Annotated in this window: 55 protein-coding genes (2 of these 55 cut by a window edge); 36 read left to right on the forward strand and 19 right to left on the reverse strand. The window is 60.4% G+C overall.

Annotated features, from left to right (window positions below; translation table 11 throughout):
- From EV281_RS09760 to EV281_RS09790, 7 genes are all read left to right on the forward strand, one after another.
- On the forward strand, positions 1 to 629 hold the 3' portion of the coding sequence (locus tag EV281_RS09760) for a PhoH family protein (RefSeq protein ID WP_132652879.1). The gene continues 424 nt to the left of window position 1, outside the view; only the last 629 of its 1053 coding nucleotides appear in the window; its start codon lies off the left edge, out of view; it ends in the stop codon at positions 627 to 629.
- A complete protein-coding gene (ybeY, locus tag EV281_RS09765) occupies positions 629 to 1144 on the forward strand; it encodes an rRNA maturation RNase YbeY (RefSeq protein WP_132652880.1) in 516 nt (171 codons plus the stop codon). Before EV281_RS09760 ends, ybeY begins: the two co-directional genes overlap by 1 nt.
- The gene (locus EV281_RS09770) at positions 1141 to 2277 is read left to right on the forward strand and encodes a hemolysin family protein (RefSeq protein ID WP_132652881.1); all 1137 of its coding nucleotides are present in this window, start codon (positions 1141 to 1143) and stop codon (positions 2275 to 2277) included. The genes ybeY and EV281_RS09770 overlap by 4 nt, the downstream gene beginning before the upstream one ends.
- A gap of 78 nt (positions 2278 to 2355) precedes the next feature.
- Positions 2356 to 3960 (forward strand): apolipoprotein N-acyltransferase, encoded by a 1605-nt coding sequence (lnt, locus tag EV281_RS09775; protein ID WP_132652882.1) that lies wholly within the window; start codon positions 2356 to 2358, stop codon positions 3958 to 3960.
- Between the two features lie 153 nt (positions 3961 to 4113).
- Positions 4114 to 4533: a helix-turn-helix domain-containing protein gene (locus EV281_RS09780; protein WP_112541825.1), complete on the forward strand. Its 420-nt coding sequence runs from the start codon at positions 4114 to 4116 to the stop codon at positions 4531 to 4533.
- A gap of 181 nt (positions 4534 to 4714) precedes the next feature.
- The gene (gene metK, locus EV281_RS09785; RefSeq protein ID WP_132652883.1) at positions 4715 to 5968 is read left to right on the forward strand and encodes a methionine adenosyltransferase; all 1254 of its coding nucleotides are present in this window, start codon (positions 4715 to 4717) and stop codon (positions 5966 to 5968) included.
- Entirely contained in the window at positions 5965 to 6666 is a 702-nt protein-coding gene (locus tag EV281_RS09790) for a tRNA (guanosine(46)-N(7))-methyltransferase TrmB (protein WP_132652884.1), read from the forward strand. Before metK ends, EV281_RS09790 begins: the two co-directional genes overlap by 4 nt.
- Before the next feature lie 360 nt (positions 6667 to 7026).
- On the opposite strand, the gene EV281_RS09795 is transcribed toward EV281_RS09790, so the two are convergent.
- Complete coding sequence (locus EV281_RS09795) at positions 7027 to 7284, reverse strand: DUF1150 family protein (protein ID WP_112565322.1); 258 nt, start codon at positions 7282 to 7284, stop codon at positions 7027 to 7029.
- A 47-nt stretch (positions 7285 to 7331) separates the two neighbouring features.
- On the reverse strand, positions 7332 to 7757 hold the full coding sequence (locus EV281_RS09800) for an Hsp20 family protein (RefSeq protein WP_132652885.1): 426 nt from the start codon (positions 7755 to 7757) through the stop codon (positions 7332 to 7334).
- Positions 7758 to 8038: 281 nt separating this feature from the next.
- Here EV281_RS09800 and EV281_RS09805 point away from each other — a divergent pair, with 281 nt between their 5' ends.
- A complete protein-coding gene (locus tag EV281_RS09805) occupies positions 8039 to 8983 on the forward strand; it encodes a nucleoside hydrolase (protein WP_132652886.1) in 945 nt (314 codons plus the stop codon).
- Between the two features lie 70 nt (positions 8984 to 9053).
- Here the strand turns inward: EV281_RS09805 and grpE are convergent, their stop codons facing one another.
- The gene (gene grpE / locus EV281_RS09810; protein WP_132652887.1) at positions 9054 to 9689 is read right to left on the reverse strand and encodes a nucleotide exchange factor GrpE; all 636 of its coding nucleotides are present in this window, start codon (positions 9687 to 9689) and stop codon (positions 9054 to 9056) included.
- A gap of 112 nt (positions 9690 to 9801) precedes the next feature.
- Positions 9802 to 10890 carry a heat-inducible transcriptional repressor HrcA gene (gene hrcA, locus EV281_RS09815; RefSeq protein WP_132652888.1) on the reverse strand — a complete coding sequence of 363 codons (1089 nt, stop codon included), beginning with the start codon at positions 10888 to 10890 and terminating at the stop codon, positions 9802 to 9804.
- A 178-nt stretch (positions 10891 to 11068) separates the two neighbouring features.
- Between hrcA and rph the strand changes: the two genes are divergently transcribed.
- From rph to hemW, 4 genes are all read left to right on the forward strand, one after another.
- A complete protein-coding gene (gene rph / locus EV281_RS09820) occupies positions 11069 to 11785 on the forward strand; it encodes a ribonuclease PH (RefSeq protein ID WP_132652889.1) in 717 nt (238 codons plus the stop codon).
- A gap of 74 nt (positions 11786 to 11859) precedes the next feature.
- Positions 11860 to 12276, forward strand: coding sequence for a VOC family protein (locus tag EV281_RS09825; protein ID WP_132652890.1), 417 nt, complete (start codon positions 11860 to 11862; stop codon positions 12274 to 12276).
- Positions 12277 to 12285: 9 nt separating this feature from the next.
- The gene (rdgB, locus tag EV281_RS09830) at positions 12286 to 12930 is read left to right on the forward strand and encodes an RdgB/HAM1 family non-canonical purine NTP pyrophosphatase (RefSeq protein ID WP_132652891.1); all 645 of its coding nucleotides are present in this window, start codon (positions 12286 to 12288) and stop codon (positions 12928 to 12930) included.
- 9 nt (positions 12931 to 12939) lie between these two features.
- Positions 12940 to 14142, forward strand: a complete 1203-nt coding sequence (gene hemW, locus EV281_RS09835; RefSeq protein ID WP_132652892.1) for a radical SAM family heme chaperone HemW — start codon at positions 12940 to 12942, stop codon at positions 14140 to 14142.
- Positions 14143 to 14148: 6 nt separating this feature from the next.
- On the opposite strand, the gene EV281_RS09840 is transcribed toward hemW, so the two are convergent.
- Positions 14149 to 15069 (reverse strand): DMT family transporter, encoded by a 921-nt coding sequence (locus tag EV281_RS09840; RefSeq protein ID WP_132652893.1) that lies wholly within the window; start codon positions 15067 to 15069, stop codon positions 14149 to 14151.
- A gap of 140 nt (positions 15070 to 15209) precedes the next feature.
- Between EV281_RS09840 and gcvA the strand changes: the two genes are divergently transcribed.
- The gene (gcvA, locus tag EV281_RS09845; RefSeq protein ID WP_132652894.1) at positions 15210 to 16094 is read left to right on the forward strand and encodes a transcriptional regulator GcvA; all 885 of its coding nucleotides are present in this window, start codon (positions 15210 to 15212) and stop codon (positions 16092 to 16094) included.
- Here the strand turns inward: gcvA and EV281_RS09850 are convergent.
- The 5 genes from EV281_RS09850 to mutM form a co-directional block, all read right to left on the reverse strand.
- Entirely contained in the window at positions 16091 to 17173 is a 1083-nt protein-coding gene (locus tag EV281_RS09850) for a saccharopine dehydrogenase C-terminal domain-containing protein (protein ID WP_132652895.1), read from the reverse strand. The two genes, gcvA and EV281_RS09850, sit on opposite strands and share 4 nt — an antisense overlap.
- A gap of 134 nt (positions 17174 to 17307) precedes the next feature.
- Complete coding sequence (dnaA, locus tag EV281_RS09855; RefSeq protein WP_132652896.1) at positions 17308 to 18861, reverse strand: chromosomal replication initiator protein DnaA; 1554 nt, start codon at positions 18859 to 18861, stop codon at positions 17308 to 17310.
- Between the two features lie 859 nt (positions 18862 to 19720).
- Positions 19721 to 19999, reverse strand: coding sequence for a 30S ribosomal protein S20 (gene rpsT / locus EV281_RS09860; RefSeq protein WP_132652897.1), 279 nt, complete (start codon positions 19997 to 19999; stop codon positions 19721 to 19723).
- 190 nt (positions 20000 to 20189) lie between these two features.
- Positions 20190 to 20963 carry an enoyl-CoA hydratase gene (locus EV281_RS09865; protein WP_132652898.1) on the reverse strand — a complete coding sequence of 258 codons (774 nt, stop codon included), beginning with the start codon at positions 20961 to 20963 and terminating at the stop codon, positions 20190 to 20192.
- A gap of 9 nt (positions 20964 to 20972) precedes the next feature.
- Positions 20973 to 21863: a bifunctional DNA-formamidopyrimidine glycosylase/DNA-(apurinic or apyrimidinic site) lyase gene (mutM, locus tag EV281_RS09870; protein ID WP_132652899.1), complete on the reverse strand. Its 891-nt coding sequence runs from the start codon at positions 21861 to 21863 to the stop codon at positions 20973 to 20975.
- A 153-nt stretch (positions 21864 to 22016) separates the two neighbouring features.
- Between mutM and ubiE the strand changes: the two genes are divergently transcribed.
- From ubiE to EV281_RS09910, 8 genes are all read left to right on the forward strand, one after another.
- Positions 22017 to 22793, forward strand: coding sequence for a bifunctional demethylmenaquinone methyltransferase/2-methoxy-6-polyprenyl-1,4-benzoquinol methylase UbiE (gene ubiE, locus EV281_RS09875; protein ID WP_132652900.1), 777 nt, complete (start codon positions 22017 to 22019; stop codon positions 22791 to 22793).
- 5 nt (positions 22794 to 22798) lie between these two features.
- Positions 22799 to 24373: a 2-polyprenylphenol 6-hydroxylase gene (gene ubiB, locus EV281_RS09880; protein WP_132652901.1), complete on the forward strand. Its 1575-nt coding sequence runs from the start codon at positions 22799 to 22801 to the stop codon at positions 24371 to 24373.
- Between the two features lie 92 nt (positions 24374 to 24465).
- Positions 24466 to 26049 carry an aromatic amino acid lyase gene (locus EV281_RS09885; protein WP_132652902.1) on the forward strand — a complete coding sequence of 528 codons (1584 nt, stop codon included), beginning with the start codon at positions 24466 to 24468 and terminating at the stop codon, positions 26047 to 26049.
- A gap of 27 nt (positions 26050 to 26076) precedes the next feature.
- On the forward strand, positions 26077 to 27444 hold the full coding sequence (locus EV281_RS09890; protein ID WP_132652903.1) for an amidohydrolase family protein: 1368 nt from the start codon (positions 26077 to 26079) through the stop codon (positions 27442 to 27444).
- Positions 27441 to 28688: a Zn-dependent hydrolase gene (locus tag EV281_RS09895; RefSeq protein ID WP_132652904.1), complete on the forward strand. Its 1248-nt coding sequence runs from the start codon at positions 27441 to 27443 to the stop codon at positions 28686 to 28688. The genes EV281_RS09890 and EV281_RS09895 overlap by 4 nt, the downstream gene beginning before the upstream one ends.
- 70 nt (positions 28689 to 28758) lie before the next feature.
- Positions 28759 to 29856 (forward strand): DUF917 domain-containing protein, encoded by a 1098-nt coding sequence (locus tag EV281_RS09900; RefSeq protein WP_132652905.1) that lies wholly within the window; start codon positions 28759 to 28761, stop codon positions 29854 to 29856.
- Between the two features lie 3 nt (positions 29857 to 29859).
- Positions 29860 to 30189, forward strand: coding sequence for a TfoX/Sxy family protein (locus EV281_RS09905; RefSeq protein ID WP_132652906.1), 330 nt, complete (start codon positions 29860 to 29862; stop codon positions 30187 to 30189).
- Positions 30190 to 30258: 69 nt separating this feature from the next.
- Positions 30259 to 31920 carry a urocanate hydratase gene (locus EV281_RS09910; RefSeq protein ID WP_132652907.1) on the forward strand — a complete coding sequence of 554 codons (1662 nt, stop codon included), beginning with the start codon at positions 30259 to 30261 and terminating at the stop codon, positions 31918 to 31920.
- Positions 31921 to 31929: 9 nt separating this feature from the next.
- On the opposite strand, the gene EV281_RS09915 is transcribed toward EV281_RS09910, so the two are convergent.
- Together EV281_RS09915 and EV281_RS09920 are read right to left on the reverse strand one after the other, a co-directional pair.
- The gene (locus tag EV281_RS09915) at positions 31930 to 32331 is read right to left on the reverse strand and encodes a GFA family protein (RefSeq protein ID WP_132652908.1); all 402 of its coding nucleotides are present in this window, start codon (positions 32329 to 32331) and stop codon (positions 31930 to 31932) included.
- A gap of 58 nt (positions 32332 to 32389) precedes the next feature.
- Positions 32390 to 33643: an MFS transporter gene (locus EV281_RS09920; RefSeq protein WP_245508246.1), complete on the reverse strand. Its 1254-nt coding sequence runs from the start codon at positions 33641 to 33643 to the stop codon at positions 32390 to 32392.
- Positions 33644 to 33734: 91 nt separating this feature from the next.
- On the opposite strand from EV281_RS09920, the gene EV281_RS09925 reads away from it, so the two are divergent.
- Positions 33735 to 34610, forward strand: coding sequence for a LysR family transcriptional regulator (locus tag EV281_RS09925; protein ID WP_132652909.1), 876 nt, complete (start codon positions 33735 to 33737; stop codon positions 34608 to 34610).
- Here EV281_RS09925 and EV281_RS09930 read toward each other — a convergent pair.
- Positions 34607 to 35512: a LysR family transcriptional regulator gene (locus EV281_RS09930; RefSeq protein WP_132652910.1), complete on the reverse strand. Its 906-nt coding sequence runs from the start codon at positions 35510 to 35512 to the stop codon at positions 34607 to 34609. The two genes, EV281_RS09925 and EV281_RS09930, sit on opposite strands and share 4 nt — an antisense overlap.
- Positions 35513 to 35655: 143 nt before the next feature.
- Between EV281_RS09930 and EV281_RS09935 the strand changes: the two genes are divergently transcribed.
- The gene (locus tag EV281_RS09935; protein ID WP_132652911.1) at positions 35656 to 36420 is read left to right on the forward strand and encodes an SDR family oxidoreductase; all 765 of its coding nucleotides are present in this window, start codon (positions 35656 to 35658) and stop codon (positions 36418 to 36420) included.
- 50 nt (positions 36421 to 36470) lie between these two features.
- On the opposite strand, the gene EV281_RS09940 is transcribed toward EV281_RS09935, so the two are convergent.
- Positions 36471 to 37334 (reverse strand): NmrA family NAD(P)-binding protein, encoded by an 864-nt coding sequence (locus tag EV281_RS09940; RefSeq protein WP_132652912.1) that lies wholly within the window; start codon positions 37332 to 37334, stop codon positions 36471 to 36473.
- A gap of 246 nt (positions 37335 to 37580) precedes the next feature.
- On the opposite strand from EV281_RS09940, the gene EV281_RS09945 reads away from it, so the two are divergent.
- Both EV281_RS09945 and coaBC read left to right on the forward strand, forming a co-directional pair.
- The gene (locus EV281_RS09945; RefSeq protein ID WP_132652913.1) at positions 37581 to 38501 is read left to right on the forward strand and encodes a DMT family transporter; all 921 of its coding nucleotides are present in this window, start codon (positions 37581 to 37583) and stop codon (positions 38499 to 38501) included.
- A gap of 172 nt (positions 38502 to 38673) precedes the next feature.
- A complete protein-coding gene (gene coaBC / locus EV281_RS09950; RefSeq protein ID WP_132652914.1) occupies positions 38674 to 39885 on the forward strand; it encodes a bifunctional phosphopantothenoylcysteine decarboxylase/phosphopantothenate--cysteine ligase CoaBC in 1212 nt (403 codons plus the stop codon).
- Here the strand turns inward: coaBC and EV281_RS09955 are convergent.
- Entirely contained in the window at positions 39872 to 40684 is an 813-nt protein-coding gene (locus tag EV281_RS09955) for a class II glutamine amidotransferase (protein WP_132652915.1), read from the reverse strand. The two genes, coaBC and EV281_RS09955, sit on opposite strands and share 14 nt — an antisense overlap.
- 256 nt (positions 40685 to 40940) lie before the next feature.
- Between EV281_RS09955 and EV281_RS09960 the strand changes: the two genes are divergently transcribed.
- The 6 genes from EV281_RS09960 to otsA all read left to right on the forward strand — a co-directional run bounded on the left by EV281_RS09960 (position 40941) and on the right by otsA (position 48041).
- Complete coding sequence (locus EV281_RS09960) at positions 40941 to 41852, forward strand: pirin family protein (RefSeq protein ID WP_132652916.1); 912 nt, start codon at positions 40941 to 40943, stop codon at positions 41850 to 41852.
- A gap of 341 nt (positions 41853 to 42193) precedes the next feature.
- Positions 42194 to 42871, forward strand: coding sequence for a FadR/GntR family transcriptional regulator (locus EV281_RS09965; protein WP_132652917.1), 678 nt, complete (start codon positions 42194 to 42196; stop codon positions 42869 to 42871).
- The gene (locus EV281_RS09970) at positions 42868 to 44154 is read left to right on the forward strand and encodes an MFS transporter (protein ID WP_132652918.1); all 1287 of its coding nucleotides are present in this window, start codon (positions 42868 to 42870) and stop codon (positions 44152 to 44154) included. The genes EV281_RS09965 and EV281_RS09970 overlap by 4 nt, the downstream gene beginning before the upstream one ends.
- 100 nt (positions 44155 to 44254) lie before the next feature.
- On the forward strand, positions 44255 to 45787 hold the full coding sequence (locus EV281_RS09975; RefSeq protein WP_132652919.1) for a carboxypeptidase: 1533 nt from the start codon (positions 44255 to 44257) through the stop codon (positions 45785 to 45787).
- A 48-nt stretch (positions 45788 to 45835) separates the two neighbouring features.
- Positions 45836 to 46633: a trehalose-phosphatase gene (gene otsB / locus EV281_RS09980; protein ID WP_132652920.1), complete on the forward strand. Its 798-nt coding sequence runs from the start codon at positions 45836 to 45838 to the stop codon at positions 46631 to 46633.
- Positions 46634 to 46667: 34 nt separating this feature from the next.
- The gene (gene otsA, locus EV281_RS09985; protein WP_132653228.1) at positions 46668 to 48041 is read left to right on the forward strand and encodes an alpha,alpha-trehalose-phosphate synthase (UDP-forming); all 1374 of its coding nucleotides are present in this window, start codon (positions 46668 to 46670) and stop codon (positions 48039 to 48041) included.
- A 669-nt stretch (positions 48042 to 48710) separates the two neighbouring features.
- On the opposite strand, the gene EV281_RS09990 is transcribed toward otsA, so the two are convergent.
- Positions 48711 to 50294: a peptide chain release factor 3 gene (locus tag EV281_RS09990; protein ID WP_132652921.1), complete on the reverse strand. Its 1584-nt coding sequence runs from the start codon at positions 50292 to 50294 to the stop codon at positions 48711 to 48713.
- A gap of 90 nt (positions 50295 to 50384) precedes the next feature.
- On the opposite strand from EV281_RS09990, the gene dut reads away from it, so the two are divergent.
- Both dut and EV281_RS10000 read left to right on the forward strand, forming a co-directional pair.
- Entirely contained in the window at positions 50385 to 50855 is a 471-nt protein-coding gene (dut, locus tag EV281_RS09995; protein ID WP_132652922.1) for a dUTP diphosphatase, read from the forward strand.
- Positions 50852 to 51745, forward strand: coding sequence for a GNAT family N-acetyltransferase (locus EV281_RS10000; protein ID WP_132652923.1), 894 nt, complete (start codon positions 50852 to 50854; stop codon positions 51743 to 51745). The genes dut and EV281_RS10000 overlap by 4 nt, the downstream gene beginning before the upstream one ends.
- Positions 51746 to 51747: 2 nt before the next feature.
- Here EV281_RS10000 and EV281_RS10005 read toward each other — a convergent pair whose 3' ends face one another.
- Positions 51748 to 52212, reverse strand: coding sequence for an Lrp/AsnC family transcriptional regulator (locus tag EV281_RS10005; RefSeq protein WP_037101412.1), 465 nt, complete (start codon positions 52210 to 52212; stop codon positions 51748 to 51750).
- A 99-nt stretch (positions 52213 to 52311) separates the two neighbouring features.
- Here EV281_RS10005 and EV281_RS10010 point away from each other — a divergent pair, with 99 nt between their 5' ends.
- Positions 52312 to 53226 carry a DMT family transporter gene (locus EV281_RS10010; protein ID WP_184327298.1) on the forward strand — a complete coding sequence of 305 codons (915 nt, stop codon included), beginning with the start codon at positions 52312 to 52314 and terminating at the stop codon, positions 53224 to 53226.
- A gap of 4 nt (positions 53227 to 53230) precedes the next feature.
- On the opposite strand, the gene EV281_RS10015 is transcribed toward EV281_RS10010, so the two are convergent.
- On the reverse strand, positions 53231 to 53749 hold the full coding sequence (locus EV281_RS10015; RefSeq protein WP_132652925.1) for a DNA starvation/stationary phase protection protein: 519 nt from the start codon (positions 53747 to 53749) through the stop codon (positions 53231 to 53233).
- A 231-nt stretch (positions 53750 to 53980) separates the two neighbouring features.
- Between EV281_RS10015 and EV281_RS10020 the strand changes: the two genes are divergently transcribed.
- Both EV281_RS10020 and cysK read left to right on the forward strand, forming a co-directional pair.
- Positions 53981 to 54598: a LysE family translocator gene (locus EV281_RS10020; protein WP_132652926.1), complete on the forward strand. Its 618-nt coding sequence runs from the start codon at positions 53981 to 53983 to the stop codon at positions 54596 to 54598.
- 143 nt (positions 54599 to 54741) lie between these two features.
- On the forward strand, positions 54742 to 55704 hold the full coding sequence (cysK, locus tag EV281_RS10025) for a cysteine synthase A (protein ID WP_132652927.1): 963 nt from the start codon (positions 54742 to 54744) through the stop codon (positions 55702 to 55704).
- Between the two features lie 148 nt (positions 55705 to 55852).
- Here the strand turns inward: cysK and EV281_RS10030 are convergent, their stop codons facing one another.
- Positions 55853 to 56073, reverse strand: partial view of a YifB family Mg chelatase-like AAA ATPase gene (locus EV281_RS10030; protein WP_132652928.1) — the 3' portion only. The gene runs 1312 nt beyond the window's last position; 221 of the gene's 1533 nt are visible here — the last part of the coding sequence; its start codon lies beyond the right edge, outside the window; the stop codon is at positions 55853 to 55855.

Consider the following 56073-nt stretch of genomic DNA (forward strand, 5'->3'; position numbering starts at 1 on the left):
CCTATATGCGGGCGCTGGAGCGCTCGGAGATGGTGTTCGGAGTCGGTCCTGCCGGTACGGGCAAGACCTATCTCGCCGTCGCCCACGCCGCCCAGCTTCTGGAGCGCGGCGCCGTCGAGAAGATCATTCTTTCGCGACCCGCCGTCGAGGCCGGCGAACGCCTGGGCTTCCTGCCGGGCGACATGAAGGAGAAGGTCGATCCTTATCTGCGCCCGCTTTATGACGCGCTCTATGACATGATCCCTGGCGACAAGGTCGAGCGAGCAATCACCGCCGGCGTCATTGAAATCGCGCCGCTCGCCTTCATGCGTGGTCGCACGCTTGCCAATGCCGCCATCATCCTCGACGAGGCACAGAACACCACGTCGATGCAGATGAAGATGTTCCTGACACGTCTTGGCGAGAACTCGCGCATGATCATCACCGGCGATCCGAGCCAGATCGACTTGCCGCGCGGCGTCAAATCCGGCCTCGTGGAGGCGCTGCATCTCTTGAACGACGTCGAAGGCATCTCGACGGTGCGCTTCAAGGATGTCGATGTCGTGCGCCATCCGCTGGTCGGCCGCATCGTCAAGGCCTATGATGCGACCTATGTGGCGGCAAACGAAGAGGCCAGCCGGCAGGACTGATGGCCGAGCTCGACATACAGATCAGCATCGAGGACACGGGCTGGCCCGCCGAAGATGTATTGCATGCCCTTGGCGAACGCGTGCTGGGAGCAGCCGCCGCCTACCTGCGGGAAGAGGAAAATCAGCCCTTCCCGAAGATGCCGCCGGAAGTTTCGCTCGTCTTCACCGACGATGCCTCCATTCAGGACATCAATGCGGAATGGCGCGGCAAGGACAAGCCGACCAACGTCCTGTCGTTTCCGGCCTTTCCGGTCAAACCCGGCAAAACGCCAGGCCCGATGCTCGGCGATATCATCATTGCCAGGGAGACGGTGGAACGCGAAGCGCAGGAGCTCGAAAAGAGTTTCGACGACCATTTGACCCATCTTATGGTGCATGGTTTCTTGCATCTGCTCGGCTACGACCATATTAATAATGACGAGGCCGAAATTATGGAGGGGCTCGAGACTCGCATTTTAGCAGTGCTCGGCCTATCTGACCCCTACGAGGGTCAAGACCTTAAAATGGAACCATGAGCGAATTTTCAACGAAGCCGGCGTCAGACGCCAACGACTCCGACCAATCCTCCTCTTCAGACGAGGGTGGTAGTAGTCGACACCGACCGCAATCCTTCTGGTCGCGCGCAGCGCGCATGCTAAGGCCGCAACACGGCTCACGACTGCGCGAAGACCTTGCCGATGCGCTGATGACCGACCCAGCTGCTGCCGATGCCTTTTCGCCCGACGAGCGGGCGATGCTTCACAATATCCTGCGCTTCCGTGAAGTGCGCGTCGCCGACGTGATGGTGCCCCGCGCCGATATCGAGGCGGTCGACCAGACTATCACCATCGGCGAACTGATGATCCTCTTCGAGGAAAGCGGCCGCTCGCGCATGCCCGTCTATGCCGAAACGCTCGACGATCCGCGCGGCATGGTGCATATCCGCGACCTTCTCTCCTATGTCGCCAAGCAGGCGCGCAATAAGCGCCGCAGCAGCACCAAGCCTGCAGCAGGTGCGCCTGCAATAGACGTATCGCCGGAACATATCCAGAAGGCGCCGCGCTCGGCCAAGCCGAATTTCGACCTCGGACGCGTCGACCTGCAGAAGACGCTCGCCGAAACCGGCATCATCAGGCAGATCCTCTTCGTGCCGCCCTCCATGCTGGCATCCGACCTTCTGCGTCGCATGCAGGTGAACCGCACCCAGATGGCGCTGGTCATCGACGAATATGGCGGCACTGACGGCCTCGCCTCGCATGAAGACATCGTGGAGATGGTGATTGGCGATATCGACGACGAACATGACGATGAAGAAGTCATGTTCAAACGCGTTTCGGAAGACGTCTTCGTTGCCGACGCCCGTGTCGAGCTCGAAGAGATTGCCGAAGCCATAGGCCCGGATTTCAACATTAGCGAGCAGATCGACGAGGTCGATACTCTGGGTGGTCTGATCTTCTCGGCGCTCGGACGCATCCCCGTGCGCGGTGAAGTCGTGCAGGCGCTGCCGGATTTCGAATTCCATATTCTCGATGCCGATCCGCGCCGCATCAAGCGGGTGCGCATCACCCGCAAGCGTCAGGCAATCCGCCGCCGCGCCAAGACAGACGGCGATGGACCACCGATTGGCGAAGGAAACGACGAGCGGCCGGCGGAATCCACGGCAAACTGAACGTTCCGTAAGACGACAAGCGCACGCTTTTTTGAAAGACTGCGATTGGATTGATTCGCGGCTTTGATGGGAGTGGGCATGGAGCGGCTTGCGGATAGGATTATCCTCGTCTGGGGTTTAAAACGGTCAATGCTTGCGATCGCAGCAGGCGCCTTTGCCGTTTTGGCGCTGCCTCCCGTCGGCTTCTTCGCTGCGATGTTCGTTTCCTTCTCCCTGCTCGTCTGGCTGATCGATGGGGCGGCTGCCTCGCCGGAAAGCAGCCTTCCCGGCAGGCTCTGGCCGGCATTTGTCACCGGCTGGCTGTTCGGCTTCGGCTATTTCGTAGCCGGACTCTGGTGGCTTGGGCATGCGCTACTGATTGATTCAGAAGAGTTTGCCTGGGCTTTGCCACTCGCAATCCTCGGGCTCCCAGCCTGCCTTGCCATCTTTTATGGGTTGGCGACTGCCCTTGCCCGTATCTTCTGGTCGGATGGCATGGGCCGGATTGCGGCACTTGCTGCCAGCTTCGGCCTGCTTGAGTGGGTACGCAGCTTCATCTTTACCGGCTTCCCCTGGAACGCCATCGGCTACGCCATGATGCCCATGCCACTGATGATGCAGTCCGCGCATGTGATCGGCACTATGGGGGTGACGGCTCTCTCGGTCTTCGTCTTCGCTGCCCCGGCCCTCGTTGGAACCCGACAGGGAGCGAAACTCGGTATCGGTCTCGCGGTCACGCTCTTTGCGGCGCATCTCGGCTACGGTGCCTATATTCTCTATCTCACGCCGAAACCCGAGGCTTTACCCGAGGACAAGCGGCCTGTCGTTCGCCTTGTGCAGCCGGCGATCGATCAGACCGCCAAGATGGACAATGATGCAGATCGCGAAGCGATCTTCGAGACCCATCTCAAGCTTTCGGCGGCGCCCCCCAAGGAAGGTGGCAAGAAGCCTGACATCATCGTCTGGCCGGAAACCTCGATCCCGTTCATCCTCACCGATAATAAGGATGCGCTCACGCGGATTGCCGATACGCTCGACGACAATCAGATCCTGATCGCGGGAGCCGTGCGCGCCGAAGAACTCGGCCCCGGTTATGCCACCCGCTATTATAATTCGATCTATGTGATCGACGGGCGGGGGCAGATCGTGGCCGCTTCGGACAAGGTGCATCTCGTTCCCTTCGGCGAATATCTTCCCTTCGAGGATACGCTGAATGCGTTCGGTATCCAGAATGTGGTGGAAATGCCGGGTGGTTTTTCGGCCGCCGCCAGCCGTCATCTGCTTGAGCTTCCAAACGGGCTGAAATTCTATCCGCTCGTCTGCTACGAGATCATCTTCCCCGAAGAAATGACAGGCGACATCGATGCAGCGAACGCCATCCTCAACATTACGAATGACAGCTGGTTCGGCTCGACACCAGGTCCTTACCAACATTTTCAGCAGGCCCGCGTACGGGCGGTCGAGACCGGTCTGCCGCTGATTCGCGATGCGAATAACGGAATTTCGGCGGTTGTAGACGCGCGCGGCGAAATCGTTTCAGGTCTAAAATTGGACCAAATTGGCTTTATTGATGCAACTCTCAATGGATTCGAAAAAAACAATGGAAGCCCGCACCCCCGCCAAACGTACTTCTGGTTGACTGAAACGTTACTGATAATCATCGCGCTAATTTCACGCAGGGGTTTTATTTTCGGGTTGAATTGACCAAAAACCCCTAAAATTGCATAGTGGTAACAATCGGCGTTAGTGACGTATGCTTCAACGTGGGTTATCGCGACTTGCAACGTGGCGTTACGGAATGAGGTCAGGGCATGCCGGTTAGAACAAGGTTGAATTTTTCTTTGCTAGGGCACGACCATGATTGAGAATAAGAAGAAGCCGAATCCTATCGACATCCATGTCGGTAGCCGTATTCGACTTCGCCGTACCATGTTGGGCATGAGCCAGGAGAAGCTCGGCGAAAGCCTCGGCATCACCTTTCAGCAGATCCAAAAATACGAGAAGGGTACCAACCGCGTTGGCGCCAGTCGTCTCCAGAACATTTCAAGCATCCTCAATGTGCCCGTTTCCTTCTTCTTCGAAGATGCTCCTGGCGAACATTCCGGTGCCTTGACCGGCATGGCGGAGACCTCGAGTTCGAACTACGTCGTCGACTTCCTCTCCTCTTCAGAAGGACTCCAGCTCAACCGCGCATTTGTGAAGATCACCGACCCCAAGGTTCGTCGCAAGGTCGTCGAACTGGTGAAAGCGCTGGCCGCAGAAGCTGACTCCGACTGAGCCTCCCCCACGCTAGGGAAAACTCGAAGGCGGCCGAAAAGGCCGCTTTTTTGCGTTTTTGGGGCAAAATTTGTCACTTCGCCGCAGATATAAAGATATATTTATGTCCTTCTGTGCTTGTCATTCGAGCACGAACTGAGTACCTACTAGGCTGCTTTTGTTCTTTGAGGGGAATCCCGGAATGCGCGCGAATTATCTCTTTACCAGCGAATCTGTTGCCGAAGGTCACCCGGACAAGGTGTGTGACCGCATCTCCGACGAGATCGTCGATCTGGTCTACCGCGAGGCGGCAAAGACCGGCGTCAATCCGTGGGGCGTGCGTATTGCCTGCGAAACCCTCGCGACGACCAACCGCGTCGTTATTGCCGGCGAAGTTCGCCTGCCGCCGAGCCTGATGAAGAAGGACAAGGACGGCAAGGACGTCATCAACCCATCGAAGTTCAAGGCTGCTGCCCGCCGCGCCATCAAGGACATCGGTTACGAGCAGGACGGCTTTCACTGGAAGAAGGCCAAGATCGACGTGCTGCTGCACTCGCAGTCGGCCGACATCGCGCAAGGCGTGGACAGCGCCGCTGACCAGCAGGGTGACGAAGGTGCTGGCGACCAGGGCATCATGTTCGGCTACGCCTGCAAGGAAACGCCCGACCTCATGCCGGCGCCGATCTATTATTCTCACAAGATCCTTCAACTCCTCGCCGCTGCCCGCAAGAAGGGCGAGGGCGAAGTCGCCAAGCTCGGGCCCGACGCCAAGAGCCAGGTCACCGTACGCTATGTCGACGGCAGGCCGGCAGAAGTCACGTCGATCGTTCTCTCCACCCAACATCTCGACGAAAGCTGGGATTCGAAGAAGGTTCGCAGCGTCGTCGAACCCTATATCCGCGAAGCCCTCGGCGACCTGAAGATTGCCGACGATTGCAAGTGGTACATCAACCCCACCGGCAAGTTCGTCATCGGTGGCCCGGATGGTGACGCCGGCCTCACCGGTCGCAAGATCATCGTCGATACTTACGGCGGCGCTGCTCCGCACGGCGGTGGCGCATTCTCCGGCAAGGACACGACCAAGGTCGACCGTTCGGCTGCCTATGCGGCACGCTATCTCGCCAAGAACGTCGTAGCCGCCGGCCTTTCCGATCGTTGCACGATCCAGCTCTCCTACGCCATCGGCGTCGCGCAGCCGCTGTCGATCTATGTGGACCTGCATGGCACCGGCAAGGGTGTTTCCGAGGATCAGGTCGAAGCCGCGATCCGTCAGAACATGGATCTGTCGCCGTCGGGTATCCGCCGTCATCTCGATCTCAACAAGCCGATCTATGCCAAGACATCGGCTTACGGCCATTTCGGCCGCAAGGCCGGCCGCGACGGCTCGTTCTCCTGGGAGCGCACGGACCTCGTGAAGGCGCTCAAGGATGCCGTCAGGACCAAGGCTGCTGCATGACGGATATGGAACGCCGGAGCCGGACGACCGAAGCATTTTTCGGTCGCCGCAAAGGAAAGGCTCTGCGTGAGCAGCAGGCCGAAAGGCTCGCTACCCTGCTCCCGGCATTCATCGTCGATCTGTCAGCGGCTCCCCCAGAGCCGCTGAAGACGCTTTTTCCTGTTGCGGTCGACAGAATGCGGCTGGAGATCGGCTTCGGCGGCGGAGAGCATCTCATCCACCGCGCGCTGGAAACTCCCTCGACAGGATTTATCGGCGTCGAGCCGTTCATAAACTCCATGCAGAAGCTGCTGGCGCGTGTCGATGAAACGGGCGCGCGCAACGTGCGCGTCTACAACGACGATGCGACGCAACTTCTCGACTGGCTTCCCGATAGCTGTCTCGATCAGATCGACCTGCTCTATCCGGATCCTTGGCCGAAACGGAAGCACTGGAAGCGGCGTTTCGTCTCGAAGACCAATCTCGACCGTTTCCACCGCGTGCTGAAGCCGGGGGGGCTTTTCTGCTTCGCCTCCGACATCGACACCTATGTAAACTGGACGCTGCTGAAATGCCTCGAGCATGGCGGCTTCGAGTGGACAGCAGAGAATGCCGCCGACTGGCTCACGCCCTATCAGGGCTGGCCGAGCACCCGCTATGAAGCCAAGGCCCGCCGTGAGGGTCGTTCCTCAGCCTATCTCACCTTCAAACGCGTCTGATCTGTCTTGGCATAGATGCCGGGCAGCATGCCGTCTCAATCGCCACTGCGCTGTTGAAGACCGCATCGCCACGGCGTTCGAAACAACCGATAATGGGGTCGCCTTTGTCGGTGCGAGTTTTTCAAGGATCGAGAGGAACGCCGGGCTGTCGAGCGATAGCGCACGGTTCTAACCAGCTCTGCGGGAGATAGGATTCGGATAGGAGGCCAATATCGCATCGGCTGCAGCTTCCGCGTCGCCGAAAATGGGGAAACGCTGGAAGGCGGCTATATGCATGGGCAAGGGGCTAGCAAGGGGCCCCTCACGTCGCCCATTATCATTCTTCAACATGCATTCTGCCTCGCGGCAGGCCGGTCATGGTCAATGCAGGCTGACCGTCTTCAGCTCGTCTTCAGCAGCCTTGAAGAAGGTGCTCGAGCGGTTATCCGTCAGCAGGATCGGCGTACCATCGGCGCCGAACAATGCCCAGAGATCAACGCTCGGATCGATATCCGGCGCCTCGGGGAAGCACTTGGCAACCTCCTCGGTGCGTATTTTGCGGATATAGGCGACCTCGCCATTGCCGATGCCGGCAAGTTCGGACTTGGTCAGACGCGACGTGGCTTCTTTCATCAACATTCCTGTTCCTCCGGGAGAAGGGACCAACGGTTCAATAAACCGTTGTGCTACTGTGAAACCGAAATGTTAATTTTCTTGACCATGCGCGCCGGTTCCGGTCGAATTAGATCGACCGAAAGCAGACCGTTCTTGAGGCTTGCGCCCAAGACCTGCATGCCGTCTGCGAGCACGAAGGTGCGCTGGAACTGCCTCGCGGCGATGCCGCGGTAGAGATAATCGCGCTCGCCCTGATCGATCTGGCGGCCACGGATCAGAAGCTGGTTTTCCTCAGTTGATACGTCGAGCTCTTCTTCGCTGAAACCGGCGACGGCAAGCGTAATGCGAAGCCGTTCAGGTGCGTCGTGAGCGGCGGCGATACGTTCGATATTGTAGGGTGGATAACCGTCGCTTGCCTTGGAAATCCGCTCAAGCGTCTTTTCCATAGCGTCGAAGCCCAGAAGCAGCGGGCTGGCGAAAGGGGTGATGCGGCTCATCTTCCAAAGTCCTTGATGCAAGCGACCTTTCCGGACCTCATATGCAGCATCCGGGTACGCCCAATATGGGAACGACGGTTGCCCGCTGCAAGGCGTGACGGCGGTCGGTCCAGACATCTCACATTTTAAGGCAAAGCCGCATGAGATCGCTTCCTTGACAAAGGGCGCGAGGCCTCGCATCAAAACAAGCCCGGCGCGATGTGCTGATTTGCGACGGGAGCGTGAAGACAATGAGAAGGTGCATGCTGTAGCGACGCGCACCAGAGGATGGAACGATTCGGATGGCAGAACCGAGAAAGATCATTATCGATACCGACCCTGGCCAGGACGATGCCGCCGCGATCATGCTGGCCTTCGGCAGCCCGGAAGAACTTGACGTGCTGGGCATCACCACCGTCGCCGGCAACGTGCCGCTGGCTCTGACGAGCCGCAATGCACGCATCATCTGCGAGCTTTGCGAACGGACCGACATCAAGGTCTTTGCCGGCGCCGACCGGCCGATCGCGCGCAAGCTGGTTACCGCCGAGCACGTGCATGGCAAGACAGGCCTTGACGGCCCGACCCTTCCCGAGCCGACGATGCCGCTGCAGGCGCAGCATTCCGTCGACTTCATCATCGAAACGCTGCGACGCGAGCCGGAAGGCACTGTCACGCTCTGCACGCTCGGACCGTTGACCAATATCGGTCTGGCTTTCCAGAAGGCGCCTGATATCGTTCCGCGCATCCGGGAATTGGTGATGATGGGAGGCGGTTTCTTTGAAGGCGGCAACATCACACCGGCGGCCGAGTTCAACATCTATGTCGATCCTGAGGCCGCCGATATCGTGTTCCACTCAGGTGTGCCTGTTGTCATGATGCCGCTTGACGTCACACATCAGCTTCTGACACGCAAGGATCGGGTGAAACGTATGGCCGATATCGGCACGGCACCCGCCAAAGCGATGGTGGAGATGCTGGAATTCTTCGAGCGCTTCGACGTCGAAAAATACGGCTCGGACGGCGGCCCGCTGCACGACCCGACGACGGTCGCCTACTTGCTGAAACCCGAGCTCTTCAAGGGCCGGGAGTGCAATGTCGAGATCGAGGTGAAATCGGAACTGACGGTCGGAATGACCGTCGTCGACTGGTGGCACGTGACCGACCGCAAGCGTAATGCGAAGGTCATGCGCCATGTGGATGCCGACGGCTTCTTCGATCTCCTGATCGAGCGCTTCGCGCGAATCTGATCCGCCATTATCCAACGGAAGCAAAAAGGCCGCTGAGCGGCCTTTTTCAATTGTCAGATGTTCCGCTCCTTCAGGCGTCCTTCTCGTCAAGCACGGAGTTAGCATCTGCTTCGACGATTTTGGGGCCGCCCTTTGCAACGCCGACCATGGCCGGGCGCAGCACGCGCTCGCCGATGGTGAAGCCTGCCTGCACCACCTGAACAACTGTGTTGTTCGGCACTTCAACATTCGGCACTTCGAACATCGCCTGATGGAAGTTCGGGTCGAACTTCTGGCCGACCGGCTCCAGCTTGCGAACGCCGTGACGCTCGAGAGCCGAAAGCATGGAACGTTCGGTCATCTCGACACCTTCGATCAGCGTCGTCAGGCCGGCATCGGCAGTAGCCTTGGCTTCCGGCGGAATAGCATCGAGCGCGCGGCGCAGGTTGTCAGAGACGGCCAGCATGTCGCGGGCGAAGCCTGCGACAGAATAGGACTTGGCGTCCTTGACCTCGCGCTCCGTGCGGCGGCGCAGATTGTCCATTTCGGCAGCGAGCCGCAGATAGCGGTCGCGCAGTTCAGCATTTTCAGCCTTCAGAAGCTCAAGCGGATCAGGTTCACTCGCAGCAGCTTCCTTCACGGCTTCATTCTCGACGTTTGCGGCAGCTTCGGCTGCGGCTTCCGCTGCAGCTGCGTCAGGTCCGTTCTGCGTCGTTTCATCGGTCATGACGGTCTCCGGTTGGTGTCTTCTCAGATGCGCCCGATATCGATGTTTGGCCGGAAAAAATCAAGTCTGCGTGACGAAGAAGCGAAAATTCGAAGCAGTTCTGTGAAATATTTCAAAGAGAGCCGCGTGAAAGGCGCGAAACGAGCTGGGCGGTATAATCGACCATCGGGACGATACGCGAATAATTGAGTCGCGTCGGGCCGATGACACCAACCGCACCAACAATGCGGTCATCATCATCGCGATAGGGCGCGACGATCAACGAAGAGCCTGACAGCGAGAAGAGCTTGTTCTCTGAGCCAATGAAGATACGCACACCCGGTCCGCTTTCGGCAAGATTCAGGAGCTCGATCAAGCTGTCCTTCTTCTCGAGATCGTCGAAAAGCAGGCGCAGCCGGTCAAGGTCTTCGGCGCCGCCTACACCTTCCAGCAGGTTTGCGCGGCCGCGGACGATGAGCTGCGCAGGCTTGGTCTCGTCCGAACTGCCAGCCCAGACGGCAACGCCGCGTTCAACGAGATCCCGCGACAGCGCATCGAGCTCGTGGCGAACTTCATCTTTCAGCCGGCTCAGTTGCAGGCGCAATTCCGGCAGCGTCTGGCCAGTCATGTGCGCGTTGAGGAAATTGGCGGCCTCAGTAAGCTGCGAAGAAGTGACACCCGCGGGCAGTTCGATAATGCGGTTTTCGACCTGATCGTGATCGCCGACAAGCACAGCCAGCGCCTTGGTCGGCTCCAGGCGGATGAACTCGACATGTTTCAACACCGGATCGCTCTTGGAGGTAATGACGAGGCCGGCGCCGCGCGAAATGCCCGACAGCATGCGGCTTGCCTCGTTCATCATCGATTCCACGGGATTGTCGCGGCTTTCGGCCCGCACCTGGCGATCGATGCTGGCACGCTCTTCAGCCGAGAGATCGCCGACCTGCATGAAGGCATCGACGAAGAAGCGTAAGCCCACCTGGGTCGGCAGGCGGCCAGCGCTGACATGTGGTGAATAAATGAGGCCGAGCTCTTCCAGATCGCTCATGACATTGCGCACGGAGGCTGGCGACAGCGACATGGGCAAGAGGCGCGACAGATTACGGGAGCCGAGCGGCTCGCCATGCTCCAGATAGCCTTCAACGATGCGCCGGAAGATTTCCTTCGATCGTTCATCCAGCGCAGCCACGGCATCCGAAATTGATGTCGACCTGTAGCTCATGAACTTTTCGCACCCGCACTGAACGATATTCAGAAAATATAGCCAATCTCACCCCCGTGGCAAAAGGGAATTTGCAAATGCACGCAGCCAATCGTAGAAGCGGGCGACGATACAATACATGCATGACATAACCCGGGAAGCGCTGACGTTTTTCGGCATCATGTTTCAGGAGAAGAGAATGCGGCCTTCAGGCAGAAAAACCGACCAGATGCGCAAGGTCTCCTTCGAGCGCAATTTTTCGAAGCATGCGGAAGGCTCCTGCCTAGTAAAGTTCGGCGACACACACGTGCTCTGCACAGCAAGCCTGGAAGACAAGACGCCGCCGTGGCTGCGCAATACCGGCAAAGGCTGGGTCACCGCCGAATACGGCATGCTGCCGCGCGCAACGGGCGAACGCATGAAGCGTGAAGCTGCTGCCGGCAAGCAGGGCGGCCGCACGCAGGAAATCCAGCGCCTCATCGGCCGCTCGCTGCGCGCCGTGGTCGACCTGACCGCGCTCGGTGAACGCCAGATCACGCTCGACTGTGATGTCATCCAGGCCGATGGTGGCACGCGCACAGCCTCGATCACTGGTGGCTGGATCGCGCTTTATGACTGCCTGCGCTGGATGGAAACGCGTAATATGATCAAGGCCGACCGTGTCCTGAAGGATCATGTTGCAGCGATCTCCTGTGGCATCTTCGCCAACCAGCCGGTCATCGACCTCGACTATCTCGAAGATTCCTCGGCCGAGACCGACGCCAACTTCGTCATGACTGGGGCTGGCGGCATCGTCGAGATCCAGGGCACGGCAGAAGGCACGCCTTTCAGCGAAGAGGAATTCTCCTCACTGATGGGTCTTGCCAAGTCGGGCATTGCCGAACTGGTGGACCTGCAAAAGCAGGCGATCGCCTGAGGCCAACCGTTCTGGCCTATCCATGAATTTTTCCTTGTCCCCGTCTCGGGGGCGAGGCGGACCGAGAGGCGGCAATGGCGCAACCCATCGAAGGCATTCTTGAAACCGCGCTTTACGCTGCCGATCTCGATGCGGCCGAAGCCTTTTACGGAAATGTGCTCGGCCTTGAGAAGATTACGCGTGCCGGCAACCGCCATGTGTTCTTCCGTTGCGGGCCGAGCGTATTGCTGATCTTCAATCCGGAGGAAACGGTGAAGCCACCAGCGCCTGATAGCTTGCAGGTCCCGCCGCATGGCGCCGTCGGAAGGGGCCACGCCTGTTTCAGGGTTTCGGGAGATAATCTCGATGCGATGGCGCAGAAGCTGAAAGGTGCCGGCATCGCCATCGAATCCGAGGTTCACTGGCCGCGGGGCGGTCGATCCATTTATTTCCGCGATCCCGATGGCAACAGCCTGGAATGCGCGGAGGCAAAAATTTGGGGAATGGAATAAGGATATTTTATGCGTAAGCTCGAAACCAAGACCATTGTCGTCGCCAGCCATAATCAGGGTAAGATCCGCGAGATCCAGGATCTGATCGGGCCACTGGGCTTCACCGCCAAATCCGCGGCAGAGCTCAATTTCATCGAGCCCAAGGAAACGGGGACCACCTTCGAAGAAAATGCTACGATCAAGGCGCTTGCCTCGGCTCAGGCCTCCGGTCTTCCGGCGCTTTCTGATGATTCCGGCCTCGTCGTGGATGCGCTCGGCGGTGACCCGGGCGTCTACACCGCCGACTGGGCAGAAACCGGTAACGGCACCCGCGATTTCAACATGGCCATGGAAAAGGTCGAGAAGGCATTGGAAAACGCTGGGGCAACGAAGCCCGAGCAGCGTGCCGCCCGCTTCGTCAGCGTACTCTGCCTTGCCTGGCCGGATGGGCACACCGAACTGTTCCGCGGCGAGGTGGAAGGTACGGTCGTCTGGCCGCCGCGTGGAACGCAGGGCTTCGGCTATGATCCCGTCTTCCAGCCAGAAGGCTATAATGTGACTTTCGGCGAGATGAGCGCGGAGGAAAAACACGGCTGGAATATCGGCAAACCGCAGGCTCTGTCGCACCGCGCGCGTGCCTTCAAACTCTTTGTCGAAACCTGCCTGGAAGCATAAGGCCACGCTTTGAACATGATCGAATCGCCTGCGCTGACGCGCGATGCAAAGCTTTTGCCCGATACCGGCGAGCCCGGTTTCGGGGTCTACGTGCATTGGCCCTTCTGCGCGGCGAAGTGCCCCTATTGCGATTTCAACAGCCATGTCCGCCATCAGCCGGTCGATCAGAAGCGCTACGTCGCCGCCTTCCTGAAAGAGATCGTCAATGCCCGTCTGATGAGCGGGCCGAAGACTGTGACCAGTATCTTCCTTGGCGGCGGCACGCCGTCGCTGATGAAGCCGGAAACCGTCGATGCGATCATGAACGGCATCTCGCGGCACTGGCATGTGCCTGACGGTATCGAAATCACGATGGAGGCCAATCCTTCGAGCGTCGAGGCGGAACGCTTCCGCGGCTATCGTGCCGCCGGGGTCAATCGCGTATCGCTCGGCGTGCAGGCACTGAATGATCGCGATCTCAAATTCCTTGGCCGGCTGCACGACGTCGCCGACGCGCTGAAGGCGATCAGGCTGGCGCGCGACATTTTCCCGCGCATGTCTTTCGACCTGATCTATGCCCGGCCAAACCAGACGGTCGAGGAATGGGAGCGCGAACTCAAGGAGGCGATCTCCTATGCGGTCGACCATCTCTCGCTCTATCAGCTCACCATTGAGGAAGGCACGCCCTTCTACGGCCTGCAAAAGGCCGGAAAGCTGATCGTGCCTGATGGGAACCAGTCTGCCGCACTCTATGAGGCCACGCAAGAGATCACCGAGCGCGAAGGGCTGCCGGCCTACGAGGTGTCCAACCACGCCCGGCCCGGTGCGGAGAGCCGCCACAATCTCACATACTGGCGATACGGCGATTATGCCGGCATCGGCCCCGGTGCGCACGGCCGCCTGACCCGCGGGGCTGAGAAGATCGCCACTGCGACGGAGCGCAAGCCGGAAGCGTGGCTGGACCTCGTCGAGCGCGACGGACACGGGATCATCGACGAGGAGCGTCTCGGATTCGAGCAGCAGTCCGACGAATTGCTGCTGATGGGTCTGCGTCTCAAGGAAGGTGTCGATCTTGCCCGCTGGCAGCAACTTTCCGGCCGCGATCCCGATCCAAAGCGCGAGCACTTTTTACTGGAACACGGCTTTATCGAACGGATCGGCAATTCGCGCCTGCGCTGCACGCCGGCCGGCATGCTGATCCTCGATTCCGTCGTCGCGGATCTCGCCTGCTGAGACACGTCAGGCAGCGCGTCTCTTGCCGAAAGAAGCGAGCCTTCCATCGATCGCCGCAAGGCCGACAGCGATCAATACCATACCGATCAGATGCTTGAACTGCAGCTGCTCGCCGAGCGCGACTGCGCCGAGCAGGATTGCACTCACCGGGATCAGGAAGGTCACCAGCATCAGATTGGTCGCGCCCGCCGTCGCCAGGATGCGGAAGAAGAGCACATAGGCCACGGCAGTCGAGAGGATCGCCAGGCCGAGCAGTGCAAGCCAGGTTTCGGCAGAAGGCATTGCAAGCGTCCAGGGCTCATCGACGACAAGCGCGATCGGCAGCATCAGCACGGTTGAAGCGGTCACCTGTCCGGCAGCCGGAATAAGCGGGGCATGGCCCATGCGCCGGAAGCGCCGGCCCCAGATACCGGCGAGCGAATAGGAAAGGGCCGCCCCCAACACCGCGACCTGGGCAAGCACGTTCGAGCCGAGATCCCTCAAGGCATCGAAACCGATCATATAGGCGACGCCCGCAAAGCCGACGATCACGCCAACGAGACGGGTTGCCGTCAGCTTCTCATCGGCCGTCAACACATGGGCGACAACGACGGCGAAAAGTGGCGTCGTGGCATTGAGGATCGACGCGAGGCCGCTCGCGATATGTGTCTGGCCCCAGACGATCAGGCAGAAGGGGATCATATTGTTCAAGAAACCCATGCCGAAGAAAGCGATCCAGCTCTGCCGGTCGTGCGGCATGGTGTGGCCCATGGCGCGCACGATCAGATTGAGCGCGATGGCAGCGAGCAATACGCGCCCGGTCACGATGGTGAAAGGCGGCAACGCCCTTACGAGAAGGCCGTTGAAGAAGAAGGAGCCGCCCCAGAGAAGCGACAGCACGATTAGCATGGCCCATTCTGCAGCTCCCATCGACTTCTGAATGGACATGATATCTCCCTTGTCGAGTTTCTCTAAAGCGTTCTTTCCAGCTTACCTGTGTGGATTTGCCAGGTACGCTGGTTTTTATTAGGATATTTTGCAGCTGACAAACGAGCTTTTCTGCCTATATGATTGAGTTTAACTAAAACATGGCCGGTCCTCTACCCTCCCTGTCGGCGCTGCGTGCCTTTGAGGCGACGGCGCGTCATCTGAGCATGACGCAGGCAGCGCATGAGTTACACGTCACGCCAGGCGCTGTCAGCCTGCAGATCCGCGATCTCGAAGCTTCGCTTGGCGTGTCTCTGTTCGAGCGGCGAACCCGGCAGATTCTGCTGACGCCGGAAGGCCGAGACTATTTTGCAACCCTGCGCACAGCCTTCCAGCTCGTGCGCGAGGCGACGGCATCGCTGACCGCACGGCGGCGGGGCAATGCGGTGGCGCTCACCTGTACCGCGGGTTTTGCGACACATTGGTTGCTGCCGCGACTTCAACGGTTCGAGGACACGCATCCTGATATCGATGTGCGCATAAGCGCCTCCCATCGCATGTTCGATTTCGAGCGTGACGGGATCGACCTCGCCATCCGCCACGGGCTCGGCGCCTACGAGGGCTTGATTAGTGAGCGATTGGTGGATGACGAGCTTGTACCAGTCTGCACGCCAGTGATTGCAGCGACGCTGGGCGCCGATCCTTCACCCGATCAGCTCGCAGAATATCAGCTCATCCACGACGTCTACCGCCGCGACTGGCAGCTCTGGCTGGCCGCAGCTGATGCCACCAAGGTGGATGCCTCTCGCGGGCCGATCTTCAGTGACGGCAACGGCGCCTTCGAGGCGATGAAATCGGGCTTCGGCGTGGCGCTGATGCGCCACTCCTTCATCGAGAAGGAACTTGTCGAGGGCCGGCTTGTCGCGCCATTTCCGCTGGGTCTGACAAGCAAGCTTGCCTACCACCTAGTGTATCCGGGCACTGCGCTGGAGCGCCCGGCGGTCGCTGCCTTCCGGCGCTGGCTGCTGTCGGAGGCGAAGGCCTAATCCCTGCTGGTAGCGCCTGACTTGAACAGGCTGCCCGTTGGCGTCTTGAGGAACATCTCCAGCGGAATATGCTCCTGATGAAGGAAGCCGCTGGCTGGCAGCAGGCCATCGCGGACCATCTCGATGACGGCGACGACGGACGCGGATGTGGTCCAGGCGATCGCCGTGCGCCGGGCGCCGGCAATTTCGATCGGGTAATAGGCGCGCACGAACTCCTTCCGCCGCAGCGCGCCATTGATCGTTCCTTCGGCCGCGACGTGCACGTAGACGACGTCGTCATCGACCGGCGGCTTGGCGTTGGTCAGGATTTCGCCCGCGAGCTGGCGTTTGTCACGCATAAGCAGCTCATGGAAGAAGAAATTCATCAGCTCCATGTGGCCGGGATAACGCATCGTCTTGTAATCGAGGTTATCGACCTTGCCGAGCATGGTGTCGCACATGGTGCCGAGGCCGCCAGAAGTTGTGAAGGCTTCCAGCTTGACGCCGTCGACATAGATGGTCTCGTGCCATTCCATTGGCGAGACGAGTTTGCGCACGCCGCCCTCGATGACCTCGCAATCATTCAGATATTCATTGACCACACCTTCGGGCGACCAGTTGAAGGCATAACCCAGAAGCCCGGTCGGGTTCTGCGGCAGAGCGCCGACGCGCATACGGATCGAACGGCAACGATCGAAACCATCGGCAAGGCTTGCACCGACGATGCCGACGAAGCCCGGCGCCAAGCCGCATTGCGGGGCCATCAGGCCACGTGCGGTCTTGGACAGTTCGATGATGAAATTGGTGGTCGGTACATCCTCAGTCAAATCGAAATAGTGGATACCGGCAAGATGGGCGGCCCGTGCCAGTTCGCTATTCAGATGATAGGGCAGGCAGGACAGGACCGCCTCGACGCTCGACAGCAACTCGCCAATGACCGATGCATTCGTGATATCGCCGGTCCGGCATTTGAAGGGCAGTTCACCGATGGGCAAGTGCGCATCGACGCCGATGACCTCGAAACCACCCTCATGCAAAAGCGTCGCCGCCAGCCGCCCGACCTTGCCAAGGCCGACCACGGCAATCCGTTCAAAACTCATCGATGTCTCCTCCCAAGCGCCGACGTTTTCATCGGCGCAGTTTTCTCAAGTGGAGGCTGTATAGAATAAAAACCTTATAAAAGAAAACAGCCGGGATCGCTCCCGGCCGTCGAATCGCAGTGGCAATCCACCGCCTATTCGTTGATGAGGCGCTTCAGAAGCTCGATCTCATGCGAAAGTTTCGTGTCTCCGGCGATCAGTTCCTCGATCTTGCGCACGGCGTGCAGAACCGTCGTATGGTCGCGCCCGCCAAAGCGGCGACCGATCTCCGGGAAGGAGCGCGGCGTCAGCGTCTTCGACAGGTACATCGCAATCTGGCGCGGCTTGACGATCACACGCGTGCGACGGTTCGAAACCAGTTCCTGGCGCGAGACGTTGTAGTGACGCGCGACGATACGCTGGATGTCCTCGATACGCACACGACGCGGCTCACCAGAGCCGACGAGATGGGCCAGCAGTTCATCCACGCGCTCAATCGACAAGTTCGGCTCGAAGGAGCGGCGGAAAATCAGCTGATTGAAGGCGCCTTCCAGTTCGCGACCACTCGCCGTGATGTTGCGCGCGACGTGCTGCAGCAATTCGGCGGGGATTTCCAGTGATGGATCTTCGAGACGTGCAGCCGCCAGACGACGCTTGAGGATTTCGAGACGCATCTCGTAATCGGGAGCATCGAGCTCGATCGCCACGCCGCCCTGCAGACGCGAACGGACGCGCGGATCGAGCGATTCCAGCTCCCACGGCGCACGGTCGGCCGCGACGACAACCTGCTTGGCGCTGTCGAGCAGCATGTTCAACAGATGGCAGAACTCATGCTGGATCATCTTGCCCTGCAGGAACTGCATGTCGTCGATGATTAGAAGATCGATGTTGCGCAGCGAGTCCTTCAGCGTCAGCGCATCATTATCGCGGATCGCCGTCGCGAAACGCCACATGAAGTATTCGGCCGTCAGATAAACGACACGCAGACCACGCGGGTTCTGCACTGCGGCATTGGCGATCGCCTGCAGCAGATGGGTCTTGCCGAGACCCACGGTCGCATGGAGGAAGAGCGGGTTGAAGCGCACGGCGCCCTGACCTGCTTCCGCAATGGTCTTTGCGGCGGCGAGCGCTACGCGGTTGGAGCTGCCCTCGACGAAGGTGTCGAAGGTGAAGCGGGAATCCAGCGGCGAACCAAAAAGCGGCGAACCTGCGCTTGCCGGACGGGCCGCGGCGGCCACCGAAACGGCCTGTTGGACGATCTGCCCCGCCGGCTGAGCAGATGCCGGACGGCGAAGCTGCGTCGGCTGGGCAGCCGGCTCGACGGAAACCGCCTCATCCAGCGCCTTCAAGCCGGTACGCGTCGCCGTGCGTACAAGGATTTCTACCTTCAGGATTTCAGAATCTTCGGCCTGGAACAGGCTGGTGATGAGATCGAGATATCTGTTGTTGATCCACGACTTCAGAAAAGTGGTGGGAACGGAGAGACGAACGACACTCTTGGAAATCGAATGGAGCTTGAGCCGCGCAAACCAGCTTGCATAGACGTCGGGACCAACCTTTGCCTTCAGACGCGCACTGACGCGTTCAAAGAGAACGCCATGCTTCATCTCACCCTTTTCATCCGTCGCGCTCAGGTGAATGGAACCGAAAGACTGCGGTGCAGCTTCCCCGTTATCCAGCGCACCCGTCGTCATCGAATTCATCTGCATAATGCCGCCTTTCATTTCCTCGGGCGGTCATTCACTGACAGCCGCCCGATTATTCCCCGCTTTGACAAAGCCGACGCCACCCTCATGAGCCGCCCGCATGCCGGTTCACTCAAACACCGTCCCTTTCGGGACCAACACAAAAACCATTCGGTGGCCGCGCTCATGCGACAACCGTCACAAATTCCCTATGTCAGACCAGCGGTCGATCCTCGTTTTCCGCCCGCCAGCCCGAACGCAATGTTACTTTCCCCCTGCCCTTCTCCTTCGCCCTCGCGTAAAACGTGTGGCTCTGGAGAGCACAAGACATCCCGTCCCGTGACAGCCACGTCACGGTACAATGCCGTCGAGTGCGTGAGAAAACGGAAGCTGTGCGCTCCGTCGCAAGTGACACAGCGCCATCATTCTGCCGACATGGCAGTTTGGACTGACTTCTGCAGATGATGTCCGCGCCCTTTGCTGGAAGCCATTTAGGCAGGATCAAAAGGCAAGATCAACGATGAATTTTACGCAAAATTAAGAAGCGGCCATTGACTCCGGCGAGGCATTTAGGGCGTCACACCAACGTCAAAAAAGAATCGCTTTTGAATCAAGGAGATTCCCCGACTGGGCTATTTTGGACACGCATAAAAAGAAAAAAGAAAAAATCTTCTTGACTCATTTGATGCCGAGGGTTGCGTGACCAGAGTCGCAAGCTTTAAAAAGATCCTTGCGTAACTTATTGTTTTTCAACAGTTTTTCCTGTCATGCCCCTGACACGAAATCGTCGCCGAATTAACTATATCCGAGGTAGGGGCCGGAATCGAAAAAGCCCGGTAAAATTACCGGGCTAATCATAACGAGCAATTCGTTAATGAGATATTCAGGCGGTCGCAGAAGCCGAAAGGGCCTTCACACGAGCAGCGAGGCGCGAGACCTTGCGAGATGCCGTGTTGGCGTGCAGGACGCCTTTGCTTGCGGCGCGTGCCAGTTCCGGCTCAGCAGCGCGGAATGCTTCCTTTGCCTTGGCGGCATCACCGGCGGCGAGTGCCTCTTCGACCTGGCGAACATAGGTACGAACGCGCGAACGGCGAGCCTTGTTGACTGCGGTACGGCGAGCGATCTTGCGGGTCGCCTTTTTCGCCGAAGTTGTATTGGCCATGGATGCCTCTCTCAAGAATTCGAACAAACTCCGCCATTGCCGCGCTGGCCCTGCGGCCGCTCAATTCAGCAATACAGGAGCATTAGTGGAAAACCTGAGGGCTTTCCGAACCGTGGGCGGGCATATAACGCTAAAGCTCACCCACGTCAACGCGCATTTTCAAGGAAAAGCCCCTTTCCGCACGCAGCGCTTACCTGTTCTTGAAGACCGGTCTGCGCTTTTCGATGAAGGCGGCCATGCCTTCTTTCTGATCCTCGGTCGCAAACAGGCTCTGGAAGAGACGGCGCTCGAAACGCAGGCCCTCTTCCAGCGTCGTTTCGAAGGCGCGGCTAACGGCCTCCTTTGCCATCAGCACCGACGGGCGAGACAGCGATGCGATCCTGGCGGCGGCCTCCAGTGCCTCATCCATCAGCCGCTCGGCAGCAACCACACGCGATACGAGTCCCGCGCGCTCCGCTTCGGCCGCATCCATCATCCGCCCTGTCAGGATCAAGTCCATCGCCTTGGCCTTGCCGACCGCCCGCGTAAGGCGCTGGGAGCCACCGATGCCTGGAATGACGCCGAGAGTGATCTCCGGCTGGCCGAACTTCGCCGTCTCCGAGGCAATGATGAAATCGCAGAGCATGGCGAGTTCGCATCCGCCACCAAGCGCAAAGCCGCTGACCGCGGCGATAATCGGCTTGCGGGCCTTGGCGATCTCGTCCCAACCGCTGATGAAATCGCTCTTATAGACCTCCGCGAAATCGAGCGGCTGCATTTCCTTGATATCGGCGCCGGCGGCAAAGGCCCGCTCGGAGCCAGTCAACACGATCGCGCCGATCGCCTCATCTTCATGAAAGGCCGCATAGGCCAGCTTCAATTCCTTAAGGACGATCGAATTCAGCGCGTTCAACGCCTGTGGTCGGTTCAGCGTGATCAGGCCGACATTGCCGCGGGTTTCGACGATCAGGGTTTCATAGGCCATGGCGCTCTCCTATTTCTGGCAGGTGGCGCAATAGAAGGTGGAACGGCCAGCCTGCACGATGCGCGAGACCGTACCGCCACAGCCGGGCGTGCGGCAAGCCAGACCTTCGCGATCATAGACGGAAAAGGAGTGCTGAAAGTAACCGAGCGAGCCATCCGTCTGGATATGGTCGCGCAGCGACGAACCGCCAGCAGCAATCGCATCGGCGATGACATCGCGGATGGAGGTCACAAGCAGGTTCAGCGCCTCCTTCGGCTTGCCGGTTTTCGTCACAAGCGTACCGGCTGCACGCATCGGCGACAGATGCGCCCGCCACAGCGCCTCGCAGACATATATATTGCCGAGCCCGGCGATGTTCTTCTGATCCAGCAGCGCGCCCTTCAACGGCTGGGTTTTGCCGGCGAAACGCTCGGCCAGAAAAGCGGCAGACAGATCGTTGCCGGTCGGTTCCGGCCCGAGGCCGAACAGAAATGGATTGGCATCGAGCTCGGAGCGGTCGGCGATGTCCATGAAGCCGAAGCGGCGCGGGTCATTATAGATGACGCGGCGCGGGCCGCCCTCTCCTTGCAGATGGAAAATAGCGTGATCGTGCTTCTCATCCTTGAAACGCTCGCGGTGAAAATCACCAGGGATGGCCGTCAAAGGTCCCTGTTCGATCCGAAAGGAGCCGGACATGCCGAGATGGGAGATGATCGTCTTGCCGCTATCGAGATCGATCAGCAGATACTTGGCCCGCCGTCCGAGGCCGATGATCGTGCGGCCGGACACCTCGTTCTCGAACCCCTCCGGAAAAGGAAAGCGCAGGTCGCCACGGCGCAATTCCAGTCTTTCGATCCGCGCGCCCTCCATTGCCGGCGTCAGGCCACGCTTCACCGTTTCGACTTCTGGCAATTCCGGCATCTTAACCCATCTATATCTAACGTGTTTCAACCGCCCGCGATGTGCGCTATAGCGCCAACGTGCCGCGGGCGGACCGTGGCCCACAGATAGCGCCGCGCCCTCGCTTTCGCTATGGTCGCCGGGCCGAATTCTTGATGTGAACGGAGTAACTTGATGTCAGACAGCCGGACCTCCGCCGATGGCGGCATGGAAACATCCTACGGCTTCCGTGAAGTGCCGACCGGTGAGAAACAGGGTCTCGTCAACGAGGTCTTCCATAAGGTCGCCAAACGCTACGACATCATGAACGACGTCATGTCGATGGGCATGCATCGCGCCTGGAAAGATGCGATGATCGCAGCGCTGAACCCGCGCAAGGAAGCGGGTTACAAGGTGCTCGACGTCGCCGGCGGTACCGGCGATATCGCCTTCCGTATCGTCGAAGCCTCGAACCGGCAGGCGCATGCCACCGTTCTCGACATCAACGGCTCGATGCTTGCTGTCGGCGCCGAGCGGGCAGAAAAGAAAAAGCTTTCGGACAATCTCACCTTCGTCGAGGCCAATGCCGAGGACCTTCCCTTCCAGTCCAACAGTTTCGATGCCTATACGATCGCCTTCGGCATTCGCAACGTACCACGGATTGAGGTGGCGCTCTCGGAAGCCTATCGCGTGTTGAAACGTGGCGGACGGCTGCTCGTGCTGGAATTTTCGGAGGTCGAGCTGCCGATTCTGGACAAGGTCTATGATGCCTGGTCCTTCAATGCCATTCCGAAATTCGGCAAGGCTATCACCGGCGATGCCGAGCCCTACCAGTATCTCGTGGAATCGATCCGCAAATTTCCGAACCAGGAGAATTTCGCGGCGATGATCCGCATGGCCGGCTTCTCGCGCGTGACCTACACCAATTATACCGGCGGCATCGCAGCGCTGCATTCCGGCTGGAAGCTCTGATCCGCATGAGTGCTTTCGGGGCATATTTCAGGCTCGTAAGGGTCGGCTGGATTCTGGTGCGCGAAGGCGTCATTTCGGCGCTGCCTTCGGAAGGTCTGCCGCCATCCGTCAGCCTGGCAAAATCCTTTGTCGGCATGTTTGCGCGCAATCGCAGCAAATATAAGAAGCGCAGCGATCGCCTGGCACAGGCCGTCGAGCGGCTCGGGCCGTCCTATGTGAAGATCGGCCAATTCCTCGCAACGCGTCCCGATGTCGTTGGCGTCGAGTTCGCCGACGACCTGTCGCAGCTTCAGGACCGGATGGCCTTTTTCCCGGCAGCTGCTGCCAAGGCCAATATCGAGGGCTCGCTCGGACGGCCAATCAGTGATCTCTATGCGAGCTTCGGAGACCCGATTGCCGCTGCCTCCATCGCGCAGGTGCATGCAGCCGAGGTCAATACGCCACAAGGACCCAAGAAGGTCGCCGTGAAAGTCGTGCGACCGGGTGTCAGGGCGCGATTTGCCCATGACATCGAGGCGATGTACCTCGTTGCCCGCATGCAGGAACGCTTCATGCCGGGGAGCCGCCGCCTGCGGCCGGTCGAGGTGACGAAGACGCTGGAACAGACTACCAAAGTAGAGATGGACCTGCGTTTGGAAGCCGCCGCGCTTTCGGAGATCGCCGAAAATACCGAAAGGGATCCGGGCTTCCGTGTACCGAAGGTCGACTGGGAGCGCACCGGGCGCGACGTCATCACTATGGAATGGATCGATGGCGTTAAGATGTCTGACGTCGAGGGCCTGCGCGCCGCCGGCCACGATCTCAACAAACTTGCCGATACGCTGATCCAGTCCTTCCTGCGCCACACGCTGCGCGACGGCTTCTTCCATGCCGACATGCACCCGGGCAATCTCTTCGTCGACTCCAGCGGCATGATCGTCGCCGTCGACATGGGCATTGTCGGGCGCCTCGGGAAGAAGGAACGCCGTTTCCTCGCCGAGATCCTCTATGGCTTCATCACCCGTGATTACATCCGGGTGGCGGAGGTGCATTTCGAGGCAGGCTATGTGCCCGGCCACCACAATGTCGAGAGTTTTGCCCAGGCAATCCGGGCGATCGGCGAGCCGATCCACGGCCAGCCGGCCGAAACGATCTCCATGGGCAAGCTGTTGACGCTGCTTTTCGAAGTGACCGAGCTCTTCGACATGCAGACGCGGCCCGAACTTGTGATGCTGCAGAAGACGATGGTTGTCGTTGAAGGCGTCTCGCGCATGCTCAATCCGCGCTTCAACATGTGGAAGGCGTCCGAACCGGTCGTCGGCGACTGGATCAAGAACAATCTCGGCCCGAAGCGCATCGTCACCGATCTCAAGGACGGGCTGAAGGCGGCCGTAAAGCTTGCCGAAGCGGCACCTGAAATTGCCGCCCAGACCGAGAAATTTCACCATCAGCTTCTGCATATGAGCGAGCACGGGCTGCGCTTCGATGATCACACGGCGGAGGCCATCGGCAAAGCGGAAGCGCGCCACAATCGCTCGGCCAAGATAGCCCTCTGGATCATTGCGCTCACGCTTCTCTATATTGCCTGGGTAATGAGCTGATCGGGAACCGGCAAAAGCATGATGTGTTCGGCATTTGGGATATCCCGCCAGACGTAAGGCTCGCTTAGTCTCGCCTCCATGGAGATGAGCACATGAAGCACGAACGCCCCGGAATCGAACTTAGCGGCCAGCCACTGAGCTTTGCCGAGATGGTCAGGATCGGCTCCGGCAAGGTTGCACTTTCAGCATCGGCGATCGGCATGCAGCGGGTGAAGACCGCGCGCACGATCGTCGAAGATGCCATCGAAACCGGCATGCCGGTCTATGGCGCGACCACGGGTGTGGGCGCCATGAAGGATGTCGAATGGTCACCGGAGGATCTCGACGCCTTCAATCTCGGGCTCGTACGCGCCCATCACTTCGGCACCGGCACACCCTTTTCCTGCAATGTCGTGCGCAACGCCATGGCGATGCGCGTCAATACGGCGCTGACGGGCCAGGTCGGATGCACACCTGAGTTGATCGAAGCCTATATGCGGATGCTTTCGGCCGACCTCATTCCGGTCGTGCGCCGCACCGGTTCCATCGGCTGTGCCGATATCGGCCTCATGGGCCAGATAGGCGCCGTGCTGACCGGCGTCGGGGAAGCGGTCTATCGCGGCAATCGCATGCAGGCGGCCGAAGCCTTCCAGGCAGCCGGCATGGAGCCGGTTAAGATGGCGCCGCGCGACAGCCTTGCCTCGCTCAGCGTCAATGCCGTCAGCTTCGCAGCTGCCGCCGAAACGACACGCAATGCCGCGGCTTCGATCCGAGTGCTGCTGGCAACCGGCATGATGGCCTCCGGCGCGCTTGGTGCATCGCGTGATCCCTGGCGGGCAGTGCGCCATGTCGGTACGGCGCGGGAAGCTTTGATCGGTTCCTGGCTTTGCAACGCCTCCGAGGATTGGGAATGGCCGGTCGCAACCCATGTGCAGGATGCGCTGAGCCTGCGCATGATCGCCCAGGTCTTCGGCGCCGTCATCGAGAATCTGCTCTCGACTGGCCATAAGATCCTCGCCGCCACAGGTCGTTCCGATGACAATCCCGTCGTCGTCGAGGGACGGGTAATGACTTCGGGCGGCTCGCTGCCGCTGGATGTGACGATCCTGCTGGAATCGGCAGCGCTTTGCATGGCGCACGCGGCGCGCAATGCCTTCAATCGCTGCGTCCTGCTCGGCAACGGCCAGCGGCGTGACTTGCCGGTCAATCTCGTGCCGCCTGGTCGCATCGCCACCGGTTTCGGGCCGATCATCAAGCTTGCCGGCGAAATCTTCTCGCGCGTGCTCTCCATGTCGAACCCAGTCTCCGCGCAATCGCTCGTCGTTGCAGCCGGTCTTGAGGACGAGGCGGCCTTCCTGCCGCTCGTCATCGAACGTTTCGACCGGCAGATGCGGGCGCTGAAGCGTCTGGCGGCGCTGGAGGCCCTGCTTTCGGCACAAGCGATCGATATCATCGGCGACACGCCGAAGGGCGTGGCCGGCATGCTCTACGAGGTCGTGCGCAAACATGCGGCCTTCTATACCGTCGACCGGCCGCTATCTGCTGAGGTCGAGGCGATCGAGGAGGAACTCGGCTCGGATGAATTCCTCTCCAAGTTGATCGAGCAGGTGCCGATTGCCTCTTTCGACGATTTCTTCGCGCTCGGTTCACTCGAGCGTATCGAGGAGCGACTGACGCAGGAAACGGTCATCATCTGAATTCAGACCCATCGGGGGAGAAGCGGCATGGATTTCGATCTCGTTCTGCAGGGCACGGTGGTGCTGCCGGAGCGTATTATCGAGGGCGGTTATGTCACCGTTCGCGAGGGCAAGATCGCGGAAGTTGGGATCGGCGTGCCGCCGGCGGCCAAGGAACGGCACCTGCTCGGCAAGGCGCTGATCCTGCCGGGCGCCATCGATGCGCAGGTCCATTCGCTCTCGCAGAAGGACCAGGAAGACTTTATCTGGTCGACGCGTTCGGCTGCAGCCGGCGGTGTCACCACCATCGTCGACATGCCTTATGACGAAGGCAATCTCGTCTGCTCGGCAGCAGCCGTGAAGAAGAAAGTCGATCATGCCGGCCCGCAGGCCCGCGTCGATTTCGCACTCTATGGCACGGTCGATCCTGAGGAAGGTCCTATCCGCATCGCGGAAATGGTGGAAGCGGGCGTTGCCGCGTTCAAATTCTCGACCTTCGGCACAGATCCCAAACGTTTCCCGCGCATCCCGCCTGCCCTGCTAGACGCCTGCTTCGCGGCGATTGCTCCAACCGGGCTTACCGCCGGCGTGCATAACGAGGATGACGAGGCGGTGCGCACCTATGTGGAGCAGGTGAAGGCGAGCGGCATCACCGACTGGCGCGCTCATGGCCTGTCGCGCCCGCCGATCACAGAGCTGCTTGCCATGCACACGATCTTCGAGACCGGCGCCAATACCGGCTGCCCATCGCATGTCGTGCATTGCTCGCTCGGACGCGGCTACGACATCGCACGCGCCTATCGTCGTGATGGCTTTCAGGCGACCGTCGAGTGCTGCATCCACTACCTGACGCTTGACGAGGAAAACGATGTGAAACGCCTCGGCGGCAAGGCGAAGATCAATCCGCCTGTGCGCCCGCGCGCCGAAGTCGAGACGCTGTGGCGCAAGGTTGCCGAGGGCAATGTCTGGCTGGTTTCGACCGATCACGTCAGCTGGTCGGAAAATCGCAAGACCAATCCGGACATGCTTGCCAATGCGTCCGGCGTTCCGGGTCTCGAAGTCATGGTGCCGCTCTTCGTCAAGGGCGCGCTGGAGCGCGGCATTTCGCTGACATGGGCAGCGAAGCTGATGGCGGAGAATCCGGCTAAGCATTTCCGCCTCCATCATATCAAGGGCGCGCTGACACCAGGCAAGGATGCCGATATCGTCGTGCTGGAACCGAACGAGATGGTCTATGACGCTTCGGTTAGCGGCAATAATGTCGTCGGCTGGAGTCCTTATAACGGCATCCGACTGCCGTGGACTGTATCGGCCGCCTGGCTGCGCGGGCAGAAGATAACAGATGGTTCGAAGGTGCTGGCCGAGCCTGGTGCCGGGCGCTTCGTGCGGCCGCTTCCGCGACAGGTGCTTGCATGAGCCGCAATCTGCCCGTCAATCCCGGCCGGATATCAGCGGATATTGAGGCCTTGTCGGCCATCACGGAACCCGATCATCCCTGGACCCGCCGGGCCTTCTCACCGCTCTTTCTCGAAGGCCGTGCCTATCTTGAGGCGCGGATGCGGGCGATCGGCCTCGATACTAGGATCGATGCGTCCGGCAATCTTATCGGCCGGCGGGAAGGCGCAAAACCGGGCTCCGGCATCATCATGCTCGGCTCGCATTCCGACACCGTGCCTGATGGCGGACGATTCGACGGCATTGCGGGTGTGGCTGCGGCACTCGAAGTGGCCCGCGCGCTCCGCGAAAAGGAAATCCACCTCGATCACGATCTGGAGATCGTCGATTTCCTCGCGGAAGAAGTCAGCGTTTTTGGCGTCTCCTGCATCGGTAGCCGCGGCATGACCGGACAATTGCCGCAGGCATGGCTCTCCCGCACAGTCGAGGGTCGCGATCTGGCCGAAGCGATTGCCGAGGTCGGCGGGTCGCCGGGTATGCTCACCCAAGAGCACAAGCCCGATATTGCCGGCTTTCTGGAACTGCATATCGAGCAAGGCCCGGTGCTTGAAAACGAACGCAAGGATATCGCTATCGTCACGGCGATCTCGGGTATTACCCGTATCGAAATCACCGTCGAAGGTCGCGCCGATCACGCTGGCACGACGCCGATGGATTCGCGCGCCGATGCACTGGTCGCAGCCTCGCAGCTGGTGCTCGACATCCGCAATGCAGCAAGCGAGTTAGCCAAAACACCAGGTCATTTTGCGGCGACCGTCGGCGAATTCAGGATCGAGCCAAACGCCGCCAATGTGGTGCCATCGCGGGTCGTGTTGCTGATTGATGGACGAGCCGAAATCCGCGCAGATATGGAGGCCTTCTGCCGCTGGCTGGACGGCCACGCGGAAAAACTTGCTTCGGCCTTCGGCGTGTCGATCGCGCCCCCGAACCGCATCTCGGATAATTTTCCGACACCGAGCGACAAGGGCCTGCTCTCAACACTGGAGCGGGCCTGCGAGACAGTCGGCGCCAAATATCGATTCATGGCCTCGGGCGCCGGTCACGACACGGCCTGGATTGCCCGCATGGCGCCGGCTGCGATGATCTTCGTGCCTTGCAAGGAAGGGCGCAGCCACTCCCCGAATGAATGGGCTGAAAATGACGATATAGCGCTCGGCACCGCCGTGCTTTTCGAGGCGGTGCTCGAGATGGACAAGACACTTTAGGTTGGCCGCATGATCTCCTCCGAAAACAGCTTCACATTTTTCGGGATCATGCAGAGGAAGGAGCAAGCCGATGGGACGCATACTGGTTGAGAAGGACGTGGAAGCCGCCGTCAAGGGTGGCTCCGTCTATGCCGCCGGCGGTGGCGGCTGGGCGGATCACGGCCGCATGCTCGGTTATGCGGCCGTCAATGTCGGCAAGCCGGAGCTCGTCTCCATCGAGGAACTTGGCGGCGACGACTGGATCGCGACGGCTGCGGCGATCGGCGCGCCTGCCTCCACGACGCCCTGGGAAATGCAGGGCATTGATTATGTGAAGGCCGTGCAGCTTCTGCAGGAAGCGCTCGGCGAAAAATTGGCAGGCCTCATCATCGGTCAGAACGGCAAGTCCTCGACGCTGAACGGCTGGCTGCCTTCGGCGATCCTCGGCACCAAGGTCGTCGATGCCGTCGGTGACATTCGGGCGCATCCGACCGGCGACATGGGCTCGATCGGCATGGCGGGCTCGCCGGAGCAGATGATCCAGACGGCGGTCGGCGGCAATCGCGCCGAAAATCGGTATATCGAGCTGGTCGTGAAGGGCGCGACGGCGAAGATATCGCCGGTGCTGCGGGCCGCTGCCGACCAGTCCGGCGGCTTCATCGCCAGCTGCCGCAATCCGCTGCGCGCCTCCTACGTTCGCAAGAATGCCGCACTCGGTGGCATTTCCATGGCGCTAAAGCTCGGCGAGGCGATCATCGAGGCGGAAAAGAGGGGCGGATCGGCTGTTATCGACGCAATCTGCAGGACGACGGGCGGCCATATTCTGGCAGAAGGCACGATCACGAAAAAAGACGTCGTCTACACTAAGGAGGCCTTCGACATCGGCACGATCACCGTCGGCGCGGGGGACAAGGCCGTGACGCTTCATGTGATGAACGAATATATGGCGGTTGAAGATGCGGGCGGCACGCGTGTTGCGACCTTCCCGGCCGTCATCACCACGCTTTCCGAGGATGGCGAACCGCTTTCCGTCGGCCAGCTCAAGGGCGGAATGCATGTCTTCATCCTGCACGTGCCGAAGGACATTATTCCGTTGTCGGCCAGCGTGCTCGATCCGACCGTCTATCCTCCCGTCGAAAAGGCGATGGGCATCGAGATCGCACGCTATGCACTGGAGACGAGGGCCTGAGCCATGGCGCGCGATCGCGGGCTGGAAGAACTGATGCGCGATGAGCTCGGCGAGCGGCCGGGCCTCAGCGAGAAATCCATGTTCGGCGGCTGGGCCTTCATGCTCAACGGCAACCTGCTCTGCTGCGCGCGCCATGACGGCATGTTGCTGCGTCTCGGCAAGGGCAATGATGGCTGGGCGCTGGCGCTGCCGGGCGTGATCCAAATGCTGTCGGGCGAGCGCATCATGCATGGCTGGGTGCGAGCCAATGCCGATGTCTGCGGTGACGATGCCATGAGGCGGCGTCTCATTGATGCCGCGCTTGCCTATGTGGAACCGATGCCTGCCAAGTGAATGAAGCGATGCCATTGCCCCTTCTTCCTGCGGGGAGAAGGAAGGTGAAAAACGGACGAGGAACCCAAGATGCCGAAGGCCAATCCACGCCATCCGAAATTTCTCATCCCCAGCGGGCCGGAGCTGCGCGCCAAGGGCTGGCGGCAGGAAGCGCTGCTGCGGCTGCTCGAAAACGTGCTCTCGGTCGGCGAAGATCCCGACAATCTCGTCGTCTACGCCGCGCTCGGCAAGGCGGCCCGTAGCTGGGCGGCACATCGTGGTATCGTCAAGGCCCTCATAGAAATGGACGAGGATCAGACGCTGCTCATCCAGTCCGGCAAGCCGATCGGCCTCGTGAAGACCCATGCCAAGGCGCCGCTCGTCATCATGGCGAATTGCAATATCGTCGGCCAATGGGCGAAGGCCGAGGTCTTCTATGAATTGCAGCGCAAGGGTTTGATCTGCTGGGGCGGGCTGACAGCCGGCGCCTGGCAATACATCGGCAGCCAGGGCGTCATTCAGGGCACCTACGAGATCTTCATGCGCATTGCCGAGCGCCGTTTCGGCGGCGATCTCTATGGGCGCTTCGTGTTGACGGCCGGGCTTGGCGGCATGGGCGGGGCGCAGCCGCTTGCCGGCCGTATGGCGGGTGCAGCAATCCTCTGCGTCGATATCGATCCTGAACGCGCGCGCAAGCGCCAGCAGATCGGTTATCTGCAGGAAATTGCGCCCGATCTCGATAGTGCGCTTGTTATGATCGATGCCGCGATCAAGGAAAAGCGGGCGCTCTCCGTCGGCCTCGTCGGCAACGCGGCCGAGATCTATCCCGAAATTGCCCGGCGCGGCATCGTGCCCGATGTCGTCACCGACCAGACCTCGGCGCATGACCTCGTCTACGGCTATGTGCCGAAGGGGATGAGCATCGATCAGGTGAGGGGTCTGCGAGATGATGGTCAGGGCCAGCTGATGGCCGCCAGCCGCGCCTCGATCGTCGAGCATGTCACTGCGATGCTTGAATTTCAGAAGCGCGGCTCGGAAGTCTTCGACAACGGCAATCTCATTCGCACACAGGCACGCGAGGGCGGCGTTGCCAATGCCTTCGATATTCCGATCTTCACGGAAGCCTATCTGCGCCCGCTCTTTGCTCGCGCCATCGGCCCCTTCCGGTGGATGGCGCTGTCGGGCGAGGAGAGCGACATCGCTCGCATCGACGATCTGCTGTTGGAAATGTTTCCCGATAACAAGATCATCACCAACTGGGTCCGCCTGGCGCGAGAACATATTCCCTTCGAAGGCCTGCCGGCGCGTATTGCCTGGCTTGGCCATGGCGAACGCACGGCGCTGGCGCGGCGGGTCAACGAGCTGGTTGCGGATGGCGAATTGAAGGGACCCGTTGCCTTCTCGCGCGACCATCTCGACGCCGGCGCCATGGCGCATCCGAATATCATGACCGAGCGGATGAAGGACGGATCGGACGCCATTGCCGACTGGCCGCTCATCGATGCGATGATGCTCTGCTCCTCGATGGCCGATCTCGTGGTCGTCCATTCGGGCGGCGGCGGTTACGCCGGCTATATGACAAGCTGCGGCGTCACCGTGGTCGCCGACGGCACTGATGCCGCCGATGAACGCCTCGACTATGCGCTAACCAACGATACGGCGCTCGGCGTCATGCGTTACGCCGATGCCGGTTATGACGAAGCGCTGGATGAGGTGGCGAAGAAGGACGTGCCCTATATCCGGCTGAGCTGACAGTCGTTGTCAAAGAAGCTGCTTTTCTGCGGGCTCGGCATCGTAGCGGTCATGCAGACCATCGAAATAGGCAACGGGTGCCGCGGCAAGCTCCTCCGCATCAGCATCGTCAAGGCAATTGACGGCGATGGCGATGAAGGGGCCGATTGTCTGACTATCATTACGGGCGAAGGAAGCCACACCGCAGGTTTCGCAGAAGAGATGATGAATCGCGCCTGCGCCGAAGAGATATTCGCGCAGATGGTCCCGGCCTGACACCAGCCGGAAATCGGCCGGCTGCACGATCGCCAGCCAGCTGCGCTTTTTGCGGCAGATCGAGCAATTGCATTTGAACGTGCCGGCCGAAAGATCAAGCCCGGCCTCATAGGCGATGGCGCCGCAATGGCAGCTTCCATGATAGGTTTTCTTCACAATGCTCCTCCGACTCGTATTTAACCTTACAGTTAAATTAATCATCACGGATTGAAAGTCAAGTCGGGCGCCGGGCAAGCCTGCGCGCGGTCAGTGCAGAGAAAAAAGCCAGCGCCATCAGGATGAGCGTGAAGATCACAACGGAGGCCCATCCCTCCATCGCCCAGAACCAGCCGCCAGCCGAACCCATGATGCTGGAGCCGATATAATAGGCGAGCATATAGAGCGAGGAGGCATGACCCTTGGTACCGGCGGCGAGCTTGCCAACCAGACCGCTTCCCACTGAATGCGTCATGAAGAAACCGCTGGTCAGCACAATGATGCCGAGGATGATGAGCGGCAGGGAAGCCGAAAGCGTCAGTGCACAACCTGCTGCTGTGATGAGGATGCCGGCCATCAGCACGGCGAATTGGCCGAAGCGGTCGCCGAGGATGCCGCCGACAGAGGATGCACCAATACCAAAGAGATAGACGGTGAAGATCAGGCCGAGTTCGGTCTGGTTGAGGCCGTACGGCGGTGCGACGAGACGGAAGCCGGCATAGTTATAGATCGTTACGAATGAGCCCATCGCGAAAAAGGCGCTGGCGAAGATGAGGGGCAGTGCCGGATTGCTGAGATGCCCCAACCAGGCCTTCAGGTGGAACTGCGGGTCGAAGCCGGCGCGGCGGACGAAATTGCGCGAGGGCGGCAGCAGCGCGATGAAGCCGATCGCGGCTGCAAGGCCGATGGCGCCGATAAGGAACAGAGCCGGCCGCCAGGAAAGATATTCGGCAAAGATGCCGGTCAGCACGCGCCCCGACATGCCGCCGAAGGCCGTACCACCGACATAGAGGCCCATCGTGGCGCCAAGGCCGCGCGGATCGATCTCTTCCGCGAGATAAGCCATGGCAACGGCCGGCACACCACCGAGTACAAAGCCCTGCAGCGCTCTGATGACCAGCATCAGGTGCCAGTTCGGCGCAAAGGCGGTGGCAATGGTCAGCAAGGCGGCGCCAACCAGCGAAATCGACATGAGGCCGCGGCGGCCAAGCCCTTCCGAGACGGCGGCGGCGAAGACGATGGCGATCGCCAAAAAGCCGGTGGCGAGCGACAGCACCAGCGAACTTTCGGCCGGGCTGACGGCAAATTCCTGCGAAAAGATCGGCAATAGGGGCTGGACGCAATAGAGCAGCGAGAAGGTGGCAAAGCCTGAAAGGAAGAGGGCGAGGCTGGCGCGGCGATACGCGCCGGTGCCGCGCGTCAGATAATCTCTGGTCTGTTTTCTGTCGCCCGTTTGCAGGTCGGCAACGTCTTGGATTGCAGTGTCGGACATTATCAATTCCTTCCTGCCTCCTATCTAGTCAGGACGCCTCCATCTGTCCAATATATGAGACTGGCAATTCTGATAGGTTTTGGAGATAGCAGTGGAACTGCGGCATTTGCGATATTTTCTGGCTGTGGCCGAGGAGGGTAATTTCACGCGAGCGGCCGTGCGCCTCGGCATAGGTCAGCCGCCACTTAGCCAGCAGATCCGTGATCTGGAGACCGAGGTCGGGGCGATGCTTTTCCATCGCGTCCCACACGGGGCGGAGCTGACGGCGGCCGGCATGGCCTTCCTACCCGAAGCGAAAGCATCGCTCGCGGCTGCCGAAAAGGCGCGGCTGGCGGCACAGAGCGCCAATCGCGGCGAGACTGGCCGATTGTCGCTCGGCTTCACCGCCTCTTCGGCGTTCAATCCCATTGTCAGTACGACGATCCGCCGCTTTCAAGCCCGATGGCCGGATGTGCAGCTGTCGCTGACAGAGATGAATACACTTGGCCTGATGCAGAAACTGGAACGTGGAGAGCTGGATGCTACCTTCATGCGGCCCGGCCTCGACGACCCCGATGGCATCAGGCTGAAGCGCCTGCCGGATGAACCGATGGTCGTTGCCCTGCCGGCAAGCCATCCGCTGGCAAAACAAAAGGCACTGCCGCTTGCTCTGCTGGCGAGGGAGAATTTCATTCTCTTCCCGCGGCTCGTCGGCCTCAGCCTCTATGATGATGTGGTGCGCGCCTGCCGCGAGGCAGGTTTCGAGCTGAAGGTCGCGCAGGAGGCGCCGCAGATTTCCTCGGTCGTCAATCTCGTTGCCGCCGATCTCGGCGTTTCGATCGTACCGGCCTCGATTTCGCAGATCAAACTTGCCGGCGTCGCCTACCGGACGATCGAGGGGCCGCCTGCTGTGGCACGGCTGGCATTGGCCGTGCTGCGCAGCCAGCGCTCTCCCGTGACCGAAAATCTGATGAGCCTTCTGGCTTAGCAGTCCGGATCCCAATAGGGCGGATCGCCGAAGGTCTTTTTCAGATGGTCGGCGATGGCGCGCAGCTTGGCGGAGGGATTCCGCCCCTCGGGATGGGCCATGTAGATGAATTCCGGCTCTGGCTTGGCGCCGACATCGATCTCTCTCAGGCGACCGTCGCGAACGGCGGGGCCAGCGATGAAAGTCGGCAAAAGCGCGATGCCGAGACCCGCAATCGCCGCATCATGCAGCATGTCGCCATTGTTGATGCCGAGACCCAGCATCGCGCGGATGACAACGGCACCCTCATCCGTCTGGAAACGCCAGTCGGCGACGCCACGGTTGGTATAGAAAATGCCGCGATGGCCGTTGAGATCCGCCAAAGAGGTGGGCTTGCCAAATTGTTCGATGTAATCCGGCGATGCGACCAGCAGCCGCCGGCTGCGGGCGAGCTTCCAGGCGATCAGGCGTGAATCGGCAATGGCGCCGTGGCGGATGATCGCATCATAGCCGTCCGAGGCCGGATCGACGCGACGGTCATCCATATCGAGCGTCAGCGCGATCTGCGGATAAGCCTTCAGAAACGGATAGAGGGCAGGCCCGAGATGCAGGCGGCCGAAAGTGACGGGGGCCGCGATCCGCAGCGGGCCTGAAAGCGTGCCGCGTCGCTCGGCCATGTCGGCCTCGGCCTCTTCCATCTCGCGGATGATGCGCGCAGCCCGCTCCAGAAAGGCCGATCCATCTTCTGTCAGAGTGAGCTTGCGCGTGGTGCGGTGGACGAGCATGGCGCCCAACGTCTTTTCCAATTCCGCGAGCCTTTCGCTGACGACGGATTTGGAAAGCCGCAGCCGCCGTGCAGCCTCGCTCACTGAGCCGGACTCCACCACGGCAACAAAAGCCGCAATCCCCTCAATCTTCATCATCGTTCTGGCTTCATCATCGTTCGGCTTTTCCGAATTCGAGCTCCGCGAACGGGAGACTAATCCGAACGAAAGAAGAATGCCATCTTCCAGTCATCGAAACGGGACGGAAGGGCCGGCCCAACACAAATCGAGGAGATAAAACAATGAACCGTCTGACCAACAAAGTCGCAATAGTCACCGGCGCAAGCTCAGGCATCGGTCGCGTCACCGCCAAACTTTTTGCTGCTGAAGGCGCCAAGGTCGTCGTCGGCGCCCGCCGCCAGGCCGAACTCGAAAGCCTGGTCGCCGAAATCAAGGCTGCCGGTGGCGATGCCGTCGCCGTTGCCGGTGATGTCCGTTCGGAAGACTATCACAAGGCGCTGGTCGCAGCTGCCGTCGAAAACTACAGTAAACTGGACATCGCCTTCAACAATGCCGGTACGATCGGTGAGGCCGGTCCGAGCACCGAAGTTTCGGAAGCAGGCTTTGCTGAGACGGTGGCGATCAATCTTACTGCCTCTTTCCTCGCCGCCAAGCATCAGATCGCTGAAATGGTCAAGCGTGGCAGCGGCTCGGTAATTTTCACGTCGACCTTTGTCGGCTACAGCTTTTCCTTCCCGGGTGTAGCCGCCTATGCCGCCAGCAAGTCCGGCCTGATCGGACTGACGCAAGCGCTCGCCGCTGAATACGGCCCACAGAACATCCGCGTCAACGCCGTGCTGCCCGGCGCTGTAGATACGGACATGTACCGCGAGATGAATGACACATCAGAGAAGCAGTCCTTCATCACCAACCTGCATGCGCTGAAGCGCGTCGCAACGCCGGAGGAACTCGCACGTTCGGTGCTCTATCTCGCATCTGACGATGCAAGCTTCGTCACGGGCACGGCTTCGCTGGTCGATGGCGGCGTATCCATCACCCGCACCTGATTTCAAACTGGAAGAAGAAAGGCCGCGGTCCCTCCGACCGCGGCCTTTCTTCACGCTCCGGCAACGAGGCGGCGGATTGCTGTTTCGATTGTTGTGGCGCCCTTCAGCGACCGCTCATGACCACCCTCAAAGTCGATCCAGCCCTCGTTGAAGCCATCGAGCATGCGCATACGGGGTTCCGGATTCTTCATGCCTTGAGCGCGGAACAGCTCTTCCCAGCTTTCCCGCGGCACGACTTCCGGGGTTATCGGCTTGCCAAGCGCCTTGGCAAAAGCGGCGGCGACCATCCTGGGGCTGACACGCTCCTGCGCTTCCAGCTCCGCAATACGCCCACCCTGCCAGTCTTCGCGCAGCATTTTCGCACCAAGCAGACCGATATCGTCGACGGCAATCATCGGGACAGCGCGATCGAGCGGCTGCAGGAAGCTCTGGATAACGCCGTTTTCGCGGGCCGGCGCCACATCCCAGGCAGCGTTTTCCATGAACCAAGCGGCGCGCAGGAAGGCGACCGGCATGGGCAGCATCGAAAGCTCCTTCTCGACGATGCCGAGCTGGCTCAGCAGGTTCGGCTCTGTCGCCTGCGCACCGACCGTTGACAGGCAGACCAGCTTTCCGGGCCTTGCCTCGTCAAGCGCGGTCTTCAGCGCCGCCAACATGCCCCTCACTTCCGGGAAGCCGGGCGTTGGGTCGAAGAGCGGCGGGATGACGAGGAAAATGGCTTCCGCACCCTTGAAGGCAGACGTCAGCGACGCTGCGTCGTTCATGTCAGCGACGAGGAGTTCGCAGCCGCGCTCCTTCCAGCGGGCGGCCTTTTCGGGATTTCTGACGACGGCACGGACCTGTGCGCCATCCTTCAGCAGATGATCAGCAACAGCGGCGCCGACCTGGCCAGTCATTCCGGTGATAGCAAACATTGGGGCAACTCCTTATGGGTTGGCCCACTATGCCGCCGATCGATATGTGACTGAAGTGCGGTTCCGTCACATAATTGATGACTCAAACGCACCAATTACGGCCAGCATGTCAAAGCCGCCTCCGCGATGTCGCAGGCGAGCCCTTGTTTCGGGTCGCGATTGGGCATATCGCGCTGGCAACATTCTTCCACGACCGCTCCCAACCCCTTCATGCCGGAGCACGGTCCCATCTCTTCGGAGCAACACATGCTGATCGGCATCCTCTGTGGACTCGCCACCTGTGCGCTGTGGGGGCTCAGCTTCGTCGCACCTCGTGTCGTCGCACCCTATACGACGATCGACCTGACGGTGGCGCGTTACGGGCTTTTTGCCGCCGTCAGTCTGATCCTGATGATCAATCCGCGCTTTCGCCCGGTGGGCCTGAGACGCTCGCTAGTGCTGACTGGCATTGCCCTCGGCGGCTTCGGCTATGTCGGCTACTTCATGAGCATCTCCTATGCCGTGCGCTATGCAGGGACGGCCATTCCGCCGCTGGTCATCGGCACTATGCCGGTGCTGCTTGCCATCATCGCCAATTTCAAGGACCGATCCATCAGCTGGAGCGCGCTGGCACTGCCACTGATGCTGATTGCCGCCGGTATCGGCTGGGTGAATGTCTCGATCTTCGCCACCACATCGGCCGGAGACCAGACCGGAATCCTGTCAGGCATCGCCGCAGCGCTGATCGGCCTCGTGCTCTGGGTCGTTTACAGCCTTATCAGCGCCGCCGTCATGCAGTCACAGGATGCACCGAGCGCCATGCACTGGACTGCTTTGCAGGGGATTGGTGCCGGCATTGGCGCTGTCATCCTGCTGCCCTTCACCTCGCTGTGGGAAAATGTCAGCTTCACCGGCGAGCAGACTTTCCATTTTGTGCTTTGGGGCGCCGTGATGGGCATTGCCGGCTCTTGGCTTGCCACGCTGTCCTGGATGATTGCCGCGCGGCTTCTGCCGCTGGCACTTGCGGCCCAACTCGTCGTTGCGGAAACCGTCTTCGGCCTGTTTTACGGCTTCCTGTTCGAGCAGCGCATGCCGACCATTCCCGAAGCCGGCGGTGCAATCCTGCAACTGGTCGGAGTCGGCATGGCGATTGCGATCTTCACGCCGAGACGGGTCGCACAAGCCTGAGTACCGAAGATTGCACGTTTCCACCGGAGGCTCGGCTGCGTGCATCTATGCGGACGTACTAAGGATGCTCTAACTGTTTGAATCTACGCATCGGGCCTTCCGAAAATCGATTCCGATTTTCTGGCCGATGCTGTAGGGTCTTACCCAGTCAAAGACGCGGCGGGAAAGAACCATGGCTCTCAGCGGTAAACGCATCCTCCTCATCATTTCGGGCGGCATCGCCGCCTATAAGAGCCTCGATCTTATCCGTCGCCTGCGCGAACGCGGCGCTTCCGTGCGCCCGATCATGACAAAGGGTGCACAGGAGTTCGTGACTCCGCTTGCCGTTGGCGCACTTGCGACGGACCACGTCTTCACCGACTTGTTTTCGCGGCAGGACGAGCAGGATGTCGGCCATATCCGGCTGGCGCGGGACTGCGATCTGGTGCTGATCGCGCCCGCGACCGCCGATCTGATGGCCAAGATGGCACATGGGCTTGCCGACGATCTTGCCTCGACGGTGTTGCTTGCCGCCGACCGGCCGGTGCTCGCCGCACCTGCTATGAACCCGAAAATGTGGGCGCATCCGGCGACGAAACGCAATGTCGAGGCATTGCGCCGTGACGGTATCCGCTTCATCGGCCCGATGGCGGGTGAAATGGCGGAAAGCCGGGAGACCGGGACGGGCCGCATGGCCGAACCGCTCGAGATCATCGCAGCGATCGAGGCATTGCTCGATAGTGGCCCGCAACTGCTTGCCGGCAAGAAGGCGATCGTTACCTCAGGCCCAACACATGAGCCGATCGATCCGGTTCGTTACATCGCCAACCGCTCCTCCGGCCGGCAGGGACATGCCATCGCCGCAGCGCTGGCGCGGCTCGGCGCGGATGTGACGCTGGTGTCTGGTCCGGTGACCATTCCCGATCCTGCCGGCGTCAGGACGGTGCATGTCGAGCGGGCCGAAGAGATGCGAGACGCGGTGCTCGCCGCCCTTCCCGCCGATGTTGCCGTCATGGTCGCCGCGGTTGCCGACTGGCGCGTTGCCTCGGCCGCCGATCAGAAAATCAAGAAGCATCCGGGCGAATCCATCCCAACGCTGGCGCTGACGGAGAACCCGGATATCCTGAAGACTGTCGGTCATCACACGACGCGGCCGAAGCTGGTCATCGGCTTTGCGGCGGAGACGCAGGATGTCGAGGCCAATGCCAAGCTCAAGCTGGACCGCAAGGGCGCTGACCTGATCGTTGCCAATGACGTCTCGCCGTCGACCGGCATCATGGGCGGCACGCACAACAGCGTGAAGCTCATCCGCCGCGACGGTATCGAACAATGGCCCGATCTTTCCAAGGACGAGGTGGCGGAGCGGCTGGCGGCACTGATTGCCGAACAGCTTATGCGGGGATAGAGAGGGGCTCTGGCCTTGCAGCCAAGGGCTTTTCTGGCTGGAAAGCCGTGATCTCGAGGCCATCGGCGCTGACGATTACCGCGCTGCCATCAGGGATTTCCTGCCAGGCATCCCCATCATCGTTCAACGGCTCGGAAACGAGGCAATAGCCTTTGCCAAGCGGCGAAGCGTAGAGCGTCGGCGCCTTGCGGTCGGTAGCATAGCGGACTGCATAAAGCGACTTGCCGTCCGAGAAAGCGGCCGTGAAACGCAATAGCACGGAACCCAGAATATTCTCCGCAAGGCCTTCGACGAAGGCAATCGTCTGCGCTATGGCAGCGACCGGCGCGTCCCGAAGGCCGAACTGCAGCGCGAGCAGGAACAGGAGCTCGGAATCAGTCGTGCCGTTTCGGGCATTGAACAACTCGTCATCGAGCATGGTTTCCATCGGCCGGCGCAGGCGCTCGAAGCCTGAGATCTGGCCATTGTGCATGAAGGACCAGGTTTCGTGCGTGAAGGGATGACAATTGTCGCGCCGCGTGCCGCCGCCAGTTGCGGCTCGCACGTGGGCAAGGAAAAGCGGCGATCGGATCTGCCGCGCCAGACTTTTCAGATTGCAGTCGGACCAGGCCGGCAGGATATCGCGGTAGCGACCGGGCTCCGGCCGATCACCATACCAGGCGATACCGAAGCCATCGCCGTTCGTCGCCGTCTTGGCGCGGGTGGCGCAATGGGATTGCTCGATCAAGGAATGGGCGGGTGAAGATACCAGCTCCTCCAGATAGAGGGGGTCTCCACGATAGGCTGCCCAGCGACACATGTTCTTGCTCCGGCCCGCCGCCTGCTACGGCAGGAATGCTGAAAACATCTTGGATTGTCGAATGCTACGGCTAACAACGACTTAACGGCCACGCGATTTGCAGGGCGAAGATGACAAATTCTTGACGCCTGATGGGATCACTTTTGACGAAAACCACATCGCTCTTTGTGAACAGTCCGTTGCCGGGACCGGTGGCTTCGCGACCGATCCTGCGGCCGTTATAGTCCTGCCCAAGTTGAACCCTTTGGAGGATGCCATGTCGATCCGCCCTATAAAGCACCAGAGCACTGCCACTCCCACAATCGAAGGCGCCGGCGTGAAGCTGCACCGCGTCTTCGGTTTTGGCGACCCATCGATGACCGATCCGTTCCTGATGATGGATGATTTCCGCAACGACAACCCGGCCGAATATATCCGCGGCTTTCCCTGGCATCCGCACCGCGGTATCGAGACGATCACCTATGTGCTGGCCGGCACAGTCGAGCACGGCGACAGCCTCGGCAATCGCGGCCTCTTGAATGCAGGCGATATCCAGTGGATGACGGCTGGCAGCGGCATCATGCATCAGGAGATGCCGAAGGGTGATTTTGCCGGTAGAATGCACGGCTTCCAGCTCTGGGCCAATCTGCCCTCGTCGCTGAAGATGACCGCTCCCCGCTATCAGGACGTCAAATCCTCGGATATCCCTCTCGTTGTTGATGATGACGGCACCGCGGTTCGTATTATCTGCGGCAATTTCTGGGGTAAGAGCGGTCCTGTCGATGGCATTGCGGCCGATCCAATCTACCTCGATATCTCGGTGCCTCCGGGCAAGAAAAAGCGGCTGCCGGTCGATACCTACCGCAACGCTTTCGCCTATATCTTCGCAGGTTCCGGCACCTTCCGTGATGCCTCCAAACCGTTCGGCGTGCGCGTCGAGAAGGAAGTCAATGGCGAGGAACTGAATATCCGCGACATGTCCGGCAATCGTACCCTTGTGGTCTTCGACACCGGCGACGAGGTGACAATTCAGGCAGGCGATCAAGGTATTCGCTTCCTGCTCGTCTCCGGAAAGCCGCTCGAAGAACCTGTCGCCTGGCATGGGCCTATCGTCATGAACTCCCACGAGGAGATCAGACAGGCGATGCGCGAACTGCAGAACGGCACTTTTATCAAGGCGGCGCATTGAAGTCGGACGGCGGCTAAATTTGAGGCATGACATTTTTTCTTGCATCTCAGAAGAATCGGCCTACGTTTAACCCGTGTTCAACGTAACGAAAGGAAGGTGATCCAATGTCTAGTGAGTTTTCGGACCTCGTAATGGGCATGGAAGTGGTGATGAAAGCGAGGCAGCCCTCGCTCTGAAACCCCACCTTCCTAGGGCCGCGCAGACGGTCCGGCCAGTTACAGGCCAAACCTCATGGAAAGGGTCGCGAGAGCGACCCTTTTTTATTGCCGCTGTTCATCCATTGACGTGCGATCGGATTGGCACTATTCATAAAGTCATCAGATGACTTTATGAATAGTGCCATGCAACCAATCAACAAGACCAATCTCGCCGACACGGCAATCGAGGCGATCCGCAGCGAGATCCTGGCCAAGCGCTGGGCGGTCGGCGAGAAGCTGCCGAACGAAGCCGCGCTCTCGACCATGCTGTCGGTGAGCCGCGGCACGGTGCGCGAAGCCGTGCGCGTTCTCGTCTCGCAAGGCCTTTTGGAAACGCGGCAGGGCTCCGGCACTTATGTACTCTCCGCCACAGACGTCAGCCGGCCGCTCACCATGGCGCGCCGCGCCGGTCTGCGCGACCAGTTCGAAGCCCGCTGTGCACTCGATGTCGAAGGGGCACGGCTCGCCGCACTTCGCAAGACGCCCAAGGTCATCGCCGGCCTTAGCACGCTGCTTGCTGAGCGCGGCAATTATGAAGGCGGCGATCCGGCAGGCTTCATCGAGCGCGATCTTGCCTTCCACAAAGCCGTCATCGCCGCCTCCGGCAACCGGGCGATGATCGAGATTTACGATTTCTTCTCTACCTCGATCACAGAGACCATTGCCGCCACGCTCGGCAAGGCGATCCCCGAGCCCGACATGCAGGCACATCAGGCGATTGTCGATGCCATCCAGACTGGCAATCCCGGCAAGGCCGATGCAGCCGTGCGCGACTTCATGGCTCCCATTCTTTCCGCCCTCGACCGGATGCTTCTTTCATGACCATGTCCATAGAGAACGCCGCGCTCGACGCCGTCGACGAGACGATGATCGATGCCGAAATCGACAGTGTGCCGGCACCGCTGCCGCCGCAGACGCAGAGCAGGGCCGCCCGTTTCCTGCTCGGTGCCAGCCTCGTGCTGATCGCGTTCAATCTGCGGCCGGTATTTTCCAGCGCTTCCGCCCTTCTGCCGGAAATCCGGACTGAACTCGGCCTGTCGCCGCTCGGTGCCAGCCTTCTGACGACGCTTCCGGTCGTCTGCCTCGGTGCCTTCTCACCGCTGGCTCCGCGGCTTGCCCAGCGCAGCGGCTCGGAGCGGACACTGCTCGGCGTGCTTCTGCTCTTGACGCTCGGCACGGCACTGCGCGGCCTTTCTTCCATTCCGCTGCTCTTTCTTGGCACCGCAATTGCAGGTGCTGCGATCGCTGTTGGCAACGTGCTGCTGCCCGGACTGGTGAAGCGGGACTTCGCTGCAAATGCAGCTCTGATGACCGGCCTCTATACGATGGCGCTCTGCGCAGGTGCCGCAAGTGCGGCCGGCCTGACGCTGCCGATCGAACATGCGCTTGGCGGCTCGCTGGAAGGCGCGCTTGCCGTCTGGGCTCTGCCTGTCCTCGTTGTTGGGTTCATCTGGCTGCCGCAGGTCATTGCGGGCAGTCGACAGGCGCGGCGCAGCGGCTTTCGTGTCGAAGGGCTCTGGCGGGACAAGCTCGCCTGGCAGGTGACTCTTTTCATGGGCCTGCAGTCGGCACTCGCCTATTGCGTCTTCGGCTGGCTGGTACCGATCCTGCGCGAACGCGGACTTGACGGCGTTACGGCCGGCGGCATCGTCTCCGCTTCCGTCATGGTGCAGGCCGCCGCCTGTCTCGTCGTGCCGCACATCGCCGTGCGCGGTAAAGACCAGCGCCTTATCAACGTTACGCTCTGCGCCTTCGCCGTCCTGGCACTTCTCGGTCTGCTCTTCGCGCCACTGTCTACCGTCTGGGCCTGGGCTGTCCTGCAGGGGATCGGTCAAGGTGGGCTTATTGCCGCGGCGATGACGGCCATCGTGCTGCGTTCGCGCGATCCGCATGTCGCCGCTCACCTTTCCGGCATGGCGCAATGCGTTGGTTATCTGCTCGCCGCAATCGGTCCGTTCATCGTCGGCCTGATCCGCGGCTGGACGGGGAGCTTCGCCTGGTGCGCCGTGCTTTTCGTCGCGCTCGGCCTTGGTGCCGCCTTCAACGGATGGCAGGCTGGGCGCGCGCTGCATGTGAATGCGCGCACCATCGAGAGGGGCGAATGAGCCAGGCTCACTTGCGCATCACCATCTCTTGATCTCCATCGCAAAGGCGCGGCTGCTACCCTATCTCAGCCGCATCCCGGACCGCCGGAGGAGGATGTACTTGCGTTTTCGATCCCTGCTTTTCTTCGCCGCGCTGACCGCCACGCTCGCGCCTTCCCTCACCTTCGCGCAGGAGGCCGGCGAGCGCCGCGCGCCAGCCCAACAAAGTTCGACCCGCGAGGGCGTGCTCAAATTATTGCCGGCAGATTCCGTCGCCGAACATGAACTTACGACGGCCGATGGACGCAAGCTCGCCTACACTGCGACGGCTGGCACGCTTGATCTCTTTGGCCAGGATGGCGGGCAGAACGCCGCAATTTTCTACACTGCTTATGTCGCCAAGGACGCCGGGCCGAACCGGCCGATCACCTTCGCGTTCAATGGTGGGCCAGGCGCGGCTTCCGCATTCCTGCATCTCGGCCTCGTAGGCCCGAAGGTGCTGGATTTCGGTCCCGACGGCCGCGACGGCGCGAATGCGAAGCTCGTCGATAACAAGCATAGCTGGCTCGATTTCACCGATCTCGTGCTGATCGATCCGATCGGCACCGGCTGGAGCCGCACGGTGAAAGCCGACGACGCTTCGAACTATTACAATGTCGGCACTGACGCACAGACGATGGCGAAGGCGATCGCGCTCTACGTCGCTCATAACAACCGCGCCAATTCGCCGAAATATCTGCTCGGCGAAAGTTATGGCGGCTTCCGTGCCGCCAAAGTAGCGTCCTCGTTGCAGGAGAGCCAGGGCATCATCATCGCCGGCACTGTCATGCTGTCGCCGCTGCTCGAAGGACAGCTGATGTTCAATGCAGACCAGTTCGCGCTCGGTGCGGCACTGGAATTTCCCTCGCTGGCAGCCGCAGAAGCCGACCGACGCAAAAACTTCAGTGAATCCGGCCAGCGCGACGCCGAGAGATTCGCACTTGGCGAATATCTCACCACCCTGGCCGGTCCTGCGCCAACGGGCGATGCGGCAACCGCCTTCTACAACAAAATCTCCGGTTTGACAGGCATTCCGCAAGATGTCGTTACCCGCAATCGCGGCTTCCTCGGCGATGCTTTCGCCAAACATTCCAACCAGAAGGGCGGCGAAGTGATGAGCCCCTATGATGCCTCCTTCGCAACACCTGATCCCTATCCGGAATCCGATTCCGATCGGGGCGACGACCCAATCCTCGACGGCTTCGCCCGCGCCTACGGCGGCGCCTTCGCCGATTATGCTCGTAACGAACTCGGCTTCAAAACGGAGATGACCTATACCCTGCTCGAGAACGATATCAGCCGGCGCTGGGAATGGGGCAGCGGACGCGGCTCGCGCTTCCAGGCAAGCGCCACCGACGATATCAGGCAGATGCTCGCCTCCAATCCGTCATTTCACTTGCTGATCGCCCATGGTTACAGCGACCTCGTGACGCCCTATGGCGTCAGCCGCTATGTGATCGATCATCTTCCGTCCTCGCTTGCGGGCAATCGCGTGTCACTGAAGCTCTATCGGGGCGGCCACATGTTCTATATGACTGCAGGCCAGCGTGCCGCATTCACCGCGGATGCGAAGGCCTTTTATGCCGAACATCCTGCCGGTCCGCCGGCGGATTGACGGCAGATAAGGGTTGCCGGAGGGCTGGGCTGACCTAGTTTCCCATTCATGGCAAACAGCAATCAGCTATCAGAAGCTCCGCCACCCGGCGACGCTTTCCGGCAGGACGACACCCTCTCCACACTCTCTTCCTATCTCCCAGACGGTGCACTCTTTCTCGATATCGACGGCACGCTCCTCGATCTTGCGCCGACGCCGGATGAGATATCCGTGCCGCCTTCGCTTCCGGCGCAGCTCGACGCGCTGTCGCAAAAGCTCGGCGGGGCGCTGGCTCTGGTCACGGGCAGAGGACTTTCCTATGCCGACCGCCTCTTCGCACCCTTTCAATTTCCTATCGCCGGCCTGCATGGGGCCGAGCGCCGCACCTCTGACGGCAACATTTTCAAGGTGGAACCAACAGCCGAGTTCGAGAGGCTGAAGATCGAACTGAGGGCAGAGACGGCAGGTTGGGCCGGCATCCTTATCGAGGACAAGGGCGCGGCTGTCGCCGCCCATTTCCGCCTTGCACCGGCGCGGCAAGCGGAACTAGCGGAATTGATGCAGCGTCTCGCGAATCATGCGGGACCGGACTGGACGCTGCAGCCGGGCAAGATGGTTTTCGAAATCCGGCCCGCCAGAGCCAACAAGGGCGATGCGTTGCAGAGTTTTCTGGCATCTCCGCCATTCAACGGCCGCCATCCGATCGCCATCGGCGATGACCTCACAGACGAGGCGATGTTCGGCGTGGCGAACCAGCTCGGAGGATACTCCGTCCGCGTTGGCCCGCCGGCCGCTGGGACTGTCGCGCGCGGCTCCCTACCTTCCGCGGAGGCGGTTCGCGAAATCATCGCGCATTTTGCCAGCTGATTGCGTTTTATTTTCTAATGAAAGGAATTTTATCCTGAGCCGCCTTGTCGTCGTCTCCAACCGCGTCCCCGTTCCGGAGAAAAAGGGGGCTGCGTCCGCCGGCGGACTTGCCGTGGCGCTGGAAGCTGCCCTTGAGAAACGCGGTGGCATCTGGATGGGCTGGTCGGGAAAGATCAGCGATGAGGGCGAGCCAGGTCCGCTTTCCATCGAGGAACGGGGCAACATTACTTATGCGCTGACCGACCTGACGTCCAAGGATGTCGACGAATACTATTTCGGCTTTGCCAACCGCATGCTCTGGCCGATCTGTCATTACCGGCTCGACCTTGCGGAATACGGGCGCACCGAGATGGCCGGCTATTTCCGTGTCAACCGCTTCTTCGCCCATCGACTGGCGCCGTTGATTGAGCCGGACGACGTCGTCTGGGTCCATGACTATCACCTCATTCCGCTCGCCGCCGAGCTCCGCCAGATGGGGCTGAAGAACAGGATCGGCTTTTTCCTGCACATTCCCTGGCCGCCGGCAGACGTACTCTTTGCGATGCCCGTCCACGAGGAAATCATGCGAGGGCTCGCTGCCTACGACCTTGTCGGCTTCCAGACCGACCACGATCTGGAAAACTTCGCGGGCTGCCTGCGCCGCGAGGGGATGGGTGACATGATCGGTGAAGGGCGTTTTACAGCAGGCGAGCGCATGTTCCGCGGCGGTGCCTATCCGATCGGCATTGAAACCGCCGCCTTCGCCGAATTCGCAAGGAGCGCCGACAGTCATAGCATGGTGCAGAAGGCGCGCCGGAGCATTGAGGATCGCAGCCTTATCATCGGCGTGGACCGGCTGGATTATTCCAAGGGTATCACCCAGCGCATCGATGCCTTCGAGCATTTCGTCACTAACAATCCGGCGCATCAGCGCAAGGTCACCTACCTGCAGATAACGCCGAAGTCCCGTTCGGAAGTACCGGAATACGAGGCGATGCAGCGGATGGTCGCCGAACAGGCCGGCCGCGTGAACGGCGCGCTCGGCACGGTCGACTGGGTGCCGATCCGCTACATCAATCGCTCCGTCAGTCGGCCAGTGCTCGCCGGTCTTTACCGGCTCGCCAAGGTCGGCCTCGTTACGCCGCTACGCGACGGCATGAACCTCGTCGCCAAAGAATATGTTGCCGCACAGAACCCTGACGATCCCGGTGTGCTTGTTCTTTCCCGCTTTGCCGGCGCGGCGCGCGAACTGAAGGGCGCCCTGCTCGTCAATCCCTACGATATCGTCGGTACATCCAATGCGCTGGCGCGCGGGCTCAACATGCCGCTTGATGAGCGCCGCGACCGCTGGGGGCGGATGATGGAGCACCTCTTGGAGCACGACGTTTTGCGCTGGTGCGACGATTTCCTCGGTGATCTCGCTGCCTGAACGGTTTGATGGCGGCCCGCCGGCAGACAACCTTGCTGATGAGCGGGTGATTCCTACCATCACGCAATTTGGCTGAACGGCATCGGTAGGGATTTCTTCGACCCTGCTCAAGCCTCGATCATCGAAGCAGAATTGGCTGAGAGCATCGTGCGCAGCCGCGGTTACGGGCCAGCACTATCCAGAGCTGAAAGTCTCGTTTCATGTCACCGATCGTCTCGTCGACATCGTTCAGGAAGGCTTCGATATTGCGCTCCGCAGCCACCGCTTTTCATTCGGAGATTCGACGCTCGTGCAGCGTAGCGCAATATGGGAAGCCCGCGCGACCAGAGGATATAGAGCCGGTTACAACGGTCATGCCAAGGCTCTCCGAGGAGCAATGGCGCCTTATCTCCTGTCACCGCGCGGAGGTCGTTGTAAAGCCTAAGCCTCAGCGCTTCATGGCGGCGGACGAACCGATGTGCTGCTGAAAGCCGCAGCAGTTGGAATGGGTATTACCATCCTTCCCACCGCGGTTTGTCACACGACCCGCGAGACTGCAGGCTGGTTCGTCTGCTGCCCGGCTGGACGGGCGGCAATGTCACCACGGCACTTCTCATGCCGCATCGGCGCCGGCAGCTGTTGGCCGTGCGCGCAGTCGCTGAGTCCCTTACCGAGCGATTGGCGGGATGATCAGGCGGCCTTGGCCGCGTGATATTCCTTGATCGCTACCATCTTGATCGCCGGATAGCGCTCCGCCTCGTAACGCAGCGAGAAACTGTCCTGCGCCAGGAAGACTGGATCGCCGTCGAGATCGCGGGCGATATCGCCGCGCTTGACGGTCAGGAACTTGTCGAGATCCGCCGGCTGGTCGGACGAGATCCAGCGGCAGACGGAAAAGCGCGACATTTCGAAGGAGACCGGCAGCCCGTACTCGGCCATCAAGCGCTCTTTCAAGACGTCGAGCTGCAGCGCGCCGACGACACCGACGATAGCAGGCGAGCCGTCTTCGGGCTGGAAGAGCTGGACCACGCCTTCCTCGGCCATCTGCTGTAGGGCTTCTTTCAGCTTCTTGGCCTTCATCGCATCTTCCAGCCGCACGCGGCGCAGAATTTCCGGCGAGAAGTTCGGCACTCCCTGGAAAACCAGGCTTTCACCTTCCGTCAGCGTATCGCCGATGCGCAGCGTGCCGTGGTTTGGAATGCCGACCACGTCACCGGCAAAGGCGGTATCCGCAAGCTGGCGCTGAGAGGCGAAAAAGAACTGCGGCGCGGTGAGACCGAGCTGCTTTCCGGTACGTGCCAGGCGGGCTTTCATACCGCGCTCCAGCTTGCCGGAGCAGATGCGGGCGAAGGCGATGCGGTCGCGGTGGTTCGGGTCCATGTTCGCCTGAATCTTGAAGACGAAGGCCGTCATCTTGTCTTCGGCGGCATGCACCGTGCGGATATCGGCGACCTGGTCGCGCGGCGGTGGCGCGAATTCGCCAAGCGCGTTGATGAGATCGCGAACGCCGAAATTGCGCAGCGCCGAGCCAAAGAAGACCGGCGTCATATGGCCTTCGAGGAAGGCTTCCCGATCGAAGGGACGGCAGGCTTCGATCGCCAGCTCGACTTCTTCGATGAAGGCGTCGCGCTCGTTTTCCGGCAGGCGGTCGGCGACGCTCTGCGGGCCGTTGACAGCGGTGACATCGACTTCCGTGTCAGAACCGCGCACCGTATTTTCCTTCAGATGGTAGGAGCCGCAGAAGGTCTTGGAGCGGCCGATCGGCCAAGTAACCGGAGCGGTATCCAGCGCCAGCTTCTCTTCGACCTCATCCAGAATTTCGAAGGGATCGCGGCTTTCGCGGTCCATCTTGTTGATGAAGGTGATGATCGGGATGTCGCGCATGCGGCAGACTTCGAAGAGCTTCAGCGTACGCGGCTCGATACCCTTTGCGGCGTCGATGACCATGACGGCGGCATCCACCGCCGTCAGCGTGCGGTAGGTGTCGTCGGCGAAGTCTTCGTGACCCGGTGTGTCGAGAATATTGAAGACATTGTCGTTGTATTCGAAGGTCATGACGGACGTAACGACCGAGATGCCGCGTTCGCGTTCGATCTTCATCCAGTCCGAGCGGGTCTGCATGCGATCCTTCTTCGCCTTCACTTCGCCGGCGAGCTGGATGGCGCCGCCGAACAGCAGCAGCTTCTCGGTGAGCGTCGTCTTACCCGCGTCCGGGTGCGCAATAATAGCGAATGTGCGGCGGCGGGAAACCGCCTCGGCGAGACTTTCGGCCATGATGTGAATCCTGTGGAATTGCCGCGTATCTAGCGATTAAAGCGCGCCATTGCAATTGACCTTGCTGCACGAGGCACGAAGTAATGCCCCATGACCATTCACACTGAGACCCACCCGACCCTCAATCTGATCCGCCTGCCGAACGGCCAGGGCCTCGATCTGCCCGCCTATGAAACACGCGGTGCTGCTGGCATCGACCTGCGTGCGGCTATCGACGAGGACAAGCCGCTGGTGCTTTCGCCCGGCAAACGCGCGCTCGTGCCGACCGGCTTCGTCTTCGAAATCCCTGAGGGTTTCGAGGGCCAGGTTCGCCCTCGTTCCGGCCTCGCGGCCAAGAACGGTGTCACCTGTCTGAATGCACCCGGCACCGTCGATAGCGACTATCGCGGCGAAGTGAAGGTTATCCTCATCAATCACGGCGAGGAGGAATTCACCATCACCCGCGGCATGCGGATCGCGCAGATGGTGATTGCGCCCTTCATCCAGGCTCGCATTGCCGAGGTCTCCGAGACGACCGAAACCGCTCGGGGGGCTGGCGGTTTCGGCTCGACCGGCGTATGAGCGCCTTCGACACGACCGGCCTTACCTTTCGGCAGGACTATTTCAACGATCCGACAGCCTGGGCCGCTCTCGTTTCCCTTCTCGACGATACGTTCGGCATCGATATCGATCCGCTGCGAGAGCTCGGCGGCGCGGATCCGACCAGCATGCCCTTCGGCTGGTTTACCGAGGAGGGCGTGCTTGCTGCCAACCTCTCGGCTTTTGCCATGCCCTTCGTCTTCAACGGCAGACTTATCAATGCGGCCGCATTGCAATCCGGTGCAGTCCGTCCGCCATGGCGGGGCCGCGGCCTGTACCGCGATGTGACGCGGAAGGCACTCGCCTGGTGCGAGGCTCAGAGTTTCGGTGTTGTCATCCTCTATACGGACAAGCCCGGTCTCTACGAGCCCTATGGCTTCCGTTCGCTGCCGCTTCACAAATATATCGGCGCTGCACCTGTCCCGGTCGGTTCCGCAACATCAAGGCCGCTGCAGCCGCGCGATGCCAATGATCTTGCCCTGCTTCAGGACTTGCTTGCGAGCCGAACGCCGGTTTCGCAGACGCTCGCCGTCGCCAGCAGCCCGGCGATGTTTCTCATCAACACACAGTTCGACCCCAATATCCGCCTCAGCTATCTGGAAGAGAGCAAAGCCGCCATTGCATGGAAGATGGCGGCTTCAGGACATTTCATCCTTCTCGATGTCGTCGCGCCCGAAATCCCGTCACTTGCGGCAATCCTTGCCGGCCTCAGGGTAGAGGCGAGGTCTGTCGAAACGCTCTTTCGGCCAGACAGGCTCGGCTGGTCCGGCGAGGCAGTTCCTTACGGAGGCGAAACGCGGCTGATGTTGCGCGGGATGGAAGAGGTGAGGCTCGATCACCCCGCAATGCTTTCGCCGATGGCGGATTTCTGAGATCACTTTTTCCGTATCAGCGGCGGCAGACGGCGCTTGACCGGCGAGGACTTGATCATCGACGTGTTGGTTTCCGCCCGCTCGGCCACTTTGTCGAGAATGCTGTCGAGTTCGCCCATGGAACGAACGACGAGACGGGCGATGAAACAATCGTCTCCCGTTACCTTGTCGCATTCGATAAATTCCGGCGTGTCCTGGATAATCCGTTCGACGATATGGAGTTGGCCTGGCAGCGGGCGCACCCGCACGATCGCCTGAAGCGGGTAGCCAATTGCGGCCGGATCGAGATCAATGGTGAAGAGCGTCACGACACCGCGATCCTCAAGCCGTCGCAGACGTTCCGCTGCACTTGGCGAAGAAAGTCCTACAGCCTGAGCGAGTTCTTTTAGGGAAATACGCGAATTTCCAGCCAGCGCCTCTATCATTGCGCGGTCAATATCGTCGACTGCCTGCATCTCGTTAGCCAACATGGCAAAAACTCCTAACAAGATTAGGTTTATCCAGCCTTTCCCTTTCTTAGCTTATAGAAAATGCTGCGATGCCGCAATACAATTTCCCGCTAACGAATGGAGATGGCGATGCAGGCTGAAATCAGAAGAGGCACAGTGGAGATGACGGCAGCGATGTTGATCTCGGGAACGATCGGCTGGTTCGTCGTCATGTCTGGCCAGCCCGTCAGTAGCGTGGTCTTCTGGCGCTGCTTTTTCGGTGCGTTGACCCTGCTCGTCATCTGCGCCGCGCTTGGCCTGTTCAGGCCTGGCATCATCGGCCTGCGTGCGTTCGGTATTGCCGTCTTCGGCGGCGTCGCCATCGTTTCCAACTGGCTTCTGCTGTTCGTCTCCTATTCACACGCGTCTATCTCGATTGCGACCACAGTCTACAATACGCAGCCCTTCATGCTGCTTGCGCTTGGCGCGCTGTTCCTCGGCGAGAAGATCACAGCTACCAAGCTCTTCTGGCTCGGGCTTTCCTTCAGCGGCATGGCTGTCATCGTCGAGGCGAAGCCGCAAGCTGATGCCATCTCAGGCAGTTACGGTCTCGGCATCCTGATGGCGCTTGGCGCTGCCTTCTTCTATGCGCTCGCTGCACTTGCCGCCAAGTGGTTGCGCGGTACGCCGCCGCATCTGATCGCGCTGATCCAGGTTTCAACCGGCATTGTCATGCTGGCACCGATGACCGATTTTAAGAATCTTCCGGTCGATGCAGGATCATGGCTGATCTTGACCGCCGTCGGCGTCATCCACACCGGCCTCATGTATGTGCTGCTCTATGGCGCGATCCAGAAGCTGCCGACGCATCTGACGGGTGCTCTATCCTTCATCTATCCGGTCGCCGCCATTCTGGTCGACCGCCTTGCCTTCGGCCACGCATTACAGCCGATGCAGATCGCTGGGGCGGTGGTCATTCTGCTTGCCGCCGCAGGCATGAATCTCGGCTGGTCGCCAGGCCGGCTCGTTCGCCTGCCGGCGACCAGAAGCTAAGCGATTACTTCTGCTGGCGTGTCGTTTCGAACAGGAACCAGACGCGACGTTCGCTCTGGTCGATCCAATTCTCGATCAGGCTGGCAGTCGCAACGTCATTGTGTTCGTCGCAGACTTCATGCACTTCGCGCAGGATGGAGACGAGCTGAAGATTGTCTTCGCGGAGTTCCGAGAGCATGTCCTCAGGGGTGACATAATCTGCATCATTGTCCGGAATGCGCTGCTGACGGGCGATCTGGCCGATCGAGCGCAGCGTTGTGCCGCCGATCTTGCGGGCGCGCTCAGCAACTTCGTCCGTCATGTCAAAAATCTGCTCTGCCTGCTCGTCGAGCAGCAGATGGTAGTCACGGAAATGTGGACCGGACATGTGCCAATGGAAATTCTTGGTCTTCACGTAGAGCGCGAAGACATCGGCGAGCATCGCGGTCAATGCGGCCGAGATATCGGTGATCGCGTTGGTCGGCAGGTCGGAAGGAGTCTTGAGCGGCGAACGTCTGCGGGCTTCAGCTGAGGTAGGCGACATGCATTCTCTCCTTGGTGATGAAATCCTTCTGCGCCGACGGCTTGGGGGAGGCCGCGGCAGGCCGTATCTACGGCCGCTTGCAAGGAGAAAATAGCAAGGCCGGGTCACTTGCCAAGTAGATCATGGTCCAGCCCACCTATTCTTTATGGTTATGGACAGATCAGCACGAGGCGATTGATGAAGCCCACCTGGCGCCCTATAGGAAGATGACACAATCTCTTGGATCCGAAGATGAGCCTTGCCGCCCTGATCGCCTACGCTGGCGCCCTGTTCATCGCCGCCGCCATTCCCGGCCCAGGAATCACGGCGATCGTCGCACGTGCGCTCGGTTCGAACTTCCGCGAGACCTTCTTCATGGGCCTCGGTCTGGTGCTCGGCGACATGACCTATCTGACCGCCGTTATCCTCGGCCTTGCCTTCGTGGCACAGACCTTCACCGAGATATTTCTCGTCATCAAGATCGCCGGTGCGCTCTATCTCGGCTATATCGCCTGGAAGCTCTGGACTGCCGGCCTGCTGCCGCAGGATATCGCCGCGAAAAAATCCAGCAGCGCTGGCATGTCCTTCCTGTCCGGCCTGCTGGTGACGCTCGGAAATCCGAAGACCATGCTCTTCTATGTGGCGCTTGTGCCAACGCTGATTGATCTCAACAGCGTCGGAATGCGCGAATATGTCATACTGCTCGCCATCACTTTCATGGTGCTGATGATCGTGCTCATTCCCTATATGCTGCTTGCCTCGCGCGCCCGCACGATGCTGAAGCAGCCGCGCGCATTGCAGACGCTGAACCGCGTTGCAGCAAGCATCCTGGCGGGCACGGCGGCCTTCATCGCCACCCGTGCGGCCTGAAATAAACATTCGGCAACGAATGGGTTTCAAAGGATTTTTTCTCTGGCTTGCGCGAGTGGCGGATGAAGCCACTCTGGCCTCACCGCCCGTTTGACCCTATTCTCTCCGCAGATTTCAGAATGGATTTCATAGGGAGAGCACCCATGTCGCACAAACCGGGCCGCGGCCGCATCTATTCCTCCATTACCGACACAATCGGCGACACGCCGCTCGTTCGCCTCGACAAACTCGCCAAGGAAAAAGGCGTAGTTGCCAACATCCTCGCCAAGCTGGAGTTCTTCAATCCGATAGCCTCGGTGAAGGATCGCATCGGTGTGGCGATGATCGAAAGCCTGGAAACGCAAGGCAAGATCTCTCCCGGCAAGACCGTGCTGATCGAGCCGACGTCGGGTAATACCGGCATCGCGCTTGCCTTCGCTGCGGCTGCCAAGGGCTACAGGCTGATCCTTACCATGCCGGAAACGATGTCCGTCGAGCGCCGCAAGATGCTGGCCCTGCTCGGCGCCGAACTGGTGCTGACCGAGGGACCAAAGGGCATGAAGGGGGCTATTGCCAAGGCCGAAGAGCTTGCTGCCTCACTTCCCGACGCCGTCATCCCACAGCAGTTCGAAAATCCGGCCAACCCCGAAATTCATCGACAGACGACTGCCGAGGAAATCTGGAACGACACCGATGGCAAGGTCGACATCTTCGTCGCCGGCATCGGTACCGGCGGCACGATCACCGGAGTCGGTCAAGTGCTGAAGAGCCGCAAACCGGATATTCGCGTCGTGGCGGTCGAGCCTACCGACTCGCCGGTACTGTCGGGCGGCACGCCCGGTCCGCACAAGATCCAGGGCATCGGCGCCGGCTTTGCCCCGAAGATCCTCGATACCAGCATCTATGATGAAGTCGTCACCGTCAGCAATGACGATGCCTTCCAGCAGGCGCGGCTTGTCGCGAGGCTCGAAGGCGTGCCGGTCGGCATCTCCTCGGGCGCGGCACTGATGGCCGCCATCGAAGTCGGTCGCCGCCCGGAAAATGCCGGCAAGAACATCGTCGTCATCATCCCATCCTTCGCCGAGCGCTATCTCTCGACGGCGTTGTTTGAGGGATTGGGGAACTGAGCGAATAGCGAATAGCGAATAGCGAATAGCGAATAGCGAATAGCGAATAGCGAATAGCGAATAGCGAATAGCGAATAGTCTGAAGAGCTGCTCGGTATCGGCAACCTTTATCTATTCGCTATTCGCCACGCCCTATTCGCTTCTCTCTTCAAGCTGCCGCCGTCAGCCTCTCGCCGGCCACGCGATACGAAATCGCCTCTGCCAGATGGATACGGCCAACGGTGTCCTTGCCGTCGAGATCGGCAAGCGTACGGGCAACCTTCAGGACGCGGTGATAACCGCGGGCGGAAAACTTCATCTTATCTGCGGCATCGCGCAATAGCTGCAATCCTGCTGCATCCGGCTCAGCAAATTTTTCGATCATCGCGG

Source organism: Rhizobium sp. BK418 (assembly GCF_004341105.1).
Lineage (GTDB): Bacteria > Pseudomonadota > Alphaproteobacteria > Rhizobiales > Rhizobiaceae > Rhizobium.

What these genes read in the sequence shown, in the direction of transcription:
- ybeY (WP_132652880.1), top strand. Translation starts at nt 629, where the DNA reads ATGGCCGAGCTCGACATACAGATCAGCATCGAGGACACGGGCTGGCCC.
- EV281_RS09770 (WP_132652881.1), top strand. Translation starts at nt 1,141, where the DNA reads ATGAGCGAATTTTCAACGAAGCCGGCGTCAGACGCCAACGACTCCGAC.
- lnt (WP_132652882.1), top strand. Translation starts at nt 2,356, where the DNA reads ATGGAGCGGCTTGCGGATAGGATTATCCTCGTCTGGGGTTTAAAACGG.
- EV281_RS09780 (WP_112541825.1), top strand. Translation starts at nt 4,114, where the DNA reads ATGATTGAGAATAAGAAGAAGCCGAATCCTATCGACATCCATGTCGGT.
- metK (WP_132652883.1), top strand. Translation starts at nt 4,715, where the DNA reads ATGCGCGCGAATTATCTCTTTACCAGCGAATCTGTTGCCGAAGGTCAC.
- EV281_RS09790 (WP_132652884.1), top strand. Translation starts at nt 5,965, where the DNA reads ATGACGGATATGGAACGCCGGAGCCGGACGACCGAAGCATTTTTCGGT.
- EV281_RS09795 (WP_112565322.1), bottom strand. Translation starts at nt 7,284, where the DNA reads ATGTTGATGAAAGAAGCCACGTCGCGTCTGACCAAGTCCGAACTTGCC.
- EV281_RS09800 (WP_132652885.1), bottom strand. Translation starts at nt 7,757, where the DNA reads ATGAGCCGCATCACCCCTTTCGCCAGCCCGCTGCTTCTGGGCTTCGAC.
- EV281_RS09805 (WP_132652886.1), top strand. Translation starts at nt 8,039, where the DNA reads ATGGCAGAACCGAGAAAGATCATTATCGATACCGACCCTGGCCAGGAC.
- grpE (WP_132652887.1), bottom strand. Translation starts at nt 9,689, where the DNA reads ATGACCGATGAAACGACGCAGAACGGACCTGACGCAGCTGCAGCGGAA.
- hrcA (WP_132652888.1), bottom strand. Translation starts at nt 10,890, where the DNA reads ATGAGCTACAGGTCGACATCAATTTCGGATGCCGTGGCTGCGCTGGAT.
- rph (WP_132652889.1), top strand. Translation starts at nt 11,069, where the DNA reads ATGCGGCCTTCAGGCAGAAAAACCGACCAGATGCGCAAGGTCTCCTTC.
- EV281_RS09825 (WP_132652890.1), top strand. Translation starts at nt 11,860, where the DNA reads ATGGCGCAACCCATCGAAGGCATTCTTGAAACCGCGCTTTACGCTGCC.
- rdgB (WP_132652891.1), top strand. Translation starts at nt 12,286, where the DNA reads ATGCGTAAGCTCGAAACCAAGACCATTGTCGTCGCCAGCCATAATCAG.
- EV281_RS09840 (WP_132652893.1), bottom strand. Translation starts at nt 15,069, where the DNA reads ATGTCCATTCAGAAGTCGATGGGAGCTGCAGAATGGGCCATGCTAATC.
- gcvA (WP_132652894.1), top strand. Translation starts at nt 15,210, where the DNA reads ATGGCCGGTCCTCTACCCTCCCTGTCGGCGCTGCGTGCCTTTGAGGCG.
- EV281_RS09850 (WP_132652895.1), bottom strand. Translation starts at nt 17,173, where the DNA reads ATGAGTTTTGAACGGATTGCCGTGGTCGGCCTTGGCAAGGTCGGGCGG.
- dnaA (WP_132652896.1), bottom strand. Translation starts at nt 18,861, where the DNA reads ATGCAGATGAATTCGATGACGACGGGTGCGCTGGATAACGGGGAAGCT.
- rpsT (WP_132652897.1), bottom strand. Translation starts at nt 19,999, where the DNA reads ATGGCCAATACAACTTCGGCGAAAAAGGCGACCCGCAAGATCGCTCGC.
- EV281_RS09865 (WP_132652898.1), bottom strand. Translation starts at nt 20,963, where the DNA reads ATGGCCTATGAAACCCTGATCGTCGAAACCCGCGGCAATGTCGGCCTG.
- mutM (WP_132652899.1), bottom strand. Translation starts at nt 21,863, where the DNA reads ATGCCGGAATTGCCAGAAGTCGAAACGGTGAAGCGTGGCCTGACGCCG.
- ubiE (WP_132652900.1), top strand. Translation starts at nt 22,017, where the DNA reads ATGTCAGACAGCCGGACCTCCGCCGATGGCGGCATGGAAACATCCTAC.
- ubiB (WP_132652901.1), top strand. Translation starts at nt 22,799, where the DNA reads ATGAGTGCTTTCGGGGCATATTTCAGGCTCGTAAGGGTCGGCTGGATT.
- EV281_RS09885 (WP_132652902.1), top strand. Translation starts at nt 24,466, where the DNA reads ATGAAGCACGAACGCCCCGGAATCGAACTTAGCGGCCAGCCACTGAGC.
- EV281_RS09890 (WP_132652903.1), top strand. Translation starts at nt 26,077, where the DNA reads ATGGATTTCGATCTCGTTCTGCAGGGCACGGTGGTGCTGCCGGAGCGT.
- EV281_RS09895 (WP_132652904.1), top strand. Translation starts at nt 27,441, where the DNA reads ATGAGCCGCAATCTGCCCGTCAATCCCGGCCGGATATCAGCGGATATT.
- EV281_RS09900 (WP_132652905.1), top strand. Translation starts at nt 28,759, where the DNA reads ATGGGACGCATACTGGTTGAGAAGGACGTGGAAGCCGCCGTCAAGGGT.
- EV281_RS09905 (WP_132652906.1), top strand. Translation starts at nt 29,860, where the DNA reads ATGGCGCGCGATCGCGGGCTGGAAGAACTGATGCGCGATGAGCTCGGC.
- EV281_RS09910 (WP_132652907.1), top strand. Translation starts at nt 30,259, where the DNA reads ATGCCGAAGGCCAATCCACGCCATCCGAAATTTCTCATCCCCAGCGGG.
- EV281_RS09920 (WP_245508246.1), bottom strand. Translation starts at nt 33,643, where the DNA reads ATGTCCGACACTGCAATCCAAGACGTTGCCGACCTGCAAACGGGCGAC.
- EV281_RS09930 (WP_132652910.1), bottom strand. Translation starts at nt 35,512, where the DNA reads ATGATGAAGATTGAGGGGATTGCGGCTTTTGTTGCCGTGGTGGAGTCC.
- EV281_RS09935 (WP_132652911.1), top strand. Translation starts at nt 35,656, where the DNA reads ATGAACCGTCTGACCAACAAAGTCGCAATAGTCACCGGCGCAAGCTCA.
- EV281_RS09940 (WP_132652912.1), bottom strand. Translation starts at nt 37,334, where the DNA reads ATGTTTGCTATCACCGGAATGACTGGCCAGGTCGGCGCCGCTGTTGCT.
- EV281_RS09945 (WP_132652913.1), top strand. Translation starts at nt 37,581, where the DNA reads ATGCTGATCGGCATCCTCTGTGGACTCGCCACCTGTGCGCTGTGGGGG.
- coaBC (WP_132652914.1), top strand. Translation starts at nt 38,674, where the DNA reads ATGGCTCTCAGCGGTAAACGCATCCTCCTCATCATTTCGGGCGGCATC.
- EV281_RS09955 (WP_132652915.1), bottom strand. Translation starts at nt 40,684, where the DNA reads ATGTGTCGCTGGGCAGCCTATCGTGGAGACCCCCTCTATCTGGAGGAG.
- EV281_RS09960 (WP_132652916.1), top strand. Translation starts at nt 40,941, where the DNA reads ATGTCGATCCGCCCTATAAAGCACCAGAGCACTGCCACTCCCACAATC.
- EV281_RS09965 (WP_132652917.1), top strand. Translation starts at nt 42,194, where the DNA reads ATGCAACCAATCAACAAGACCAATCTCGCCGACACGGCAATCGAGGCG.
- EV281_RS09970 (WP_132652918.1), top strand. Translation starts at nt 42,868, where the DNA reads ATGACCATGTCCATAGAGAACGCCGCGCTCGACGCCGTCGACGAGACG.
- otsB (WP_132652920.1), top strand. Translation starts at nt 45,836, where the DNA reads ATGGCAAACAGCAATCAGCTATCAGAAGCTCCGCCACCCGGCGACGCT.
- EV281_RS09990 (WP_132652921.1), bottom strand. Translation starts at nt 50,294, where the DNA reads ATGGCCGAAAGTCTCGCCGAGGCGGTTTCCCGCCGCCGCACATTCGCT.
- dut (WP_132652922.1), top strand. Translation starts at nt 50,385, where the DNA reads ATGACCATTCACACTGAGACCCACCCGACCCTCAATCTGATCCGCCTG.
- EV281_RS10000 (WP_132652923.1), top strand. Translation starts at nt 50,852, where the DNA reads ATGAGCGCCTTCGACACGACCGGCCTTACCTTTCGGCAGGACTATTTC.
- EV281_RS10010 (WP_184327298.1), top strand. Translation starts at nt 52,312, where the DNA reads ATGGAGATGGCGATGCAGGCTGAAATCAGAAGAGGCACAGTGGAGATG.
- EV281_RS10015 (WP_132652925.1), bottom strand. Translation starts at nt 53,749, where the DNA reads ATGTCGCCTACCTCAGCTGAAGCCCGCAGACGTTCGCCGCTCAAGACT.
- EV281_RS10020 (WP_132652926.1), top strand. Translation starts at nt 53,981, where the DNA reads ATGAGCCTTGCCGCCCTGATCGCCTACGCTGGCGCCCTGTTCATCGCC.
- cysK (WP_132652927.1), top strand. Translation starts at nt 54,742, where the DNA reads ATGTCGCACAAACCGGGCCGCGGCCGCATCTATTCCTCCATTACCGAC.